58 protein-coding genes and 2 pseudogenes (1 of these 60 only partly in view) are annotated in these 54,185 nt (G+C 64.7%); 37 read left to right on the top strand and 23 right to left on the bottom strand.

Annotated features, from left to right (window positions below; genetic code table 11):
• A protein-coding gene (locus AC0L21_RS06965; RefSeq protein WP_473259593.1) for an NAD(P)H-dependent flavin oxidoreductase crosses the window boundary here: on the bottom strand, positions 1-840 show its 5' portion. It extends 138 nt beyond the left edge of the window; the window shows 840 of its 978 coding nt (coding positions 1-840); its start codon is at positions 838-840; its stop codon lies off the left edge, out of view.
• Positions 841-937: 97 nt separating this feature from the next.
• On the opposite strand from AC0L21_RS06965, the gene AC0L21_RS06960 reads away from it, so the two are divergent.
• Together AC0L21_RS06960 and AC0L21_RS06955 are read left to right on the top strand one after the other, a co-directional pair.
• On the top strand, positions 938-1,828 hold the full coding sequence (locus tag AC0L21_RS06960) for a LysR family transcriptional regulator (RefSeq protein ID WP_473259590.1): 891 nt from the start codon (positions 938-940) through the stop codon (positions 1,826-1,828).
• A gap of 216 nt (positions 1,829-2,044) precedes the next feature.
• Positions 2,045-3,047 (top strand): annotated as a pseudogene (locus AC0L21_RS06955) (cyclase family protein).
• Here AC0L21_RS06955 and AC0L21_RS06950 read toward each other — a convergent pair.
• Positions 3,025-3,313 (bottom strand): annotated as a pseudogene (locus AC0L21_RS06950) (hypothetical protein). The pseudogenes AC0L21_RS06955 and AC0L21_RS06950 sit on opposite strands and share 23 nt — an antisense overlap.
• A gap of 47 nt (positions 3,314-3,360) precedes the next feature.
• Here AC0L21_RS06950 and ruvX point away from each other — a divergent pair.
• The gene (ruvX, locus tag AC0L21_RS06945) at positions 3,361-3,852 is read left to right on the top strand and encodes a Holliday junction resolvase RuvX (protein ID WP_007603328.1); all 492 of its coding nucleotides are present in this window, start codon (positions 3,361-3,363) and stop codon (positions 3,850-3,852) included.
• Positions 3,853-3,855: 3 nt separating this feature from the next.
• Complete coding sequence (locus tag AC0L21_RS06940; protein ID WP_473259587.1) at positions 3,856-4,779, top strand: AEC family transporter; 924 nt, start codon at positions 3,856-3,858, stop codon at positions 4,777-4,779.
• Here the strand turns inward: AC0L21_RS06940 and AC0L21_RS06935 are convergent.
• Genes AC0L21_RS06935 through AC0L21_RS06925 form a run of 3 tightly spaced genes read right to left on the bottom strand, consistent with a single transcriptional unit; the run spans position 4,776 to position 7,977 of the window.
• The gene (locus AC0L21_RS06935; RefSeq protein ID WP_473259584.1) at positions 4,776-5,540 is read right to left on the bottom strand and encodes a lysostaphin resistance A-like protein; all 765 of its coding nucleotides are present in this window, start codon (positions 5,538-5,540) and stop codon (positions 4,776-4,778) included. The two genes, AC0L21_RS06940 and AC0L21_RS06935, sit on opposite strands and share 4 nt — an antisense overlap.
• Positions 5,541-5,563: 23 nt before the next feature.
• Entirely contained in the window at positions 5,564-7,207 is a 1,644-nt protein-coding gene (locus AC0L21_RS06930; protein ID WP_473259581.1) for an acyl-CoA dehydrogenase family protein, read from the bottom strand.
• Between the two features lie 20 nt (positions 7,208-7,227).
• Entirely contained in the window at positions 7,228-7,977 is a 750-nt protein-coding gene (locus tag AC0L21_RS06925) for a M15 family metallopeptidase (RefSeq protein ID WP_473259579.1), read from the bottom strand.
• 207 nt (positions 7,978-8,184) lie between these two features.
• Between AC0L21_RS06925 and AC0L21_RS06920 the strand changes: the two genes are divergently transcribed.
• From AC0L21_RS06920 to AC0L21_RS06905, 4 genes are all read left to right on the top strand, one after another.
• Positions 8,185-9,132, top strand: coding sequence for an aspartate carbamoyltransferase catalytic subunit (locus AC0L21_RS06920; RefSeq protein WP_007603315.1), 948 nt, complete (start codon positions 8,185-8,187; stop codon positions 9,130-9,132).
• A gap of 5 nt (positions 9,133-9,137) precedes the next feature.
• The gene (locus AC0L21_RS06915) at positions 9,138-10,439 is read left to right on the top strand and encodes a dihydroorotase (RefSeq protein ID WP_473260091.1); all 1,302 of its coding nucleotides are present in this window, start codon (positions 9,138-9,140) and stop codon (positions 10,437-10,439) included.
• 47 nt (positions 10,440-10,486) lie between these two features.
• Positions 10,487-11,083 carry a glycerol-3-phosphate 1-O-acyltransferase PlsY gene (plsY, locus tag AC0L21_RS06910; RefSeq protein WP_027518383.1) on the top strand — a complete coding sequence of 199 codons (597 nt, stop codon included), beginning with the start codon at positions 10,487-10,489 and terminating at the stop codon, positions 11,081-11,083.
• Between the two features lie 146 nt (positions 11,084-11,229).
• Positions 11,230-12,432, top strand: a complete 1,203-nt coding sequence (locus tag AC0L21_RS06905; RefSeq protein ID WP_473259577.1) for a patatin-like phospholipase family protein — start codon at positions 11,230-11,232, stop codon at positions 12,430-12,432.
• Here AC0L21_RS06905 and AC0L21_RS06900 read toward each other — a convergent pair.
• Positions 12,424-13,668 (bottom strand): amidase, encoded by a 1,245-nt coding sequence (locus AC0L21_RS06900; protein ID WP_473259575.1) that lies wholly within the window; start codon positions 13,666-13,668, stop codon positions 12,424-12,426. The two genes, AC0L21_RS06905 and AC0L21_RS06900, sit on opposite strands and share 9 nt — an antisense overlap.
• A gap of 90 nt (positions 13,669-13,758) precedes the next feature.
• Between AC0L21_RS06900 and dprA the strand changes: the two genes are divergently transcribed.
• Complete coding sequence (gene dprA, locus AC0L21_RS06895; RefSeq protein ID WP_473259573.1) at positions 13,759-14,901, top strand: DNA-processing protein DprA; 1,143 nt, start codon at positions 13,759-13,761, stop codon at positions 14,899-14,901.
• Here the strand turns inward: dprA and AC0L21_RS06890 are convergent.
• Positions 14,898-15,308 carry a winged helix-turn-helix transcriptional regulator gene (locus AC0L21_RS06890; protein ID WP_473259571.1) on the bottom strand — a complete coding sequence of 137 codons (411 nt, stop codon included), beginning with the start codon at positions 15,306-15,308 and terminating at the stop codon, positions 14,898-14,900. The two genes, dprA and AC0L21_RS06890, sit on opposite strands and share 4 nt — an antisense overlap.
• 83 nt (positions 15,309-15,391) lie before the next feature.
• Here AC0L21_RS06890 and AC0L21_RS06885 point away from each other — a divergent pair, with 83 nt between their 5' ends.
• Positions 15,392-16,000 (top strand): FMN-dependent NADH-azoreductase, encoded by a 609-nt coding sequence (locus AC0L21_RS06885; protein ID WP_473259569.1) that lies wholly within the window; start codon positions 15,392-15,394, stop codon positions 15,998-16,000.
• Between the two features lie 69 nt (positions 16,001-16,069).
• Here the strand turns inward: AC0L21_RS06885 and AC0L21_RS06880 are convergent, their stop codons facing one another.
• Positions 16,070-16,252, bottom strand: coding sequence for a hypothetical protein (locus AC0L21_RS06880; protein ID WP_027518388.1), 183 nt, complete (start codon positions 16,250-16,252; stop codon positions 16,070-16,072).
• A gap of 176 nt (positions 16,253-16,428) precedes the next feature.
• Positions 16,429-17,202: an SDR family oxidoreductase gene (locus AC0L21_RS06875; protein ID WP_473259567.1), complete on the bottom strand. Its 774-nt coding sequence runs from the start codon at positions 17,200-17,202 to the stop codon at positions 16,429-16,431.
• 121 nt (positions 17,203-17,323) lie between these two features.
• Between AC0L21_RS06875 and AC0L21_RS06870 the strand changes: the two genes are divergently transcribed.
• Both AC0L21_RS06870 and AC0L21_RS06865 read left to right on the top strand, forming a co-directional pair.
• Complete coding sequence (locus tag AC0L21_RS06870) at positions 17,324-17,794, top strand: winged helix-turn-helix transcriptional regulator (RefSeq protein WP_473260089.1); 471 nt, start codon at positions 17,324-17,326, stop codon at positions 17,792-17,794.
• A gap of 201 nt (positions 17,795-17,995) precedes the next feature.
• Positions 17,996-18,586 (top strand): flavodoxin family protein, encoded by a 591-nt coding sequence (locus AC0L21_RS06865; RefSeq protein WP_473259565.1) that lies wholly within the window; start codon positions 17,996-17,998, stop codon positions 18,584-18,586.
• 299 nt (positions 18,587-18,885) lie between these two features.
• On the opposite strand, the gene AC0L21_RS06860 is transcribed toward AC0L21_RS06865, so the two are convergent.
• The gene (locus AC0L21_RS06860; protein WP_473259562.1) at positions 18,886-19,161 is read right to left on the bottom strand and encodes a hypothetical protein; all 276 of its coding nucleotides are present in this window, start codon (positions 19,159-19,161) and stop codon (positions 18,886-18,888) included.
• A gap of 228 nt (positions 19,162-19,389) precedes the next feature.
• Between AC0L21_RS06860 and topA the strand changes: the two genes are divergently transcribed.
• The 4 genes from topA to AC0L21_RS06840 are packed head-to-tail and all read left to right on the top strand — an operon-like array spanning position 19,390 to position 25,703.
• Positions 19,390-22,134: a type I DNA topoisomerase gene (gene topA, locus AC0L21_RS06855; RefSeq protein WP_473259560.1), complete on the top strand. Its 2,745-nt coding sequence runs from the start codon at positions 19,390-19,392 to the stop codon at positions 22,132-22,134.
• Positions 22,135-22,141: 7 nt separating this feature from the next.
• Positions 22,142-24,496 carry a ribonuclease R gene (gene rnr / locus AC0L21_RS06850; protein WP_473259558.1) on the top strand — a complete coding sequence of 785 codons (2,355 nt, stop codon included), beginning with the start codon at positions 22,142-22,144 and terminating at the stop codon, positions 24,494-24,496.
• A complete protein-coding gene (locus AC0L21_RS06845) occupies positions 24,490-24,924 on the top strand; it encodes a DUF983 domain-containing protein (RefSeq protein WP_473259555.1) in 435 nt (144 codons plus the stop codon). The genes rnr and AC0L21_RS06845 overlap by 7 nt, the downstream gene beginning before the upstream one ends.
• A 32-nt stretch (positions 24,925-24,956) precedes the next feature.
• Entirely contained in the window at positions 24,957-25,703 is a 747-nt protein-coding gene (locus AC0L21_RS06840; protein WP_473259553.1) for an NUDIX hydrolase, read from the top strand.
• Positions 25,704-25,736: 33 nt separating this feature from the next.
• On the opposite strand, the gene AC0L21_RS06835 is transcribed toward AC0L21_RS06840, so the two are convergent.
• Positions 25,737-26,279, bottom strand: coding sequence for a hypothetical protein (locus AC0L21_RS06835; RefSeq protein WP_473259551.1), 543 nt, complete (start codon positions 26,277-26,279; stop codon positions 25,737-25,739).
• 217 nt (positions 26,280-26,496) lie between these two features.
• Here AC0L21_RS06835 and AC0L21_RS06830 point away from each other — a divergent pair, with 217 nt between their 5' ends.
• The 5 genes from AC0L21_RS06830 (at position 26,497) to AC0L21_RS06810 (ending at position 30,167) form a co-directional block, all read left to right on the top strand.
• A complete protein-coding gene (locus AC0L21_RS06830; protein ID WP_473259549.1) occupies positions 26,497-27,822 on the top strand; it encodes an LLM class flavin-dependent oxidoreductase in 1,326 nt (441 codons plus the stop codon).
• A gap of 124 nt (positions 27,823-27,946) precedes the next feature.
• The gene (gene rpmG / locus AC0L21_RS06825; RefSeq protein WP_007603295.1) at positions 27,947-28,114 is read left to right on the top strand and encodes a 50S ribosomal protein L33; all 168 of its coding nucleotides are present in this window, start codon (positions 27,947-27,949) and stop codon (positions 28,112-28,114) included.
• A 475-nt stretch (positions 28,115-28,589) separates the two neighbouring features.
• Positions 28,590-28,889, top strand: a complete 300-nt coding sequence (locus AC0L21_RS06820) for a hypothetical protein (protein ID WP_473259547.1) — start codon at positions 28,590-28,592, stop codon at positions 28,887-28,889.
• 191 nt (positions 28,890-29,080) lie between these two features.
• Positions 29,081-29,749 (top strand): helix-turn-helix domain-containing protein, encoded by a 669-nt coding sequence (locus AC0L21_RS06815; protein ID WP_473259545.1) that lies wholly within the window; start codon positions 29,081-29,083, stop codon positions 29,747-29,749.
• Positions 29,750-29,861: 112 nt separating this feature from the next.
• Positions 29,862-30,167: a hypothetical protein gene (locus tag AC0L21_RS06810; RefSeq protein WP_473259543.1), complete on the top strand. Its 306-nt coding sequence runs from the start codon at positions 29,862-29,864 to the stop codon at positions 30,165-30,167.
• Between the two features lie 743 nt (positions 30,168-30,910).
• Here the strand turns inward: AC0L21_RS06810 and AC0L21_RS06805 are convergent.
• Positions 30,911-32,149, bottom strand: a complete 1,239-nt coding sequence (locus AC0L21_RS06805; protein WP_473259540.1) for an MFS transporter — start codon at positions 32,147-32,149, stop codon at positions 30,911-30,913.
• Between the two features lie 129 nt (positions 32,150-32,278).
• On the opposite strand from AC0L21_RS06805, the gene AC0L21_RS06800 reads away from it, so the two are divergent.
• From AC0L21_RS06800 to AC0L21_RS06790, 3 genes are all read left to right on the top strand, one after another.
• A complete protein-coding gene (locus tag AC0L21_RS06800; RefSeq protein WP_473259538.1) occupies positions 32,279-32,887 on the top strand; it encodes a TetR/AcrR family transcriptional regulator in 609 nt (202 codons plus the stop codon).
• 734 nt (positions 32,888-33,621) lie between these two features.
• Positions 33,622-33,981, top strand: a complete 360-nt coding sequence (locus tag AC0L21_RS06795; RefSeq protein WP_473259535.1) for a hypothetical protein — start codon at positions 33,622-33,624, stop codon at positions 33,979-33,981.
• Positions 33,982-34,337: 356 nt separating this feature from the next.
• Positions 34,338-34,709: a hypothetical protein gene (locus AC0L21_RS06790; protein ID WP_473259533.1), complete on the top strand. Its 372-nt coding sequence runs from the start codon at positions 34,338-34,340 to the stop codon at positions 34,707-34,709.
• Positions 34,710-35,057: 348 nt separating this feature from the next.
• On the opposite strand, the gene AC0L21_RS06785 is transcribed toward AC0L21_RS06790, so the two are convergent.
• Positions 35,058-35,216, bottom strand: coding sequence for a hypothetical protein (locus AC0L21_RS06785; RefSeq protein WP_473259531.1), 159 nt, complete (start codon positions 35,214-35,216; stop codon positions 35,058-35,060).
• A 257-nt stretch (positions 35,217-35,473) separates the two neighbouring features.
• On the opposite strand from AC0L21_RS06785, the gene AC0L21_RS06780 reads away from it, so the two are divergent.
• Positions 35,474-35,896 (top strand): hypothetical protein, encoded by a 423-nt coding sequence (locus tag AC0L21_RS06780; protein ID WP_473259529.1) that lies wholly within the window; start codon positions 35,474-35,476, stop codon positions 35,894-35,896.
• Between the two features lie 245 nt (positions 35,897-36,141).
• Here AC0L21_RS06780 and AC0L21_RS06775 read toward each other — a convergent pair whose 3' ends face one another.
• Entirely contained in the window at positions 36,142-37,515 is a 1,374-nt protein-coding gene (locus AC0L21_RS06775) for a PleD family two-component system response regulator (protein ID WP_473259527.1), read from the bottom strand.
• A 14-nt stretch (positions 37,516-37,529) separates the two neighbouring features.
• Positions 37,530-37,895, bottom strand: a complete 366-nt coding sequence (locus tag AC0L21_RS06770; protein WP_007603272.1) for a response regulator — start codon at positions 37,893-37,895, stop codon at positions 37,530-37,532.
• A gap of 240 nt (positions 37,896-38,135) precedes the next feature.
• Here AC0L21_RS06770 and AC0L21_RS06765 point away from each other — a divergent pair, with 240 nt between their 5' ends.
• Genes AC0L21_RS06765 through AC0L21_RS06755 form a run of 3 tightly spaced genes read left to right on the top strand, consistent with a single transcriptional unit; the run spans position 38,136 to position 40,140 of the window.
• A complete protein-coding gene (locus AC0L21_RS06765; RefSeq protein ID WP_473260085.1) occupies positions 38,136-38,447 on the top strand; it encodes a DUF3572 domain-containing protein in 312 nt (103 codons plus the stop codon).
• Complete coding sequence (locus AC0L21_RS06760) at positions 38,444-39,733, top strand: DNA polymerase IV (protein WP_473259521.1); 1,290 nt, start codon at positions 38,444-38,446, stop codon at positions 39,731-39,733. Before AC0L21_RS06765 ends, AC0L21_RS06760 begins: the two co-directional genes overlap by 4 nt.
• Complete coding sequence (locus tag AC0L21_RS06755) at positions 39,733-40,140, top strand: ACT domain-containing protein (protein ID WP_473259520.1); 408 nt, start codon at positions 39,733-39,735, stop codon at positions 40,138-40,140. Before AC0L21_RS06760 ends, AC0L21_RS06755 begins: the two co-directional genes overlap by 1 nt.
• A 41-nt stretch (positions 40,141-40,181) precedes the next feature.
• Here AC0L21_RS06755 and AC0L21_RS06750 read toward each other — a convergent pair whose 3' ends face one another.
• Both AC0L21_RS06750 and AC0L21_RS06745 read right to left on the bottom strand, forming a co-directional pair.
• Positions 40,182-40,583 carry a RidA family protein gene (locus tag AC0L21_RS06750; protein ID WP_085351382.1) on the bottom strand — a complete coding sequence of 134 codons (402 nt, stop codon included), beginning with the start codon at positions 40,581-40,583 and terminating at the stop codon, positions 40,182-40,184.
• A gap of 66 nt (positions 40,584-40,649) precedes the next feature.
• On the bottom strand, positions 40,650-41,495 hold the full coding sequence (locus tag AC0L21_RS06745) for a cell envelope integrity EipB family protein (protein WP_473259518.1): 846 nt from the start codon (positions 41,493-41,495) through the stop codon (positions 40,650-40,652).
• 234 nt (positions 41,496-41,729) lie between these two features.
• Here AC0L21_RS06745 and AC0L21_RS06740 point away from each other — a divergent pair, with 234 nt between their 5' ends.
• The 4 genes from AC0L21_RS06740 to AC0L21_RS06725 are packed head-to-tail and all read left to right on the top strand — an operon-like array spanning position 41,730 to position 44,723.
• A complete protein-coding gene (locus AC0L21_RS06740) occupies positions 41,730-42,197 on the top strand; it encodes a RidA family protein (RefSeq protein WP_473259516.1) in 468 nt (155 codons plus the stop codon).
• 5 nt (positions 42,198-42,202) lie between these two features.
• Positions 42,203-42,949 carry a glycerophosphodiester phosphodiesterase gene (locus AC0L21_RS06735; protein ID WP_473259514.1) on the top strand — a complete coding sequence of 249 codons (747 nt, stop codon included), beginning with the start codon at positions 42,203-42,205 and terminating at the stop codon, positions 42,947-42,949.
• Between the two features lie 54 nt (positions 42,950-43,003).
• On the top strand, positions 43,004-44,245 hold the full coding sequence (locus AC0L21_RS06730) for a GNAT family N-acetyltransferase (RefSeq protein WP_473260083.1): 1,242 nt from the start codon (positions 43,004-43,006) through the stop codon (positions 44,243-44,245).
• Positions 44,246-44,297: 52 nt separating this feature from the next.
• On the top strand, positions 44,298-44,723 hold the full coding sequence (locus AC0L21_RS06725) for an HIT family protein (RefSeq protein WP_473259512.1): 426 nt from the start codon (positions 44,298-44,300) through the stop codon (positions 44,721-44,723).
• Positions 44,724-44,839: 116 nt separating this feature from the next.
• Here the strand turns inward: AC0L21_RS06725 and tsaA are convergent, their stop codons facing one another.
• The 4 genes from tsaA to AC0L21_RS06705 all read right to left on the bottom strand — a co-directional run bounded on the left by tsaA (position 44,840) and on the right by AC0L21_RS06705 (position 47,503).
• Positions 44,840-45,331 (bottom strand): tRNA (N6-threonylcarbamoyladenosine(37)-N6)-methyltransferase TrmO, encoded by a 492-nt coding sequence (gene tsaA, locus AC0L21_RS06720; RefSeq protein WP_473259510.1) that lies wholly within the window; start codon positions 45,329-45,331, stop codon positions 44,840-44,842.
• 31 nt (positions 45,332-45,362) lie between these two features.
• A complete protein-coding gene (locus AC0L21_RS06715) occupies positions 45,363-45,713 on the bottom strand; it encodes an AzlD domain-containing protein (protein WP_007603256.1) in 351 nt (116 codons plus the stop codon).
• A complete protein-coding gene (locus AC0L21_RS06710; RefSeq protein ID WP_247819249.1) occupies positions 45,710-46,450 on the bottom strand; it encodes an AzlC family ABC transporter permease in 741 nt (246 codons plus the stop codon). The genes AC0L21_RS06715 and AC0L21_RS06710 overlap by 4 nt, the downstream gene beginning before the upstream one ends.
• Before the next feature lie 105 nt (positions 46,451-46,555).
• Positions 46,556-47,503 carry a transglycosylase SLT domain-containing protein gene (locus AC0L21_RS06705; RefSeq protein ID WP_473260081.1) on the bottom strand — a complete coding sequence of 316 codons (948 nt, stop codon included), beginning with the start codon at positions 47,501-47,503 and terminating at the stop codon, positions 46,556-46,558.
• Positions 47,504-47,617: 114 nt separating this feature from the next.
• Here AC0L21_RS06705 and AC0L21_RS06700 point away from each other — a divergent pair, with 114 nt between their 5' ends.
• Together AC0L21_RS06700 and AC0L21_RS06695 are read left to right on the top strand one after the other, a co-directional pair.
• A complete protein-coding gene (locus tag AC0L21_RS06700; RefSeq protein WP_473259507.1) occupies positions 47,618-48,658 on the top strand; it encodes a TRAP transporter substrate-binding protein in 1,041 nt (346 codons plus the stop codon).
• Positions 48,659-48,729: 71 nt separating this feature from the next.
• Positions 48,730-49,368 carry an HAD family hydrolase gene (locus AC0L21_RS06695; RefSeq protein ID WP_473259505.1) on the top strand — a complete coding sequence of 213 codons (639 nt, stop codon included), beginning with the start codon at positions 48,730-48,732 and terminating at the stop codon, positions 49,366-49,368.
• Between the two features lie 5 nt (positions 49,369-49,373).
• Here AC0L21_RS06695 and AC0L21_RS06690 read toward each other — a convergent pair whose 3' ends face one another.
• Both AC0L21_RS06690 and AC0L21_RS06685 read right to left on the bottom strand, forming a co-directional pair.
• Positions 49,374-50,414: a phenylacetaldoxime dehydratase family protein gene (locus tag AC0L21_RS06690; protein WP_473259502.1), complete on the bottom strand. Its 1,041-nt coding sequence runs from the start codon at positions 50,412-50,414 to the stop codon at positions 49,374-49,376.
• A gap of 27 nt (positions 50,415-50,441) precedes the next feature.
• On the bottom strand, positions 50,442-51,458 hold the full coding sequence (locus AC0L21_RS06685; RefSeq protein WP_473259500.1) for a carbon-nitrogen hydrolase family protein: 1,017 nt from the start codon (positions 51,456-51,458) through the stop codon (positions 50,442-50,444).
• 197 nt (positions 51,459-51,655) lie between these two features.
• Between AC0L21_RS06685 and AC0L21_RS06680 the strand changes: the two genes are divergently transcribed.
• From AC0L21_RS06680 to AC0L21_RS06670, 3 genes are all read left to right on the top strand, one after another.
• A complete protein-coding gene (locus AC0L21_RS06680; RefSeq protein ID WP_473259498.1) occupies positions 51,656-52,612 on the top strand; it encodes an AraC-like ligand-binding domain-containing protein in 957 nt (318 codons plus the stop codon).
• A gap of 98 nt (positions 52,613-52,710) precedes the next feature.
• Complete coding sequence (locus AC0L21_RS06675) at positions 52,711-52,947, top strand: hypothetical protein (protein WP_473259496.1); 237 nt, start codon at positions 52,711-52,713, stop codon at positions 52,945-52,947.
• A gap of 116 nt (positions 52,948-53,063) precedes the next feature.
• On the top strand, positions 53,064-54,089 hold the full coding sequence (locus AC0L21_RS06670; RefSeq protein ID WP_473259494.1) for an aldo/keto reductase: 1,026 nt from the start codon (positions 53,064-53,066) through the stop codon (positions 54,087-54,089).
• The last annotated feature ends 96 nt before the right edge of the window (positions 54,090-54,185 follow it).

Below are 54,185 nucleotides of genomic sequence, written 5' to 3'. Positions count from 1 at the left end.
GAAATTCCCGGCGGCCTTCGCAGCCGCATAGGCGGGCCCGACTGCGGCGACATTCTGCATCAGTTCGACCTCGCGGCCGATCCAGCGTCTGGCGTGATCGTTGACTAGGCACCGGCCGGTAAACGGCGCGGGCCAGACATTGTTGCGGGAGAGATCGAAAATGATGCCCCGCACCGTTGCGCCACTATCTGCCGCGCAGATGCGCCGCTTGGCCTCTTCCGCGCCATCGGCCTCCTGGCTCGCGTAGAAGCGCGTGCCGAGCAGCACGCCGCTTGCACCGAGCATCATCATGGCCGCAAGTCCCCGCCCATCGGCAATACCGCCGGCCGCTAGCACCGGTACTCGACCCGCGGCAAGATCGACGATTGCCGGGACCAGATCGATCGTGGTGCGCGAGGCGCCGTGACCGCCGGCCTCCGTCCCCTGTGCGATCAGGACATCGGCGCCCGCATCGAGCGCTTGGCGCGCCATCGTCTCGTCCTGCACCTGGCAGATCAGGCGGGCACCGGCGGATTTGATGCAGGCCGCAAAGGGTGCGGGATTGCCGAACGACAACATGATCGCGGATGGGTTTGCGGCGAGTGCGATGTCGAGAAGTTCGGGCCGCGTGGCGAGGCTCCAAGTTATGAAGCCGATCCCGAACGGCGCTTTCATGCCGGCGAGCTTGGCAATCTCCTGCTCCAGCCAAATCCTCTCGCCGTAGCCGCCGCCCAGGATGCCGAAGCCCCCGGCACGGCTCACCGCCGCGACGAGGCGGCTGCCTGCTACGACGTCCATCGGCGCCAGCAGGATCGGATGCTCAATCTCCAATAGCGTGGTCAGCGGCGTCGCGATCGGCATGGCTCCTCCCTGGTCTGGACAGCGAGACTAGGCGCGAATACCATTCTCTAAAATTGAATTCTTGCGAACGCTGCCATCTCGAAAGAGAAACGATATTATGGAACTCAGCGACATCCAGACCTTCGCCGCCGTCGCCCGGACCGGGGGCATCACCCGCGCGGCCGAAGAGCTCAACACGGTGCAGTCGAACGTGACCCAGCGCGTGAAGGCGCTGGAAGCCGAGATCGGCACGCCGCTGTTCGAACGGCATAGCCGCGGCATGACCCTGACCGGCGCGGGCAAGCGCCTTTTGCCCTACGCGCAACGGATGTCCGCACTGGCGCGCGAGGCCGTGCTCGCGGCCTGTGACGACGGCGAGCCCAAGGGACCGCTCGCGATCGGCTCGATGGAAACGACCGCAGCGGTGCGGCTGCCGCCATTGCTCGCGGACTTTCATCACCGCTTTCCCGCCGTCCGGCTGAGCCTGCGCACCGCGCCCACTGCCGACCTCGTCGCTTGCGTGCTCGAAGGCACGCTCGACGGCGCCTTTGTCGCAGGTCCGATCGCGCATGCCGATCTCATTGCGACAAGCGCGTTCCGCGAAGAGCTGGTGCTGGTCAGCGCGCGGCGCTGGGCCACGCTCACCGAGCTGCGCGCCGGCACGCCGGAATCCGGTCCGACGGCGCTGGCGTTCCGCACCGGCTGCACCTACCGGCAGCGGTTGGAACAGATCTTTGTCGAGTTCGGCTGGCCGTCAGCCGCGCGCTTCGAGCTCGGCACGCTCGACGGCATGATCGGCTGTGTCGCCGCCGACATGGGCGTGACGCTGCTGCCGCGCGCCGTGGTCGAACGCAGCGCGATCAACGGCAGCGTGTCGATCCACGCGCTGAGCCATTCGCACGCGCAGGTCGAGACGCTCTTCATCCAGCGTCGTGCCGGACATCAAACCAGCGCGCTGAGCGGGTTTGCCGCCTGCCTGAAGCAAGACGACGAAGTCATCGCAGCCTGAGATGCCAGCGCGTTCCACGACGCGAAATTCACTGTCACAAATCTGTCGTACTTGATTCAACCGACGCTGCGCGCGGCGAGTGCTGCGTTCAGCCGCCGCAGCATGGCACCGCGAAAAGTTTTGAAGCCCGCGGCTTTTCTACGTTAGGATGAGCGACTGGCCAGCGCGAAATCATAACGAAGCCAAACATCGGCAAAAACATCGGGAGGACTATCGATGCGCAATACGCTCGTGTTGTGCTGTGTCGCCGCGTTGTCTGCGACGATCGAATCAGCAAGCGCTCAAGACTGGACCAAATCGAAATGGGGGCCGAACGACGAGATCGGCGCCGCCAACTACATGACCCCCGAGCTCGTGCTGAAGGCCGCATCTCTGGTGAAGACCGGGAAGACCTACGCGCTCGGCATTCCCGTTACACCACAAACGCCCGCCTATCCGCCGCGCGCATTCAAGCTCACCATCGTGCAACCCGGACAGGCCGGCATCCCGGGTTTGGGCCCGAACAAGGCCACCTACAATGACGACATCCTCGACACCTGGGTCGGCATCGGTAGCCAGATCGACGGACTCGGCCATCTCGGCGTCGAGCACGTCTACTACAACGGCAACAAGCTCGCCGACTTCGCCGATCCGAACGGATTGAAGAAGCTCGGCATCGAGAAGGTGCCGCCGATCGTGACCCGCGGCGTGCTGCTCGACATGGCCGCCTATTACAACACCGATATCGTGAAGGAAGGCACCGCCTTCAACGTCAAGGAGATCGATGAGGTCGCGAAGAAGCAGGGCGTCGAGATCCGCCAGGGCGACGTCGTCATCTTCCACACCGGCTGGCTCAGCCTGATCGGCAAGGACGACAAGCGCTATTCGGCCGGCGAGCCCGGTCTCGGCGTCGAAGGCGCAAAATACCTGACCAGTAAGGGCGTCGTCGCGATCGGTGCCGACACCTGGGCGCTCGAGGTGCTGCCGTTCGAGTCCAAGAACGTGTTCGAGGTGCACCAGATCCTGCTCGCGATGAACGGGACCTACATCCTGGAGAACATGGATACGGCCGCGCTTGCCAAGGACAAGGGATACGAATTCCTGTTCGTGCTTTCAACGCCCGCTTCGACCAGCCGCTTGACCGCCGCCTGATCGGCGCGACCGCGCTTGAGGCGCGCGGGGCCAGCCGCGCTGGACCGGCGGCGTGCAGGCCATGATCAACCCGATCGCGATCCGTTGATCCGATGCCCGGGCGAGGACCCTGCCGTCCGCAGACGCCCTCGCCCGGCCTTTCTCTCCGGCCTGATATGCCATCGCCGCAGCGCCACAACGGCCCAGATCGCCTCGACGACGCCGAACGGCCAGGCGCCTTGCAGGAAGCCGTAAGCCGAACCGAGCACGCAGGACATTGCGAACATCTACGAACCAGTGGCTGCGGTCCTCCAGGGCATAAGTGACCAGCATCGCCGTCACGGCGAATAACCCGAATAATGTCAGCGTATCCATAGTTACGGGTTCACTCCGCAGCGCGACGCGTGATATGCGCTAACACCATGCCGGCTCTTATCCTGCCTCTCGTCGACGCTGCAACCCACTGGCCCGAACGCGGCGGGTTGGTCGGACTCGATCTGGGTACCAAGACCATCGGCGTTGCCGTGTCCAATCCGGACCGCCGGTTAGCGACCGGCGTCGAGACGATCCAGCGCAAGGCGTTCAAGCAGGATGCCGCCCGGCTGCTCGCGATTGCCAGTGAACGCAAGGCCGTCGGCTTCGTGCTCGGCCTGCCCATCAACATGGACGGCAGCGAAGGCCCGCGCGCGCAATCGACCCGGGCTTTTGCCCGCAACCTCGCCGGCCTGACCGCGCTGCCCATCGGCCTCTGGGACGAGCGCCTCTCAACGGCCGCTGTCGAGCGCGAACTGATCGGCATGGACGTCAGCCGCGCCAAGCGCGCCGAAGTGATCGACGAGCACGCCGCGATCTTCATCCTGCAAGGCGCGCTCGACCGCCTCGCCAATCTGCGCGCAGCCCCGGGGCCTGACTGATCCATGGCCGTCGTGATCGCGGCGCTCTTCCCCGTCTTTATCCTGATCGTGCTCGGCGTGGTGCTGAAGCGCACCCTGATGCAGCTCGACACGCAATGGAACGGGCTGGAGCGGCTGACCTATTTCGTGCTGTTTCCGATGCTGCTGATCCAGACGCTGGTGAAGGCCGACCTGTCCAAGGTGCCGGTGGCCGGCGTCGGCGGCGCGCTGCTGCTGTCGGCGCTGGCGATGTCGCTGCTCTGCCTCGCGCTCCGCCCGGCCCTGTCGCGGCTCGATATCGACGGCCCCGCCTTCACCTCGATCTTCCAGGGCGCGATCCGCTGGCAGACCTATGTGGCGCTGTCCGTCTCCGCCAACATGTTCGGCGAGGTCGGGCTGGCGCTCGCCTCCGTCGCGATGGTGGCGATCATTCCGCTGGTCAACGTCCTCAGCGTCGCGGTGCTCGCGCACTACGCAGCGCCGGAGAAGCAATCCGCGCGCGCGATTGTCATGACGGTCGTCCGCAATCCCCTGATCTGGGCCTGCGCGATCGGCCTCGTCATCAATGTCATCCACCTGCCGCTGCCGAAGATCTGGCATGAGGTGGCGGACGCACTCGGCCGCTCCTCGCTCGCCATCGGCCTGCTCGTCACCGGCGCCGGCCTGCATCTTGAAGGCCTGCTCCGCCCCAGTACGGGGGCAGCTATCGGCGTGGTGTTCAAGCTGGTGCTGATGCCCGTGGTCGCGCTGGTGCTCGCCGTCTGGTTCGGACTGTCCGGCGACAGCCTCGCCATCGTCGCGATCTGCGCCGCGGTGCCGACCTCGACCAGCGCCTATGTGCTGGCCCGCCAGATGGGCGGCGATGCCCCACTACTGGCGCAGATCATCACGCTGCAGACGATTTTGGCGGCGATCACCATGCCGATCGCGATCGCGCTGGTGGCCTAACTCCCCAACCACATCGTCAGCACCACCGCCGTCAGATTGTTCAGCGCATGCAGCACGATCGTGAGCCACAGTGAGTTGCTGCGATAGCGCATGTAGCCGAACCACAGGCCGATGGAGAAGACCTCGGCGAGGAAGTACAGGTCGTATTGCAGGTGCACGACCGTCCACACCAGCGACGAGAGGATGATCGCGCCGGGGACGCGCAGGAAGCTCGCCGACCAGCCGCGGTAGAGAAAGCCGCGCGCCAAAACCTCTTCGGACATGGGCGCCGCCACGCTGAAGGCGAACAGCAGCATCACGGCAGCGCCCTTGTCGCGGCCGGATTTCAACAGATCGGTCATGAAGCCCGGCGTCGCTTCGCGGCCGAGACTCCGCGACATCGTCTCCCAGGCCACCACGATCAGGATCAGCCCGACGGCGCCGAACAGGAGTTGCTTCCAGGACGGCCAATACAACGCGAGATAGTCGACGAAGGAGGCCTTCTTGATGCGGATCGCCAGCCACACGGCGGCCAGCGTCGCCGGCAGGCCCATCGTGACCGACAACGCGAGCGACGCCGGCTCGCGGCCGACGTGCTGCATCGATGCGAGGTCGATGGGGTCGCGGGCAACCCAGACCAGATAGACGATGGCCCCGATCTGCCCGACGAACATGGCTGCGAAGATAGCGATGCCCCACAGCGCCGTACCCCAGAATTTCCAGACTCGCGGCGGCGCCGGCGTCTCGGTGAGCGGAGGATGATCGGGATTGAGGGAGTCCATTAAAGCGCTTTCGTTTGAGAGGCTCACGGCAGCGCCCGCTCCAGCAGCGCGCGTACATCGCCACTCTCGAGATCGACCGCGCCGTACATGCTGGCGTGATTGGCGGCGAGGCGTGTGGTGGCGAACAGTTCGGCTTGGCGCGGCGACACGCCGTTGAGCGCGGCCGAGGCCGCAAGCAGCGCCAGCTTCTCGACCGCAAGGCGCGCGACGCGTTCGCCGTCCGCGCGCCGGAAGGTCTTGCCGATGAACGAGACCGCCTCGCCTGCTCCTGGCAAACCTTTGGTCTCGGTGGCAAGCGATTCCAGTACCGCCATCGCCGCCTCCGCCTCGCGCGAGAGCGCGCGCAGCACGTCGAGGCACATGACGTTGCCCGAACCTTCCCAGATCGCGTTGACCGGCGCCTCCCGGTAGTGCCGTGCCAGAATGCCGTCCTCGACATAGCCGTTGCCGCCGAGGCATTCCATGGCTTCGTAGAGGAACGGCGGCGCGCTCTTGCAGGTCCAGTATTTGATCGCAGGCGTCAGCAGCCGCATGTAGGCGGCCTCCGCCGGATCGTGCGGCGTCCGATCGAAGGCGCGGCAGAGCCGCATCACCAAGGCTGTGCTTGCTTCGACGTGCAAGGCCATGTCGGAGAGCACGGCCTGCATCAAGGGCTGATCGGCCAGATGTTTCTGGAACACGCTGCGGTGCCGGGCGTGATGCAGCGCGTGGGCGAGCCCCGAGCGCATCAGGCCGACCGAGGCGATCGCGCAATCCTGCCGCGTGAGTTGCACCATCTGGATGATGGTGCGGATGCCCTTCCCCTCTTCGCCGACAGCTTCCGCATAGGCACCGACGAACTCGACCTCGGACGACGCATTGGAGCGGTTGCCGAGCTTGTCCTTCAGCCGCTGGAACTGGATCGCGTTCACCGACCCATCCGGCGCGAAGCGCGGCATGAAGAAACAGGTCAGTCCCTGGTCGGCCTGGGCCAGCACAAGGAAGGCGTCGCACATCGGCGCCGACATGAACCATTTGTGGCCGGTGATGCGGTAGGCATCGCCGTCGCGCACCGCGCGCGTCATGTTGGCGCGCACGTCGGTGCCGCCCTGCTTCTCGGTCATGCCCATGCCGAGCGTCATGCCGCGCTTCTCCCACCACGGCGCGAAGGTGGGATCGTAGCTTTTCGTCGACAGCACCGGCATCACTTTGGCGAGCAGATCAGGCTGCATGGCCAGCGCCGCCACGGAGGCGCGCGTCATCGTGATCGGGCAGAGATGGCCGGTCTCAACCTGCGAGGCCATGTAGAATTTTGCCGCGCGGACGACCTCGGCGGCATCGCCCGCGGGTCTTCCATCCGCGGTCCAGGTCGAATTGTGCACGCCGGCGCGGGCGCTGTGCGCCATCAGTTCATGATAGGCCGGATGAAACTCGACCTGGTCGCGCCGATTGCCCTTAGCATCGAAGCTGCGCAGCTTCGGCGTGTTCTCGTTGGCGACGCGCCCGCGATCGGCCATCGCGGCCGAGCCCCAATGCTTGCCGAAGTCCGAGAGCTCCCGTTCCGCGGCCGCACCGCCATTGGTCCTGACCGCCGCGACCAGCGGCTGGTCCGCGGCAAAGAGATCGACGTCCTCGAACGGCGGTGACTGGTTGAAGACCTCGTGGGTCGCGAAGCTGGGCTGGGTCATCTCGTGTCCTCGGCGCGGAATCAGTTCCGCCGCGGCTGGATCGGGAAATCATACGGCGCACCGCCCGCCCCCGGCAGCGAAAAGTGCCACCACTCCTTCGCATAGTTCACAAAGCCTTGCCTCGCCATCGCTGCCACGAGCCGCTTGCGCCAGGCGCGCTGGTCCGGACTGATCGACGGTGCGGCGGTGTGTCCTTTCACGTCGGTGCAGTCATAGCCGGTGCCCATGTCGACGCTGCCCTCCGGCAATCGCCCCTCGACCGGCGCCGTGCAATCGGCGTAGGCCTTTGACGGGTCGTATTTGCCTGAATTGTCCGCCTTGAGATCGACCAGCGTGAGATCGAGCGCCGCGCCCGTCGAATGCTGCGAGCGGCTTGCGATGTAGCCGAGGCGGAACAGCTCGGTCTTGGGAATTTTCGGATTGTAGCGCCGCTCGGCGGCGGTCTCGTGGCCGTTCTGCGACCACTTGACCATGTCGAGCGAGGCCCGCGCCGGCCGGTAGCAGTCGAACATCTTCAGCGAGAGATTTTGCGTCGCCAGTTCCTGCTGGACCGCCTTCAGCCGCAACCCAACCTCCCGCTTCACCACGCATTCGCCCGCGCCGTAGCCGGCGAGCGGACGGCCGACGAAATTGTTCGAGGTGGCGTAGCGAATGTCCTGGATGATGCTGGGGTCGATGTCGCGCAAATAGACGAAACCGCCGGGAAGCGATTGGGCGTGGGCGGATGAGATGAAGCCGATCGCTACAAATGCAGTAAGACCTGTTTTCACGATGCCTCCACATCCTCCGGCGTCATTCCGGGGCGGCTCGAAGAGCCGAACTGTGGTGCGGGCTCCCGCACCAGAGAATCTCGAGATTCCGGGTTCGATGCTTCGCATCGCCCTGGAATGACGACAAGGTACAGATCGGGGGATAACTCCCCGCCCGGGCTTTGGCCCTTGCCCCCCCGGCCATCCCCGCCTATAGCTCTCGCTTTAATGACATCGAAATCGACCTTCGTCCTCGGCCACCGGCATTTGCTGGGCATCGAGGGCCTTTCCGCGGCCGACATCACCGGCCTCCTCGACCTGTCCGAAGAATATGTCGAGCTCAACCGCCAGGTTGACAAGAAGCGCACCGTCCTGCGTGGACGGACGCAGGTAAACCTCTTCTTCGAGGCTTCCACCCGGACCCAATCCTCGTTCGAGCTCGCCGGCAAACGGCTGGGCGCCGACGTCATGAACATGTCGGTGTCCTCCTCGTCCATCAAAAAGGGCGAGACGCTGGTCGACACCGCCATGACGCTCAACGCCATGCACCCGGATATCCTGGTGGTGCGCCATCACGCCTCCGGCGCGGTGGAACTGCTGGCCCGCAAGGTCGACGGTTCCGTGATCAATGCCGGCGACGGCGCGCATGAGCATCCGACACAAGCCCTGCTCGACGCGCTGACCATCCGCCGCAACAAGGGTCGGCTCGAGGGCCTCGTGGTCGCGATCTGCGGCGACGTGCTGCATTCGCGCGTCGCCCGCTCCAACATCATCCTGCTCAACGCGATGGGCGCCCGCGTCCGCGTCGTCGGCCCCTCCACGCTGCTGCCGCCCGGCATCGAGCGGATGGGCGTCGAGGTCGCGCGCGACATGCGCGAGGGGCTCAACGGCGCCGACATCGTCATGATGTTGCGGCTCCAGCGCGAGCGCATGAACGGCTCCTTCGTGCCGTCCACCTCCGAGTACTTCCATTATTTCGGGCTGGACCAGAAGAAGCTCGCCTACGCCAAGCCAGACGCCCTCGTCATGCATCCCGGCCCCATGAACCGCGGCGTCGAGATCGACACTGCGGTCGCTGACGGCGCGCAATCCCTGATCCGCGAACAGGTGGAAATGGGCGTGGCCGTGCGCATGGCGGTGCTGGAAGCGCTCGCCCGCAACCTGCCGAACGCGTGATGCTCATGTTGACCGACCGCCGACCCATCCTGCTTGCCAATGCCCGCGTCGTCGACCCCTCCCGGGATTTCGATGGCCCCGGCGATGTCCTGATTGCCGACGGCATCATCCGGGAGACCCGCCGCGGCATTGGCGCTGCCGGCGTCCCCGAGGGCACCGACGTCGTCAACTGCGCCGGCAAGATCGTCGCACCCGGGCTGATCGACATGCGTGCCTTCGTCGGCGAGCCCGGCTTCAGCCATCGCGAGACCTTTGCCTCCGCGAGCCAGGCGGCTGCGACCGGCGGCATCACCACCATCATCTGCCAGCCTGATACCTTGCCGGTGATCGACAACTCGGCGACCGTCGACTTCGTGATGCGGCGCGCCCGCGACACCGCAATCGTCAACATTCAGCCGATGGCGGCGCTGACCAAGGGCATGCGCGGCGAGGAGATGACCGAGTTCGGCCTGCTCAAGGCGGCCGGCGCGATCGCCTTCAGCGACTGCGACAAAAGCGTGGTCAATGCGCAGGTGATGCGCCGCGCCCTGACCTACGCGCGCGATTTCGACGCGCTGATCGTGCACTACACCGAGGATCGCGATCTCGTCGGCGAAGGCGTGATGAACGAGGGCGAATTCGCCTCGCGGCTCGGCCTGATGGGCATCCCGAACGCGGCGGAGGCCGTGATGCTGGAGCGCGACATGCGCCTGGTCGCGCTGACCGGCGGCCGCTATCACGCGGCGTCGCTGACCTGCATCGAGTCGCTCGAAATCCTCCGGCGCGCCCGCGACGCCGGCCTGGCCGTGACCGCCTCGGCCTCGATCAACCACCTTGCGCTGAACGAGAACGACATCGGCCCTTACCGTTCGTTCCTGAAGCTGTCGCCGCCGCTGCGCACCGAGGACGACCGCCGCGCGCTGGTCGCCGCCGTCGCCTCCGGCCTCGTCGACGTCATCATGTCCGACCACAATCCGCAGGACGTCGAGGTCAAGCGCCTGCCTTTCGCGGAAGCAGCCCCCGGCGCCATCGGGCTGGAGACCATGCTCCCGGCGGGCCTTCGCCTCGTGCACAACGACGAGCTGGATCTCAAGACGCTGATCCGGGCGATGTCGACGCGGCCGGCCGAGATTTTGGGATTGCCTGGCGGAACCCTGCGCACGGGCAGCCCCGCCGACGTCATCGTGATCGACCCCGATGTTCCCTGGGTGGTCGATCCCGCCGACCTCAAATCGCCCTGCAAGAACACCCCGTTCGACGAGGCCCGCTTTACAGGCCGCGTGGTGCGCACCATTGTCGGCGGACGGACGGTATACGAGCATGTCTGACGTGCGGAGCTGCTGCCAGGGAATTTGCAGACAGGGAATTTGCAGACATGGCGCTTGAATTGTTCCTGCCGGTGGCTTTTGTCATCGGATACCTGCTCGGCTCGATTCCGTTCGGGCTGATCCTGACGAAACTCGGCGGCACGCAGGACATCCGCTCGATCGGCTCCGGCAGCATCGGCGCCACCAACGTGCTGCGCACGGGGCGAAAGGGCCTTGCCGCCGCGACCCTGCTGTTCGACGCGCTCAAGGGCACCGTGGCGGTCGTGATCGCGGGCTACATCGCCGGTCCCAATGCCGCGATGCTAGCCGGGCTTGGCGCCTTCCTCGGCCATCTCTTCCCGGTCTGGCTCAAATTCAAAGGCGGCAAGGGTGTCGCCGTCTATATCGGCATCATGCTCGGGCTGTTCTGGCCAGCGGCGGTAGTGTTCTGCCTGCTCTGGTTGGCGACCGCGTTCACCGCCCGCTATTCCTCGCTTTCGGCCCTGGTGGCCTCGTTCATCACCCCGCTGTTCCTGCTGTGGTTCGGGCAGCCCGCACTCGCGGCGCTGGCGGCGGTGCTGACGCTGCTGCTGTTCTATGCTCATCGCGAGAACATCAAGCGGCTGCAATCGGGCAAGGAAAGCCGGATCGGCGAGAAGGCATAAGCCGGGAATCCACGGATACCGCGGCACCCCTTCTGCATTATATCGCAAATGGTGTTCGCAACTTGCAGCCGAATCACGGCTGTATGGACGAACGGGTTCCAGGCCTTGGCCCTGATCATGGGCATGGCTCTACGCGGTTGCTCAGAATGAGCGAGAAGATTGTCAGCGCGCATGTTGAAGATGGCTTGCAGGGCACTGCGGCAAGCCGGCTGCTCTCGACGACGGACATCTGGTCCGCTGGACCCTCGTCGGTCGTCGCACCAGCGCCTGCTTCCGTCCCGCCTCCATCGCGCGAGCCCGACCCGATCGTCGAAGCGCGGACACCAGTCGAAATTGTAGCTGTCGCAGCGACCGTCACGCATGATCGGACGCCGCGGCAATGGCCGCCGCAAAAATTGTCGCTGGCGCTTCAGGGCGGCGGCACCTTCGCCGCTTTCACGTGGGGCGTGCTGGAGCGGCTGCTCGAAGAGCCATCGATCGCGATCGACACTATCAGCGGCGCCAGCGCCGGCGCCATCAACGCGCTGCTGCTCGCTTCCGGTTTCGCCGAGGGTGGCCGTGAAGGTGCGCGCGCGCGGCTGAACCGGTTCTGGATCCGGCTGATGCATGAAGCCTCGTTCCGATCGCTGATGCTGATCGGCGGCTTCTCGCCGGCAGGAAGCTCGGTCGCATTCGGTCCGACGCTGCGCTCCGGCCAGTTCGATCCGTTCGATCTCGATCCGCTGCGGCAGGCGCTGTCGCGCGACATCAACTTTTCCGCATTGCGCGACCCGCGCTGCCCGAAGCTTCTGATCGCAGCAACCCGGATCCGCGACGGCCAGCAGCAGATCTTCTGCAACGACGTGATCACCGCAGACGTCGCGCTGGCCTCGACCTGTCCGCCGCTGGTGCATTGCGCGGTGGAGATCGACGGCGAGGCTTATTGGGACGGCGGTCTCGGCGGCAATCCGCCCCTACTGCGGCTCGTGCAGGATACGACGAGCACCGAAATCCTGCTCGTCCAGGTCACGCCGGCGCGCGACAGCTACGTGCCGATCACGCTCGCCGCGATCGACCGCAGGCTGGACCAGATCGCGGCCAACGCCGCCCTCAATGCCGAGATCGCGGCGATGGAATGGGCGCAATCGCAGGCCGCATCGGCGCTGCGGCTCTCCAGGATCGCAGCGGAAGATTTCGTCGACGGCTTGGCGCAGCGCTCGTCCACCGATCTCGGGCGCGGCTTCATTCGCGCGCTTCACCGCAGCGGTCGCGAGGCTGCCGGGCGCTGGCTCAAGCAAGGTGCCGATCACACCGCGGCGCCGGCCGCATCCGGCCAGCGCATCGTCGCCCTCGAACCTGCGCTAGCCTGATTTCGCCAGCGCCTGCTCCAGGAACCACGCCGTCGCCAGCGCATGAGCGTCGTTACCGAAGCGCGCGATCACCTGCACGCCGATTGGCAGGCCATTGGCCTTGAGCACCGGCACGTTGACGCTAGGGTTACCCATCAGCGTCCAGAGGCGGTTGTAGCGGGGGTCGCCGGTGCTCGCGAGCTCCTTGGCCGGCGGCGTGCCCGGCGCCGAATAGGTCAGCAGCACGTCGAACCCCTCGAACAATTCGCCAAGCTCACGACGGCCACGACGGCTGATCCGGCGTGCGTCGTCATAGTCCTTGGGTGTGAGACCGACCGTCGCATCGAGACTGGCGCGCAGCATCGGAGCTATCTCGTCGTGGCGTTCGGAAAATTCCCAGGCGAGCGCCCGATGCGCCTCGAAATCCTGGATCACGGGATGGATGCGCCAGGCCTCCTGCACCGCTTGCGGCAGATCGATGGTCTGCACGCTGGCGCCGGCCCGCGTCGCCGCCTTGATCGCAGCTTGCAGCCCCTCTTCGGCGGCCGGCTCCACCGCGCCGGCAAACTCCTGCCTGACCACGCCGATGCGCGGCGCCTTCGCCGGGACGATGCCGGCAAATTCGGTGCGGCCGGTCATCGCGAGCAGTCCGCGCGCAAGATCTTCCGCCCGCGCGCCGAACAGGCCGACCGTGTCGAGCGCCCACGAATAGCATTTGACGCCGACCGTCGGCAGCATCCGGAACGACGGCTTAATCGCGGCGGTGCCGCAATAGGCCGCAGGGCGGATCACTGAGCCGCCGGTCTGGGTGCCCAGCGCCAGCGGGATCATGCCGGCGCCGACGGCCGCGGCCGAGCCCGAGGACGAGCCGCCCGGCGTATGCCCGAGATTGTGCGGATTGAGCGTCGGAGTTGGATCGCGTGAGGCGAACGCCGTGGTCGTGGTCTTGCCGATGATGGTGGCGCCCGCCCGCTTCAACATCATCACGACAGGCGCGTCCGCGCGCGGCTGCCAGCCGCGATAGATCTCCGAGCCCATCTCGGTCGGCATATTGGCGGTGTCGATGATGTCCTTGATCCCGACCGCGATGCCGCGGAGCGGCCCGGCGCCTTGCGCCTTCGCGGATTTGTCGTGACGGACGAAGGCGCGCACGTCCTTCTCCCGCGCCTCGATCGCCGCATGCGACTGGGCGATGGCGTCCTCAGGCGACAGCTCGCCCGCTTCGATGCGGCGCTGGAGGTCGGCAAGTGAGATCATGGCAATACCCTTCTTATTGGGATCGCTTTTAGCATCGCGCCGAGGCCGCGCAAGCGCACGCCGCTGTTGCCCACGCCCTCAGGTTGTTCCATGCTGCGCCTGCAAGGAGCCGCCGTGGACGCCGTCAATCGAAGCGTGGAGCTGACCGAGGCTGACAGGATCGACCGCCTGCGGCTGATCCGGTCCGACAATGTCGGGCCGCGCACTTTCCGGTCGCTGGTCGATCATTTCGGCACGGCGCGCGCGGCGCTGGAGCGGCTGCCGGATCTGGCACGCCGCGGCGGTGCGCAGCGATCGGCGCGCATCTGTGGCGCCGACGAGGCGAAAGCCGAGCTCGCCGCGAGCCGCAAGTTCGGTATCGCCTGGCTCGCGCCCGGCGAGGACGGCTATCCGGCGCGGCTGGCGACGCTCGACGATGCGCCGCCGTTGCTCGCCGTGCGCGGCGACAGTGCAACGCTGATGCGGCCGATGATCGCGATCGTCGGCTCGCGCAATGCCTCCGGTGCAGGCTTGAAATTCGCCGGTCAGCTCGCCCGCGAGCTTGGCGAAGCCGGCTTTGTCGTCATCTCCGGGCTCGCGCGCGGCGTCGACCAGGCCGCGCACCGCGCCAGCGTCGAGAGCGGCACCATCGCCGTGCTCGCCGGCGGCCATGACTGCATCTATCCGCCGGAGCATGGCGATCTGCTGGCCTCGATCCTCGATCGCAAGGGTGCTGCGATCTCCGAGATGCCGCTCGGCCACGAGCCGCGCGCCCGCGACTTCCCTCGCCGCAACCGGCTGATCTCGGGCGCCGCGCTTGGCGTGGTCGTGGTGGAGGCGGCGCATCGCTCGGGCTCGCTGATCACCGCGCGCATGGCCGCCGAACAGGGCCGCGAAGTGTTCGCGGTGCCGGGCTCGCCGCTCGATCCGCGCGCCGCCGGCACCAATGATCTGATCAAGCAGGGCGCGACGCTGGTCACCGAAGCCGCCGACGTCGTCAACGCGGTCGCACCGATCATGGAGCGGCCGCTGATGCGCACTGCGCGCGAGCCCGACAGCGAGCCGTTCGAAAGCGATCCGCAAGGACACGACCGCGACCAGATCACCAGCCTGCTCGGCCCCGCCCCTGTCACGATCGACGATCTCGTGCGGATGTCCGGCGCCTCGCCTGCCATCGTGCGCACCGTGCTCTTGGAGCTCGAACTCGCCGGCCGGCTCGAACGCCACGGCGGTGGACTGGTGTCGCTGCTTTAAGGAGTATTCCGCTCATCGAAGCGCGTGCGCGCCGATGCGATCTGCTCCTGATGCGTGATCGCCCATTCACCGAGTGCCTTCACCGGCTGTTGCAATCCGCGGCCGAGATCGGTCAGCTCGTAATCCACCCGCGGCGGAATCGTCGGGAAGATCGTGCGTGTGACCAGGCCGTCACGTTCGAGCCCGCGCAGCGTTAGGGTCAGCATCCGCTGCGAAATGCCGTTGATCATGCGCTTGAGCTCGTTGAAGCGCTTGGGCCCGTCACTCAGCATCATGATGACGAACACGCTCCATTTGTCGCCGACGCGCGCGAGGATCGAGGCGACGCCGCGGCAGTCCGCGTGGTTGGGATCCGGCCTTGGTGAGGCGGACAAATCGATGTGCGCAGGTTTCAGGGATGTGCCCATGGCTCAAAAAGGTGCGTTCTTGCGGGGATTTCGATAGTCACTCATGTAGCTCTGGTTACAAACATATACTAGGGTGATCCCGAATGAAACTCCTCCACATCGACTCCAGCGTGCTCGGCCCCCACTCCGTCTCCCGGCAGGTCTCGGCCGCCATCGTCGACCGTCTCAGGCAGGCGACGCCATCGCTCGACATCGTCTATCGCGACCTGACGCAGAGCCCGCTCGCCCATCTCTCCGGCTCGCATCTGGCGGCCGCGCAAGGCGCGCCCGCACCGGCGGAGCTCGGCCCCGACCTCGCCGCCAGCAAGGCCGCGCTGGACGAATTCCTTGCCGCCGACATCGTCGTGATCGGCGCGCCCATGTACAATTTCACCATTCCGAGCCAGCTCAAGGCCTGGATCGACCGTGTCCTGGTGGCGGGGAAGACGTTCAGCTACGGGGCCAACGGCCCGCAGGGCCTTGCCGGCGGCAAGCGCGTGATCTTCGCGATTTCGCGCGGGGGCTATTACGGCGCGGGCACGCCCGCCGCGTCGCTGGAGCACCTCGAAAGCTATCTGCGTGGCGTGTTCGGCTTCATGGGGATTCATCATCCCGAATTCATCAGTGCCGACGGCATCCAGGTCGGGCCGGAGCATCGCGAGAAGTCGCTCGCAAGCGCGCTTCAGGCGGCGACCACGCTGCGCGCGGCCTGAGCGAACGGACCATCGTCAGCCGCCGCAACTCGTCGCGGCGGCTGATCGATCGGTGCGCGCTCGGCGAAGCTAAAACCAGGCGCCCTGAATGCCGAGGATGACGGCGACGAGGGAAACGAACAGGCCGATGCCCGAGAAAAGAGCGACCCCGATGAACTCGGAGGTATCGGAACGCTTGGCGGGAACGGCGGAGTTTTCGGTGTAAATACGCGGTGCTGAAATCGGGGAAATAATACGAGCTGCCTTTGGCATATCGGGCTCCCTTGAAAATGAGTCTTCGTGACCCTGCCCGTAAAAGTGTCTTGGCAGCGCAAGCGAAGGTTCAACGTCTCACGCAAGGTTCAGAAAATACAGCTCGCGAGACGTGGGAACCGGTCGGCGCAACCGCTTGCTGCTGTGCCGACCGATTCACTTTTCACTTCAATTGATCAGCCACGATAGATCGGCGCGCCGCTCGGCGAGGCCACCGCGCCGCCGTCGACGAAGATTTCCTGGCCCTGCACATGCGCGGAATCGTCGGAGGCGAGGAACAGCACCGTCTTTGCAACGTGATCTGTTTCACCAATGCGGCCCAGCGGCGTCGTCAGCGCGATCCGCTTCTCGAACTCCTTCTCGGCTTCGGGCGTCGCGGTCGCAGGTCCCCAGATCGGCGTGCGGATCGCACCGGGCGCGACTACGTTGACGCGAATCCCGCGCGGTGACAGCTCCGAGGCCATGGTTCGCGCCATCGATCGCACGCCGGCCTTCGCGGCGCCGTAGGCCGAGTAGCCGGGAATGCCGAGCACAGAGATTACCGAGCCGTTGAGGATGATCGAAGCGTTGTCGTTGAGATAAGGCAGCGCCGACTGCACGGTGAAGAACACGCCGGTCAGATTGGTGCTGATGACTCTCTGAAAATCCTCCAGCGTGGTCGAACCGAGCGGCGTGCCGCCGGCGATGCCGGCGTTGGCGAACACGACCTCGAACTTGCCGAACGTTTCGGCGCCCTTCTTGATCGCAGCTTCGGTCGCGGCAATGTCGGTGGCGTCGGCGGCCAGCGCGAGCGCGTTCGACCCGAGCTCCTTCGCGGCCGCCTCGAGAGTCTCCTTGTTGCGTCCGGTGATCACCACTCTGGCGCCCTCGGCCACGAACAGCTTTGCCGTCGCCAGTCCGATGCCGCTATTGCCGCCGGTGATCAGGGCCGTCTTGTTCTTCAGTCTCACGTTCGCCTCCAGTGGTTGCATCATAAAACTATGATTGCCATCTAGGGCATATGGTTTTATGATGCAACCACACAAGCACGTGAACGGCGACGGGACCGTGCGATCGCGAAAGGACGAGACCGTGGTGAAAAGGACGAGCTTCGAGGGCGACGCGTGTCCGATCGCGCGATCGCTGGAAGCGATCGGCGACCGGTGGTCGGTGCTGATCATCCGCGAGGCGCTGTTCGGCCTGCGCCGCTTCGGCGAGTTTCAGAACAAGCTAGGCATGGCCAAGAACATCTTGTCGACCCGGCTGCGCGCGCTGGTCGACCACGGCATTCTGGCGACCGCCCCCGCCTCCGACGGCAGCCCTTACGAGGAATATGTGCTGACGCCGAAGGGCCGCGGCGTCTTCCCGGTGTTGGTAGCGCTGCGCCAATGGAGCGAGGAATTCGACGATCGCCCGTCGGAGATCGCGACCATCCTGGTCGATCGCGAGAAAGGCCGCCCGGTGAAGAAGCTGGAGCTGCGCGCAGAGGACGGGCGATTGCTGAAGCAAGCCGATACCACGCTGAAGCCGCGCCCTGCGCCGCGACGGCGATCGATGGCATAGCGGCGCTCTATCTCTCCAACGTCGTCCTGGCGAAAGCCAGGACCCATTACCCCAAGGAGGAGTTTGGCGAAGGCTCGTCACCCGGAATTCGCACCGCGCTCAGGTCGATAGACCTTGCGGTATGGGTCCTGGCTTTCGCCAGGACGACACCGGAGGGAGAGCGAGTGTGGCGCGGCAGGACTTGTACAAGACATCGCCAGCGTGAAGGATGGCGAGGTCCACCAAAGTGGCGCCACCATGCCCCTGCTCGCCATTGTCTATTTTTCCACCTCCGGCACCACCGAGAAGCTGGCGCATGCGGTTGGGCGCGGAGCGGATGGCAAGGCGCAGGTCACGCTCTGTCGCATCGCCGGCGACGACATCCTGTCAGGCCGCTTCCAAAATGAGAGCTTACTGGAGACGATCGACCGCGCCGACGCAATTGCGTTTGGCAGCCCGACCTATATGGGCGGACCAGCCGCTCAATTCAAAGCGTTTGCCGATGCTTCAAGTGATCGATGGAGCCGGCAACAATGGGCCAACAAGATCGCAGCCGGATTCACCACGGGCGCCTGCGCAAGCGGCGATCAACTCCACACACTGTCCTACTTTTCCATTCTGGCCGCGCAGCACGGTATGCTCTGGTGCGGGCTGGATATTCCCGGTGGGGAGGATCCGAGCGGCCGCAATCGTTTAGGCAGCCAGCTTGGCTTGGCAACACACTTGATTGACGGCTCGTTGCCGCAGGGCGACCTCGCCACGGCCGAATATCTCGGTCAGCGATTGGCCAAAATGGCAAACCGCAACGGCTAACGACGCCGTCATTGCGAACGGAGCGACTTTGTCCGCAGAAGCCCCGGCGAAGGCGGAAACAATCCAGAATCTTACCGCGGAAAGACTCTGGATTGCTTCGCTGCGCTCGCAATGACGATTGTTGAAGCGGCGCGCCCCAACCTCTCACCGTCCCCCTGAGGTGCTCGCCTCTTCGGCGAGCCTCGAAGGGCGACGGCCCGGCTGCATCAGCGAGGCCGCTCATCCTTCGAGGCTCGGCTTGCGATGCATTCGCATCTCAAGCCTCACACCTCAGGATGACGGGTTAGCGACCACACCCCTCACGACAGCCTGCGCTTGCTCCGCAGCCGCAGATGCTCGTCGGCCTCGAGCTTGGTCATTCCCAGGAGATAGTGCAGCACGTCGAGCTTGTGCCGCTCGGCGAGCTTGCGCAGCGCCCCGACCTGCTCGGCGATGAAGGCGACCGCCTCCTCGACGCCGCCCTCCCCCGGTTCCTCGTGACGCGAGCCTCCAGCCGCGCGCGATGCGGCAGCCGCGCGCGATGCGGCAGCCGCGCGCGATGCGGCGCCCGCCCGTTTCTTTCCTGGCTTAGTCACCAGCCCCCACCCGAATCCATCGCCCCGCAGAAACATTACGCCGACATCGGCCGCAACTCAAAGGTGGTATTTTGCAACTTTCTCGATATGAAACTTTTCCCATCGGGATGGCTTTCAACACCCCTCGATTTGACAGCGAGGGCCTCACCACCCATGTTCGGGACGAAAGGGCCGACCCGAATCTCATCGAATTCGGCCCCAAATTTCCCCATAAGTTACTGGAACTACATGAATATCGTCATTGTGGAGTCGCCGGCGAAAGCCAAGACGATCAACAAGTATTTGGGCTCGTCCTACGAGGTTCTGGCCTCGTTTGGCCATGTCCGCGACTTGCCCGCGAAGAACGGCTCCGTCGATCCCGACGCCAATTTCAAGATGATCTGGGAGGTCGACCCGAAGGCGGCCGGCCGGCTCAACGACATCGCCAAGTCCCTCAAGAACGCCGATCGCCTGATTCTCGCCACCGACCCTGATCGCGAGGGCGAGGCCATCTCCTGGCACGTACTGGAGGTCCTGAAAGAGAAGCGTGCGATCAAGGACCACAAGATCGAGCGCGTGGTGTTCAACGCCATCACCAAGCAGGCGGTCACGGACGCCATGAAGCATCCGCGCCAGATCGACGGTGCGCTGGTCGACGCCTATATGGCGCGGCGCGCGCTGGACTATCTGGTCGGCTTCACCCTCTCTCCCGTGCTGTGGCGCAAGCTGCCGGGCGCCCGCTCGGCCGGCCGCGTGCAGTCGGTGGCGCTGCGGCTGGTCTGCGACCGCGAGCTCGAGATCGAAAAGTTCGTCGCGCGCGAATACTGGTCGCTGATCGCGACCCTGCTGACGCCGCGCGGCGACGCCTTCGAGGCACGTCTGGTCGGCGCCGACGGCAAGAAGATCCAGCGCCTCGACATCGGCACCGGCGCGCAAGCCGAGGACTTCAAGAAGGCGCTGGAAGCAGCCGCCTACGCAGTGACCGCGGTCGATGCCAAGCCGGCCCGGCGCAATCCGCAGGCGCCCTTCACGACCTCGACGCTGCAGCAGGAAGCCAGCCGCAAATATGGCTTTGCGCCGGCGCACACCATGCGCATCGCGCAGCGGCTCTATGAAGGCATCGACATCGGCGGCGAGACCACCGGGCTCATTACTTATATGCGTACCGACGGCGTGCAGATCGATCCGTCCGCGATCACCCAGGCACGCAAGGTGATCGGCGAGGATTACGGCAACGCCTATGTGCCGGACGCACCGCGCCAGTACCAGGCCAAGGCCAAGAACGCCCAGGAAGCCCACGAAGCGATCCGGCCGACCGACATGTCGCGCCGCCCCGACAGCATGAGCCGCAAGCTCGAGTCCGACCAGGCGAGACTCTATGAACTGATCTGGAAGCGCACCATCGCGAGCCAGATGGAGTCGGCCGAGCTGGAACGCACCACGGTCGACATCACGGCGAAGGTCGGCGGCCGCACGCTCGACCTGCGCGCCACCGGCCAGGTCGTCAAGTTCGACGGCTTCCTCGCACTTTATCAGGAAGGCCGCGACGACGAGGAGGACGAGGACTCCCGCCGCCTGCCCGCGATGAGCCCCAACGACGCGCTGAAGCGGCAGTCGCTCGCCGTCACCCAGCACTTCACCGAGCCGCCGCCGCGCTTCTCCGAGGCCTCGCTGGTCAAGCGCATGGAAGAGCTCGGCATCGGCCGGCCCTCGACCTATGCCTCGATCCTCCAGGTCCTCAAGGACCGCGGCTACGTCAAGCTCGAGAAGAAGCGCCTGCACGGCGAGGACAAAGGCCGCGTCGTGGTCGCGTTCCTCGAAAGCTTCTTTGCCCGCTACGTCGAATACGACTTCACCGCCAATCTGGAAGAGCAGCTCGACCGCATCTCCAACAACGAGATCTCCTGGCAGCAGGTGCTGAAGGATTTCTGGACCGGCTTCATCGGCGCGGTCGACGAGATCAAGGATCTGCGCGTAGCCCAGGTGCTCGACGTGCTCGACGACATGCTGGGACAGCACATCTATCCGGCGCGCACCGATGGCGGCGACATCAGGCAATGTCCGAGCTGCGGCAACGGACGGCTCAATCTGAAAGCCGGCAAGTTCGGCGCCTTCGTCGGCTGCTCGAACTATCCGGAATGCCGCTACACCCGTCAGCTCGCCGCCGACGGTGAGGCCACTGCCGATCGTTCGCTCGGCCAGGACCCTGATACGGGTCGCGATGTCTGGGTCAAGGCCGGCCGGTTCGGCCCCTACATCCAGCTCGGCGAACAGAAGGATTATGCGGAGGGCGAGAAGCCGAAGCGCGCAGGCATTCCGAAGGGGACGTCCCCTGGAGATGTCGAACTCGAGCTTGCGCTCAAGCTGCTGTCGCTGCCGCGCGAGATCGGCAAGCACCCGGAAACCGGCGAGCCGATCACCGCGGGTCTCGGCCGCTTCGGGCCGTTCGTAAAGCACGAGAAGACCTATGCCAGCCTGGAGGCCGGCGACGAAGTGTTCGACATCGGCATCAACCGCGCAGTGACGCTGATCGCGGAGAAGATCGCCAAGGGCCCGAGCCGCCGCTTCGGCGCCGATCCCGGCAAGGCGATCGGCGATCATCCCAGCCTCGGCACCGTCACGGTGAAGGGCGGCCGCTACGGCGCCTATGTCACAGCGGGCGGCGTCAACGCGACCATCCCGAGCGACATCGAGAAAGATGCCATCACGCTGCCGCAGGCGATCGCGCTGATCGACGAGCGCGCGGCCAAGGGCGGCGGCAAGAAGCCGAAGAAGGCGGCGAAGCCGGCCAAGGCCAAGAAGGCTGCGGCGAAGGCCGCCGACGGCGATGACGCCGCGCCAAAAACCAAGAAGCCGGCCGCGAAGAAGGCGGCCAAACCCAAATCCGAATCCACCAGCAAGGCGCGCGCCGCCGTGTCGTCGACGGCCAAAACGTCGCCGACCAAGGCAGCTGGCGCCAAAGCTCCGGCCAAGAAAAGTGCCGGCACCAAATAGAGGTTAAGTGAAACGCAAGATTGACCGTGGCTTTCCCGACCGGGCAGCCATCGTCGCCTTCATCAAGGCAAATCCCGGAAAGGTCGGAACCCGCGAAATTGCACGCGAGTTCGGCCTGAAGAACGCCGACCGCATCGAGCTCAAGCGCATGCTGCGCGAGCTCGCCGACGACGGGCTCGTCAAGAAAAAGCGCCATACGATTTCAGAGCCGGACAGCCTGCCGCCGACGCTGGTCGCCGACATCACCGGCCGCGACGCTGACGGCGAGCTGGTCGCCTCCCCCACCGAATGGGACGAAGTCGAAAGCGGCGAACCGCCAAAAATCCTCGTCACGATGCCGCGCCGGCCCAAGCCCGGCACCGCGGCCGGCGTCGGCGATCGCGCGCTGCTGCGCGTCGAACGCTCCGACGAGACCGAAGGCCCGGCCTATCGCGGCCACATCATCAAGGTTTTCGACAAGACCAAGAGCCGCATCCTCGGTGTCTTCCGCAGCCTGCCCGAAGGCGGCGGACGGATCATCCCCGTCGACAAGAAGTCCGCCGACCGCGAGCTGAACATCGCCCCGACCGAGACGCACGGCGCGCAGGACGGCGATCTCGTCAGCGTCGATATCATCCGCTCGCGCGGCTTTGGGCTGGCATCGGGCCGCGTCAAGGAGAAGCTCGGCTCGGTCAAGTCGGAGAAGGCGATCAGCCTGATCGCGATCTACGCGCACGACATCCCGCTGCAATTCCGCCCCGCGGCGGAGCGCGAGGCCGAAGCGGCGGAGCCGGCCAATTTGAAGGGGCGCGAGGACTGGCGCGACGTGCCGCTCGTCACTATCGATCCGCCGGATGCCAAGGATCACGACGACGCGGTGCACGCACAGCCGGATCCTGATCCGAACAACAGAGGCGGCTTCATCGTCGATGTCGCCATCGCCGATGTGAGCTTCTACGTGCGGCCTGGCACCGCGCTCGACCGCGACGCGCTCGATCGCGGCAACTCGGTCTATTTCCCCGACCGCGTCGTGCCGATGCTGCCGGAGCGCATCTCCAACGATCTGTGCTCGCTGGTGCCGGGCCAGCCGCGCGGCGCGCTCGCGGTGCGGATGATCATCGCCCCCGACGGGCGGAAACGCTCGCACAGCTTCCATCGTATCCTGATGCGCTCCGCAGCCAAGCTGAGCTATGCCCAGGCGCAGGCCGCGATCGACGGCCGGCCGGACGACACCACCGGCCCCCTGCTCGACCCGATCCTGCGGCCGCTCTATGCCGCCTATGCCTGCGTCAAGCGCGCGCGAGACGAGCGCGATCCGCTCAATCTCGATCTGCCCGAGCGCAAGATCCTGCTCAAGCCGGACGGCACGGTCGACCGTGTCGTCGTGCCCGACAGGCTCGACGCGCACAAGCTGATCGAGGAGTTCATGATCCTCGCCAATGTCGCGGCAGCCGAGATGCTGGAGAAGAAGTCGCTGCCGCTGATCTACCGCGTGCATGACGAGCCGACTCTGGAAAAGGTCCACGCGCTCGCGGAGTTTTTGCAGACGCTCGACGTTCCGTTCGCGAAAGGCGGCGCGCTGCGCCCCGCTCTGTTCAACCGCGTGCTGGCGCAGCTCGAAGGCCACGACCATTTTCCGCTGGTGAGTGAGGTCGTGCTGCGCGCCCAGGCGCAGGCCGAATATTCCTCGGAGAATTACGGTCATTTCGGTCTGAACCTGCGCCGCTATGCGCATTTCACCTCGCCGATCCGCCGCTATGCCGACCTCGTCGTGCACCGTGCGCTGGTTCGCGCGCTCGGCCTCGGCGAAGGCGCGCTGCCCGACACCGAGACGCCGGAAACGTTGAGCGAAGTCGCAGCCCACATCTCGGTGACCGAGCGGCGCGCGATGAAAGCGGAGCGGGAGACCGTCGACCGCCTGATCGCCCATCACCTCGCCGACCGCATCGGCTCGAGCTTCCAGGGCCGCGTCTCCGGCGTCACGCGCGCCGGCCTGTTCGTCAAGCTCGCTGAGACCGGCGCCGACGGCCTGATCCCGATAAGGTCCCTCGGCACGGAATATTTCAATTATGACGAAGGCCGCCACGCCCTCGTCGGCACGCGCAGCGGCACCATGCATCAGCTCGGTGACGTCGTCGACGTCCGCCTGATCGAAGCAGCTCCCATCGCGGGCGCGCTGCGCTTCGAGCTGCTGTCATCGTCCGGCGAGGCCGCGCCGCGCGGCCGCAGGGGATCCGGTCCGCAACGCCGTCCCTCGTTCAAGGCGCACCCCGGGCGCAGTCCCGACAAGAAGCGCAAGCCGGACAAGCCGAAGAAGCCCGGCAAGGGGAAAAAGGCCAAAGGAAAAAGCAAGGGCAAGGGTCAGAAGGGCAAGGCATGGTGAGCACAGCCCCGAAGATCTGGACCCGCGAGACCGGCCTCGTCGAGAAGCGCGACGTCTTTGCTGCCATGAAGCGCGGCTTTCGCGGCCGCTGCCCGCGCTGCGGCGACGGAAAACTGTTCCGCGCCTTCCTGAAGACCGCGGACAATTGCGCGGTCTGCGGCCTCGATTTCACCCCGCATCGGGCCGACGATTTGCCCGCCTATCTCGTCATCGTCATCGTCGGCCATATCGTGGTGCCCAGCATCCTCTGGATCGAGACCAACTACACCACGCCGGTCTGGATCAGCTTCGCGGCCTATCTGCCCTTCACCTTCGTCGCCTCGCTCGCACTGCTGCAGCCGGTAAAGGGAGCCGTGGTCGGATTGCAATGGGCTCTGCGCATGCACGGGTTTGACGAGAACCCGACGGATGGTATTCCGCCTGTGTAAGCAAAATAAGCAAAAGTAGTTCGGGTGAGGACATGACGGATACGGCGCAGGCGGAAAAGGCAAAAATCCACGAGGGCAAGGAAGCCGACCATCATCCCTATTTCCGCCCGCGGGATGCGGCGACGCTGATCCTGGTCGATCGCAGCGGAGCCATTCCAAAAGTCCTGGTCGGCAAGCGCCACGACAAGGTAGTGTTCATGCCCGGAAAGTTCGTTTTCCCCGGCGGCCGTGTCGACAAGGACGATTATCGCGTGCCGTGCGCGGCGCCTGTAACCGCCGAGTTGGAAGCCAATCTCGCCAAGGGCAGTCCGAAGACGCCGCCTTCCCGCGCGAAGTCGCTGACGATTGCCGCGATCCGCGAGGCCTGCGAGGAGACCGGCCTCTGCCTCGGGCGTAAAGCCGAGGGCAAGGCCAAACTTGAGGGCCCCTGGAAGCCGTTCGCGGATGCGGGCCTGCTGCCCGATCCCTCCAGCCTGTTCCTGATCGCGCGCGCGATCACGCCGCCCGGCCGCGTCAAGCGGTTCGACACGCGCTTCTTCACGGCGGACGCCTCCGCGATCACCCATCGCGTCGACGGGGTGATCCATGCCGATGCCGAGCTGGTCGAGCTGGTCTGGGTCGAGCTCGGCTCAAAGCCGCTCGCCGATCTGCATCCGATGACGCGCAACGTGCTCAACGAGCTCGACGCGCGCCTTGCGACCGGCCCGCTCCGCCATGATGCGCCGGTGCCGTTCTTCCATTTCTACGGCGGCAAGATGCAGAAGGACATTTTGAGCTGAGGCGTTTCAAGAAAACGCGTCAAAGCTGGAATCTCAGTCCGCGTCCGGCTCGGTCCCGACATAGTCGCGCGCCGGCAACTTAAGGACGCGACCGATCTCCTTCGCGAGCTTGTCCGCCTCCTCGCGCCTGGTGAAGCTCATCAACGTAATCGGCTCGGTGCCCTTGTTGCCGCAGAGATTGACGTCATAGGCCGTCAGCTCAGGATCGTAGTCGTCAGTGATGCTGATGAAATGATAGTCGGCGAGATCACGATGCCTGCGAATGTTCAGCGGGCCGAACTGCCTGGTGATGACGATCTGGCGCAGCGTATCGTTCAGTACGACGAAGGTGCGGAAGGTGAGCAGGATGAGGCCGGGGACGCCGACAAGCAGTCCGAGCCCCGTGAACACCAACACTGGCACGAGATCGTCGGCCAGCCTGCCGAAGCCGGAGAAATCCTGGCGCAGGCCGAGCGCGACATTCCACAGCAGATAGAAACTCGCAGCCAGCAGCGGCAATGACATTAGCCGCCCGACCCAGGGCATGGGCCGGTCGATGCGGATGATGCGCCCGTCCACGGTCATTGCACCTGCCATCGAAGGTCTCCTCGTGAGCGAAAGTCATGGCTTGGTCGGAGTGTGCCGTGGATCGGTTCGATGGGACTCCTCCGTCGTTCCGGGCGCGCCCCGCGGAATGACGCGAATGTGCTGAGCTGACATCGAAAAACAAAATAATCTTCCCGCCTCCCCCGATGGCGGAGTTCCTGGGCATGCCTATGTCTTCCGCAACGACACCAAGAACGGACACCGGGCGATGGCACAACGGCAACTCAAGCTTGGCGCGTTCATGCGCCCGATCAGCATCCACACCGGCGCCTGGCGCTATCCCGGGGCCTGGCCGGACGCCAATTTCAACTTCGGCCACATCAAGACGCTGATCCAGAAGCTCGAGGCCGGCAAGTTCGACGCCTTCTTCATGGCCGATCACCTCGCCGTGCTGAACATGCCGGTCAATGCGCTCAAGCGCAGCCACACGGTCACCTCGTTCGAGCCGTTCACGCTGCTGTCGGCGCTGTCGGCCGTGACCGAGCGGATTGGCCTGGTCGCGACGGGCTCGACCACGTTCGACGAGCCCTATCACGTCGCGCGGCGCTTCGCCTCGCTCGACCATCTCAGCGGCGGACGTGCGGGCTGGAACATCGTCACCACCTCGAACCCGGATGCGGCCCTGAATTTCGGCCTCGACGACCACATGGAGCACGCCGAGCGCTACAAGCGCGCCCGCGAGTTCTACGACGTCGTCACGGGCCTGTGGGATTCCTTTGCCGACGACGCCTTCGTGCGCGATGTCGAAAGCGGCGTGTTCGTCGATCCCGCGAAGATGCATGTGCTCGACCATCACGGCAAATATCTGAAAGTGCGCGGCCCCCTCAACATCGCCCGCCCGGTCCAGGGCTGGCCGGTGATCGTGCAGGCCGGCGCCTCCGAGGACGGCAGACAGCTCGCCGCCGAGACCGCGGAAGCCGTCTTCACCGGCGGCGGCAGCCTTGCCGACAGCCAGAAACTCTATGCCGACATCAAGGGCCGCATGGAGAAGGTCGGCCGCGACCCTGAACACCTCAAGATCCTGCCCGGCGCCTTCGTCGTGGTCGGCGACAGCGTCGATGAAGCCAGGGAGAAGCGCGCGCTGCTCGACAGCCGCGTGCATTACGACAGCGCGATCGCCTCGCTCTCGGTCATCCTCGGCACGGATGCCTCCGGCTTCGATCCGGATGGACCGCTCCCTGAAATCCCCGAGACCAACGCCAGCAAGAGCGGCCGCCAGCGCATGGTCGACCTCGCCGCCCGCGACAAGCTCACCGTGCGCCAGCTCGCCCAGCGCGTCGGCGGCTATGGCGGGCTATCGTTCGTCGGCACGGCCAAAACCATCGCCGACCAGATGGAGGAGTGGCTGGTCGGGCGCGGCTCCGACGGCTTCAACATCATGTTCCCGTTCCTGCCCGCCGGCCTCGCCGATTTCGTCGACAAGGTGGTCCCGGAGCTGCAGCGCCGCGGGATTTTCCGGAAAGAGTACGAAGGGCCCACTTTGAGGGAGAATCTGGGCCTGCCACGGCCTAAAAACCGGTTCTTCGAGACGTAATCAGGCCGAGTTGAGCGGTTTTCGAGCCCTAAAATCTTGACATCAGGCCGTTTCTGGCTAGGTTGCCGGCCAACGCGGGCCATTTGGCCGGCTCCAGATTCCCTTCATTCCTGAGGTTCTGAACATGGCCAAAGCGGTCACCATCAAGGTCAAGCTCGTGTCCTCGGCCGACACCGGCTTCTACTACGTCGCCAAGAAGAATTCGCGCACCATGACCGACAAGCTGGTCAAGAAGAAGTACGATCCCGTCGCACGCAAGCACGTCGAATTCCGCGAAGCCAAGATCAAGTAAGCAAGATCGCGGAACGTAGAAGACTTTTGCGGGGCCCTTTCGGGCCCCGTTTTATTTTGGCCCCTCTCTCGTGTCCCGGACGCTCAGCAGCGCACCGTCGAAGTGACGCTGCGCTGCATCCGGGGCACGAGAGCTGAGCTCGGCGCGGCGAGTCATCGGCGGACATTCCATCAACCCTCGGTTGCTCGCTCCGAAATGTATGTTACCGTGCACTTGCCGGGCGGAATGTCCATCAAGCCTTGTCGTGCCTTCAACCATGGCTGTCTTGTCGACCGTCTTGCTGTGCGCGCCGGCAGCGTCGCAAATCCCAACCGGCTCCGCCGCCACGATTCCCCCCGTCACGGTCGACGCACCGAAACAGGTGGCAAGGCCGCACGTGTCGGAGCGGGGATCAAACACAATTGCGCCGCGTCGGACTGCCTCAACAGCTCAAACGTCAGCCGCGCGAACGCCTTCGTATGCGCCGGGTTCTGTGATGGGGAGAATTGCCAGCCTGGAGAAAGTCGCCAGCAGCTGCAACGGTGGCTGCGCATCAAGCTTCCCACAGGGCAAGGAGCCCTGGGTTGGATGCAGCGAGTCGGGCGGCAACATAGAATACGGACCTTTCTCGCCGACCTGCCGAGACACCATCACCCACAAATCCTACCTGGACTGCGTCGAAACCAAGACGTTCCTGGGCGAAAACCGAAACAAGGCCCACTGGTTGTGCAGCAGCCTGGCGGCCGGCAACAGGTTCAAGGTCGCCGATCTCAAGCGGTCAGCACGCACCCGTTAGTCCATGCTGCCTGCCTAGCGAACACTGTCACTTCCCCGATGAGCCGCCAGTGCCCCAAGCGCTGGCGGCTGTTCTTTTCGCCTTGCTCCAGTACCGCTGCGCTCATCAAATCGAATTTGATCTCCCTCAACCTTGCTTGCCGTTCTTTCCCATAGCCTCAGCTTGGTTCCGCGCAACGCCGGGGAGGAACGATGCTCGTAAGAAAGCAAAAAATTGTGCCTCAACGGCCAAGCTCGAGCGAATTGAATGCGCTCGTCGGGCACGCTGTGTTTTGCAGCGAATTCAAATATCGACGCGGCACCGAGATCTTCGGAGAGGCGGAGCCGATCCAATATCTTTACCAGGTCAAGAGCGGAGCGGTTCGAAGCTATAAATTGTTGGCTGATGGTCGGCGACAGATCATGGCGTTTCACCTGCCGGGTGACATCTTCGGCGTCGAGAACGGTTCAGTTCACCGATTTACCGCTGAGGCGATTGTGGAAACGATTGTCCGCCTGACCGATCACCAGAATGTCGCCGAGCGGGAGCGTGGCAGTGCGACCGCGACCAACAATGTACTCAGGCTTGTCACGGGCAGCCTTCAACATGCCGAAACTCACATGCTGTTGCTCGGGAGGAAAACGGCAATCGAGAAAGTCGCGGCTTTCTTGATCGAGATGGACGTCCGCTTGACTGCCGCTGGAGTGATGAGCCTCCCCATGAACCGTCGCGATATCGCCGACTATCTGGGGCTGACACTGGAGACGGTGTCACGTGCTCTGTCACAACTCAGGGATCGTGACATTCTCAGCTTCATCGGGCAGTCCCAGCGACAAATCATATTGCGGGATCGAGCAAAATTGACCGAGTTCGATCAATGAGCGGAATTGATTCATTTGGCCCGGGGCAGACCAAGTGTGACCCACCTCGCAGAGCGCCGTGACCGGTTTCAATATCTCCAGCGGGATCGTTGTATGAACCTGATCCATTCCCGTGAAGAGCCATTTGCCGTTGCTGGATCCGCTGCGCTTCGCGGCCGCCCTCGGCGTCGCCATGTTTCACCAGATGTTCTGGTCCTGGGCATGGGTGTCGATTGGCGTCCCGGGTTTCGAGCGCACCGTCGCCGCCGATGTTCTCTACCCGTCCGCGGCGCCCTACACATGGTTCGGCTGGGTCGGGGGCGAAATCTTCTTTGTCATCTCCGGTTTCGTCATCGCGAATTCCGCAAGCACGTCTTCGCCGGGCGAGTTTCTTCTTGGTCGCGCCCTCAGGACAGTGCGAACACACTTCAGTAAGTAACGAGCAGCTCTCTTGATCGGATGCCCGCTGAATTATCCGCCGCGATGGAGACGAAGGCGTGCGCTTCCGCCCTGCCTAGGCGTGTACCCGTTAAGCGGCCGCCCGCCAGATGTCCGGTTTACCGCCAACATCGGCCGCAGACCTGAAGGCCTTCGAGGTCGCAGATGAGCCAAGGCGACATTTGAGCCCATCCCATCCCATCCCATCGTTGGGCGTACCTTTTGAAATAACAATCGGAACTAGGAAACACTGGGAAGTCCGCGCGTTTAGCGAGACGGGGCATCACACTGGAGGAAAGCATACGAACAGCAACTCTCGCGATGGTAGTCGTTGCCGGAAGCGCGATTGCCTTCCAAGCAGTGGCCCAACAGCAAAAGGGCGCACCTAGTGAGCAAACGAAGGAGGAGATGCACCGTGGTGTAGACAGTGGGCTCAAGACTAGCGAGCCCAACGAGCAGATGCAGCGTGATGCAGACAAGGGGCTCAAGACACGCAATTCCGGACAGTCCGGGTTCGTGGCAGATCAAGACAAGCCGGGCGCTTCTGCGCACCCTCCGGGCCGGCCGGAAAGCGAACAGACCACCGGTTCGGGTAACCAGACCGGCGCTCCAAAATAGAGCCGTTAGCGCTCAGCGGCGAGCCCAAATGTCCGTTTGGGGTGACAAGCGGGCCGATCACGACGAAGCAGCGCGGCGTCCGCTGTAAACTCCAAAGCGGAGGCTCATGAGGACACGCCCGCCCCGCTACGCCGTCCGCAACACGGGCGCCGGCGGCTGCGACGGCCGGATCAGCGCGAATGCGACCTGGATGATGCCGCCGGCCAATCCCAGCGCCACGCCGATGCGCCAGGCCATGGTGTAGGAGCCGAGCGCGTCGTAGAGCACCCCTCCTCCGTAGGCGCCGAGGAAGCTGCCGATCTGGTGGCTCATGAATGCGAGGCCCTGGATCATCGCCTGCCAGCGCAGGCCGAACATCTCGGCGACCGCGCCCGCGACCAGCGGGCCGACACCCATCCACAGGAAGCCCATGATCGCGCCGAACAGCAAGGTCGAGGCCGGCGTCGCCGGCAGCATGAAGTACCAGGCCAGCGCCAGCGACCGCAGGACGTAGATGCCGCCGAGCAGCGCGAGCTTGTTCCAGCGCTGGCCGGCCCAGCCGAAGAACAGCGAGCCCAGCACGTTGAAGCCGCCGATCATGCCGAGCGTCTGCGCGCTCAGCATCGGATCGAGGCCGCAGATTGCGAGATAGGACGGCAGGTGCGTGGTGAGGAACACGAGCTGCATGCCGCAAACCAGATAGGCGCAGGTCATCACCACGAAGGACGCATTGCCGAAAGCGGTCTTCGCTGCAATCAACGCCGTGGCGTCCACGATCTCGTCAGTCGCGGGCTTCGGCAGCGGAACCGCGTCGACGCGCCCGGCATACCAGGCCGCGGGGATCATCAACACCGACATCACCACGAAGCCGGCGAGCCCGACGCGCCAGCCGAATCCCTCGTTGAGCATCTGCCCGAGCGGCGCCGAGAGCAGCGCGCCCAGCGAGCCCGCGCCCGAGACGATGCCGAGCACGGTGGAGCGCACAGTCGCGGGCACCGCGCGCGCCGCCACCGACATCGCGATCGCCGCCGCGGTGCAGGCGAGCGAGGTGCCGATCAGCACACCGGCGCCGATCATGATGGCGACGAGACCGTTCGCGGTTGCCATCAACACCAGGCCCGCGATGTACATGAACGAGCCTGCGATCATGATCGGACGGAAGCCGTAGCGCGTGGTCATCGCGCCGGCGAGCGGCTGGAGAAAGCCCCAGGCGAGGTTCTGCACGGCCAGCGCCAGCGTGAAATCGGAGATCGACAGATGGATGTCGTGGGTCAGCGGCTGCATGAAGATTCCGAGACTCTGCCGCAGCCCCATGCTCAGCGTCAGCATGATCGAGGCGCCGATCAGGATGGGCAATGTCGGGCGCAGGACCTGCATCAGGGGCATTTTGTTCTCCCTCATCGGCGCGGCGCGGGCGCCGTGGTCTGCAATATCGGTTGATTTTGGTTACACAGACCTGTGTACTTAGGCTATGGATAGCCTGCGCTGTCAAGCGAACAGGACATTCATCGCCGCATGGCTCCCCCGCCCGCCCCACAGACGATGAAAGAGCGGATCCTCGAGACCGCCGACAAGCTGTTTTATCTGCAGGGCATTCGCGCCATCGGCGTCGACACCATCGCGGCCGAGATCGGCATCTCCAAGCGCACGCTCTACAACCACTTCCCCTCCAAGGACGCGCTGATCGCGGCCTATCTGGAGCGGCGCTTCGTGCAGCCCCGCCCCTCCGAGAAGCCCCCGGCCGAGCAGATCCTCGCCACCTTCGATTCGCTGGAGCGCCGCTTCGCTGCAAAAGACTTTCGCGGCTGCCCGTTCGTGAATGCGGTTGCCGAGCTTGGCCCGGCCGACCGCGCCGTGAAGAAGATCGCCATCGCCTTCAAGGAAAGCCGCCGCGTCTGGTTTCGCGACCGCCTCAACGAGCTCGGCGTCGCGAACGCGGAGGCGCTCGCAACGCAGCTCGTGCTGCTGGTCGACGGCTCGATCGCGCAGGATCTCGTCCGCGACGACCCCGCCATGGCGCGTGCCGCGAAGGAGGCGGCGACGGTGCTGTTGAGGAATGCGGGGGTGGACGTGGGAGACGAGGCTGCGGTGAAGCCAGGCAAGCGGTCGGCCCGCCATCCCTGACGCAGCCGGAAGGTCAAAACCTGATCCGCTCGTCGCAAGAAGTCCGATAAGCGAGCACGCGCCCCAACGTCCTCTTGCCGTGCTTCACCTTCGATCTCTTGAAGAGAGCGAGCCGGTATCCCTGAGAGAGTGGACGGCGGTGGTACGAAATACCTCAGCACGCATTTTGCCGACAGACGTCGCTCCGATCTGCGCGTTGAGGGCCGGAAACGAGCTCAGTCCTTACCGACGCAAAAGACCGCCTTTCAATGCAATCTAACCGCCTATTGGCGCAGTTTTACAGCCAGTTCGAAGAATCGATTTCTTCTCTACCCCTGACCGGTCGCTTTTCCAGCAACGTGCCGATTTGCCCCTTTAATCCGCGCGCGTTGCGTTCGCTGGCCGACACACGGAGACTGGCCTCTCGTCAACGGCTTTTCGACTGACAGGACGTCGAACCTGAACCATATCCTTAATCGAAGCAGTGCAATGGGCTTGGCAAGCCATCGAAACTATATGGCCGGGCGCTGCCCTGATCAGTATCGCCGTCGGGACCTACAATCCGGTGCAAATAGTCTCGCACGGATCACTAAGACGTAGGAGCGGCTGAACGCAGGAAGCCTGTCGTGTCCCCTTCAGGGCTCGTGCAGTCCTGAAGGGAGCGGTGTTTTCGGATTTCGCTCGACAATCTAACGTCGGTTGTGCTGAAATCCGCCTACACGCCACTAAGATGGCGTTTTGATTGAGGATTTTCAATGACCGAAACAATTACGCTCGACATGGCTACGCGCGAGATCGTCCGCGGTATCGTCAAGGACAGCTCGGTGCTCTGCACAGTTACCAGCGCTCCCGATGTCTATGTCAACGTCATCACCAAGGCGGACACTGCTACCCTGCACAAGGCAGACGGCACCGTCATTCCGAAAATGACGCGCACTCGATTTCATCTATTTCGGGCCAATACCGGCAATGCACCGTTTTCTGCGACCATTGTAGTGACCGACCTGCCCACCAGCCCGACCGACAAATCGAACATGCTTATGACGGCATTCAGCCTCGTTAGACACAAGCCGAAGGGGATGAAAATCAAGAAGAGGACACCCAAGAAGCCATAGGTCGCCGGAGCGATCTGTTGAAGTCTTAGCGACGATCCCGAAGGGTACTCATCGAGAGCCTCAAGGTAGGAAGGGAGGCAGGACTTCTCCTGCCTCCCAGTTTCGGTTTGTTACCGCCGCAGCAACAGAAGCCTCGATGCGGCGAACAGAACAGGTCCGACACGCCATGAAGAGTTGGCGGAGGCGGCTCGCGCAGCGGAAAAGATCGTGCACGATAAAGACATCGCCGCTCTTCGACTTGAAACGTCTTTGGCCAATGAGAGTGCTGCTAAGCTCGAACACTCAACCTCGCGCTCCGCCGGGATTTGGAGGACGAGCGAGCAAAGCGGGCTCCACGCCAGTTTACGGACGATCAGTTGGAAACCTTGGCAACCGAGCTGAAGAGTATAGGCGGAAAATACCTCGTTGTTGGGCGGGATGAAGACGAGCCCAGCCGATTGACCTATCAATTGGTTCACACCTTGCACAACGCTGGACTTCTTGATCCGACCCGGGAATACGCTCTTACCAGCGCGCCCAGCCAGAACTTCTCAGGCATCCACCTCTATTTTCCCGAAGTCACTTCGGCTGACGAATTCGCGGGGCATCCGATCACCAAGGCTTTCGCAAAAGCTGGCGTTGGCGTGGTGGAATATCACGCAGGGCCAGAGAGCGCGGTTGTCACAGACCCAAAGCTTCAATCCAAATTGCCAACCATATATGTCGGACATAAGCCCCTGACCGACTGATCCCCCTCAATGACCGAACCGAAAGGAACCATCGTCATTTCGGCGTCGTTGATCTTCTTTACACCCGGAGAAGGTCATGAATCGAAAATCGCTTCTTCTTACAGCCGCACTGTCCTTCGCTGTTGCCGCGCCCGTCCTCGCACAAGGAGGAGGTGGCGGTGGTGGTGCCGGTGGAGGCGCGGGTGGCGCGGCCGCGAGCGGCGGCGCGTCCGGATCATCCGCGAGCTCAGGCGCAGGCACTGGCACGTCTGGCGCCGCCAATGGAGGCTCCTCGGCGCCATCCGGCATGGGCACAAACGGAACCTCAACCGGCGCTCACACGAACAACTCTCCAACCAACCCGAACGTTCAGCCCCCGACGCCGAACGGCAACACCGCGAGTGCACCGGCCGCACCGAGCAGCTCGGGCGCGGGCAACACCGCGTCCGGGTCGACACAGACGGGCACGCCGAACGGGACCGACAGGTCCGGCATCACGGCCACCAACGGTGCCAACAGCGACAACAAGGGCCAGATGAGTCCCGCGGAGCAAGCAAGAACCGGAGTCAAGACGCTTCCGCAGGATCAAACTCCAGGAGCGGTCAGTGCGCCGGGCGTTGGCGTCGGACATGCGGCGAACGGCTTGCCGATCGGTACGCCCGGTTCGGGGACCAGCAACGTCGATCAGAAGTGACCCGGACTTTCGCCATCTCCACAGGGCCCGCTACGGCGGGCCTTTTTTGTGATGTCCCGAAGAGGGCTGCGAGAGCGAGAAACGGGTAAACTTGGCATCAGGCGACCCTGCCGATACACTGATTTCTTTTTGGGGCGTGCCCATGATTAGACTTTCGTCATTGCTATCATTTTCGTTTCTGATCATCTGCAATCCGGCCTGGGCTGACGATATGAAGATCCAATTCACGTTTGGACCTCCGCGGCCCTGCACCACCGTCTTCCCAAATCCCGAAATCAAGTTGAAAAGTGTGCCGCCCGGCACACGCACGATCGTCGTCAAGTTTCGCAGAGAGAAGAACTACGAGATGGGCGGCCAGGAGATCCCGTTTCCCTCAGACAACATCGTGAAGCCGGAGAGCTTACGAACCTGGGGCCCCTGCAATTCCGGCCTGTACACTTACGAAGTCATCGCAAAGTCCAGCACGGGCGCGGCCCTGGCCAAGGCAGAATGGTCGGAGCCGTATCCTCCCTGACTTGAAGGGTGGACGCCGGCTGGTCCGCCGTGGCGTGCCGCTCCTCGCCTGCGCGATGACAGCGGAGTTCGTGGGATGTTCGGGAGGCTAGCAAGATGCTCCTGTTTTGCCCGACGAGTCAAACGGCGTTGCTGTCTGCATCGACCCGTTTGCGGCCGACGTAAGCCATTGATCCGACTAGCGTCGGCTACTGTGCATGGGGTTGTTTTCGCGTTTTTTTTTTGCGCCGGGCTCTGCGAGCGGCCTCACGCCGCGTGAGAGACCACGCGATTGCGGCCGTCGTGCTTGGCGCGATACAGCGCGGTGTCGGCGCGCTTGAGGACATCGCCAACCGCCTCGCCCTTCTGCTCCAGCGTGGTCAGGCCGATCGAGATCGTGACCTCGATGCGCTTGGTGCCCTTGTGGATCGCAAAGGGCTCGCCGGCGATCGAACGGCGCAGGCGCTCGGCGACCATGCCGGCGACGTGGAGATCGGTCTCCGGCATCACGATGACGAACTCCTCGCCGCCGTAGCGGCAGGCAAGGTCAATGCCGCGGATCGACTTGCGCACCCGCACGGCGAATTCGCGCAGCACGTCGTCGCCGGCGTCGTGGCCGTAATTGTCGTTGATCGACTTGAAGTAGTCGATGTCCAGGATCATCAGCGCCAGCGGCTTGCCGCGGGTCGCGGCCTGCTCGGCCAGCGTCGCGAGATGGCTCTCCATGTAGCGGCGATTGTGCAGCCCGGTGAGCGCATCCGTGATCGCCATCTCGATCGAGTTCTGCACGTTGTCGCGCAGATGGTCGGTGTAGCGGCGGCGGCGGATCTGGGTGCGGGCACGCGCCAGCAGCTCGATCTTGTCGATGGGACGCAGCAGATAGTCGTTGACGCCGATCTCGAGCCCACGCAGCAGGCGCGTCGCGTTCTCGGGGTCGGCGATCGCCAGGATCGGCACATGCCGCGTGCGTTCCAGCGACCGCGCCTGGCTGCATAGCCTGAGGCCGTCGAAATTGTTGAGGTCGAGCGAGACGATCAGCAGATCGTAATTGCCCTCGGCGGCGTGGAACAGCGCCTCCGTCGGGTTCGGCTCGACATCGATGGTGTGCTCGGCGGCGAGGATCGTCGCCAGCCGCTCATAGGAGGACTGACGATCGTCGACCAGCAGGATGCGGCCGCCCTTGCCGGTGTCGGAGATTGCACTGCGCTCGGGCGCCTGCATGCCGATCTCGAGCGAGGTGATGGCGCGCATGCGCAGCTCATCGGTCATCATCTTCAGCCGGGTCAGCGAGCGCACGCGCGCGATCAGCACGACATCGGAGACGGGTTTTGTCAGGAAATCGTCGGCGCCGGCTTCCAGCCCGCGGTTGCGGTCAGCCGGGCTGTCGAGCGCGGTGACCATCACGACGGGAATGTGGTGCGTGGCCGGATTGGTCTTGAGGCGGCGGCAGACCTCGAAACCGTCCATGTCCGGCATCATGACGTCGAGCAGGATGATGTCGCATTCGGCGCGGGCGCAGATCGCCAGCGCCTCGGTGCCGTTCGCGGCGGTCATCACGTCGAAATACTCGGCGGACAGGCGGGCTTCGAGCAGCTTGACGTTGGCAGGGACGTCATCGACGACGAGAATACGCGCGGACACTGTGAACTCACTTCCTATCCGATGAAACGTCGGACCGTCTCAATGAATTTGCCGACCGAGATCGGCTTGGATAAATAGGCCTCGCAGCCGCCCTCGCGGATGCGCTCTTCGTCGCCCTTCATCGCGAATGCGGTAACGGCGACGACGGGAATGCTGCGCAGCTCCGGATCGTCCTTGATCCAGCGCGTCACCTCCAGGCCCGAGACCTGCGGCAATTGGATATCCATCAGCACGAGGTCGGGCCGCATCTTGCGAACGAGGTCGAGCGCCTCGTAGCCGTTGCTGGTGCCGGTGGTCTGGTAGCCGTGCGCCTCCAACAGGTCGCGGAAGAGCTTCATGTTGAGCTCGTTGTCTTCCACGATCAGGACGGTCTTAGCCATCCCGCCCTCCTGATTGGTCCGCAGACCGATGCATGTGACGCCTCAGGCGCCGGTCGCCGGCGCTTCGAAAACTGGATTCAAACTAGCCTCGAATTCGCTTGAGTTTCGTTAAACCCGAGGGCCGACTTTCTGCGATGTGGTTTCCAGTTGCTTGTCGGGGGTCGCAAGACTTACGAACGAGACTCGGGCATGGTGGCCCAAAGTAGACACCGAAAGTTAACGGAAAGGCAAACCGGCCACGTGAAAAAGCCTGTTCACAACCCCCGCGAAGTCGCTGAAATCGTTGCGCTTCAGGCGCTGTCTTTCGTCGCGGGCGAGCCGGAGCGGCTGGGCCTGTTCCTGGCCGAGACAGGGGTCGGCCCGGAGATGCTGCGCAATGCCGCCTCGGATCCCAATTTCCTGCTGAGCGTGCTCGATTTCGTGATGCGCGATGACGCCACCGTGAAGGCCTTTGCCTCGTCCGCGGAACTGCATCCGACCAATGTTGCCGCAGCGCGGCAGGTTCTCGGCGACGCGCTCGGCGACTCCCATTGGGAGCGCGACGTGCCGTGACCTCCCTGGAGACGGCCGGGCCCCGTTGCTTCTGCCGGGATTGTTCGGCCGATCTGGATATCGGCGTGCGGCGCTGTTCCGCCTGCGGTTCCCCCCGCCTCGCCCGCCACCGCGCGCTGGCAAGCCTGACCATCGCCCATATCGACTGCGACGCCTTCTACGCGACCGTCGAAAAGCGCGACAATCCCGAAATCGCCGACAAGCCGGTCATCATCGGCGGGGGCAAGCGCGGCGTGGTGTCGGCCGCCTGCTACATCGCGCGCACCTACGGCGTGCGCTCGGCCATGCCGATGTACAAGGCGTTGGAAGCCTGCCCGCATGCGGCCGTGATCCCGCCGAACATGGCGAAATATGTTCGGGTCGGGCGCGAGGTGCGCCAGGCCATGCAGGCGCTGACGCCACTGGTCGAGCCGCTTTCGATTGACGAGGCGTTCCTCGATCTCTCCGGCACCGAGCGGGTGCACGGCATGATCCCGGCCAAGGTGCTGGCGCGGTTCGCACGTAACATCGAGCGCGACATCGGCATCAGCGTCTCGGTCGGCCTCTCCTGCAACAAGTTCCTGGCCAAGATCGCCTCCGACCTCGACAAGCCCCGCGGGTTTGCCGCGCTCGACCAGGAGGAAGCGCGCGAGATGCTGGCCGACAAGCCGGTCGGTTTCATTTTCGGCGTTGGACCCGCGACACAGGAGCGTCTGGTGCAACGCGGCTTCCGCATCATCGCCGACCTGCAAAAGGCCGACGAGATCGAGATGATGCGGCAGTTTCCGAGCGACGGCCGCAGGCTGTGGCGGCTGGCGCGCGGCATCGACGACCGCCGCGTCGAGCCAGATCGGGGCGCCAAGACGATTTCGAGCGAGACGACGTTCGAGACCGACATCCGCGACTTCGCCACGCTGGAGAAGATCCTGTGGCGGCTGTGCGAGAAGACGTCGTCTCGCCTCAAGAGCAGCGAGCTCGCCGGCTCGACCGTTACGCTGAAGCTGAAGACCGCCGATTTCCGCCAGCGCACTCGCTCGCAGTCGATCACGGCGCCGACGCAGCTTGCCGCAAAGATCTTCTCGATCTGCCGCGAGATGCTGGCCAAGGAGATCGACGGCACCGCCTTCCGCCTGATGGGCGCCGGCGTCAGCGCATTGCGCGAGGGTTCAGTCGCCGACGACACCGACATGCTCGACCGCCGTGCCGCCCACGCCGAGCGGGCGGTCGACAGCTTGCGCAAGAAATTCGGCAGCGCCGCAGTGATTCGCGGTATCGCGTATGAGGGGCCGGAAAAGGCGCAGGAGTGATGACAGGCGAACGCGACGTCGACGCACTGCTGAGACACATGAAGCCGGAGATGCGGCCGGGCATCTTCGTGTTCTGCACGATCGCGACAGACCAGTCGATTCCCGCGGCGCTCAGCCCTTTGCTGACGTTCCGCGAGCAGGAAGGAACGACGCTCGTGATCCCACGCGAACAGGCCGAAGCGGCGGGACTACGGTACGCATTCGCATCGTGCCTGATCACCCTGACGGTTCACTCCGCACTCGATGCGGTGGGCTTTCTGGCGGCGATCACGGCACGTCTCGCCGCAGCCGGCATCAGTGTGAACGCCGTTTCGGCGTTTCACCACGATCATCTGTTTGTGCCGGCTGACAGCGCAAACGACGCGATGGTTCTTCTGCAGGAGATGTCCGAGGCTACGCACTCGTAGCCCGGATAGAGCGCAGCGCAATCCGGGCTACGGGAAAGATCTCAATCCGCGACCGCCACCGCCTCGATCTCGATCATCCATTCCGGCGCGGCGAGCGCCGAGACGCCGACGAGCGTCGAGGCCGGCGGCTCCATGCCTTCGAAGAAGGCCGAGCGGGCCTTGCCAATGATCGGGCGCAGCTCCGGCTTGTAGTTCACCACGAAGGTCGTGATCTTCACGATGTTGGCGTAGCTCGCGCCGGCTGCTTTCAGCGCGTGCCCGAGATTCTGCATCACCTGCGTGGTTTGCGCGGCGATGTCGCCCTCGCCGACGATCCGCCCTTCCTCGTCCACCGACACCTGGCCGGAGATGTAGATCGTCCGCGCACCGGTGGCGGTGACGACATGCGAATAGGCGGGATTGTGATGCAGGCCGCTGGGGCGGAGATGATCGAGCTTGGGCATGATGAGCCTCCCGGTTGTTTGCGTTTGGGAGGGAGCGTAGCCAGAGACCGCGTTGCAGACCAGCCCTCAATTGCAGGGCTTGCTGTCCTTCGCGTCGAACTTGCCCATCGCGCCCGAAATCACAAAATCATTGTAATCGAGCACAAGCTGGCGCGAGACACCGTTCTCGTAGAGCTCGAATGCCATCGCGTAGACCGGCGTCTGCTCGCCTTCCTTCCGCTGGGCCTCGCGGTCGAAATAGCTGACGGTGACGGGCCAGCGCTTGAGCGACTTCATGTGCTCATCGGACGTTGAGGGATCGGGCGAACCTTCGCGCTCGGCCGGGATCGGCTGGCCGATCACGGTCAGCGTGTTGTAGACCTTCTGGCCATCGTCGGAGCCGTCATAGACGGAGAGCTCGAGCAGCGACTTGCCCTCCTTCGCGGCGGCAATGATGCGCTGTATCTGTTCGGTCGGAAACACGATCTTGCCGTCGAGCGTGAAACTCTTCGGCGCCGGCAGCTTCAGCTTGACATTGATGTGGTCGCCGTCGCGCTCCGCCGAGCCGTCGACCCGGCCGGCATCCGCCTCGTTCATCCGCGTCTCGATCTTGAAGCGGTAGCTTTTGCCGCCGGCGTCCTCCCAGGAATTGGAGCGGAGGTCGCTGAGCGTGACCTTGCCCTCGCCACTGTCGAGCTCGGACACCTGGCGGAATTCGGAGGTGTAGCCCTCGCACGAACTTCCGGTGAAATTGTAGAGGATGCGGCCGCGCGCGCTGTTGATCGAATTGGAGCGCGATTTCACCAGGCTCAAATCATAGAGCGCCTGATGCGCGAGGAACGGACCGTTCGCGGCCAGTGCCCCGCCTCCGGGGCCGAGAGCGGCCGCCGCAAGCGCCGTCACACCGAGCGAAGTCCGGAAAAGGTGCAGCATGTCTGGTCCCTGGGGAAAGCGCAGATTCGACATTTTAATGAACGTTCCATTGCGTCGCAACTGAGGCCGTTTCACGTAAAGTTGCGGCCCTTGCGTTGAACCTCCTGCCTTGCCTCAACAAATTGCCACCCCCGACGGTTGCTTGCATGTGGCGGCATGATGGGCGAAACAGAGCCCGCCCGTGCTGCAAGGGATGCGCCCGGGCGGATGGATTTTTGGACAACGAGGTCGGACATGGCGGGCACGGTCGAGCACAAGCTGGCGGAACAGGGCATCAAGCTGCACGAAGCCCCCACCCCCGTGGCCAATTACGTCCCGTTCGTACGCACCGGTAACCTGCTGTTCGTCTCCGGCCAGGTTTGCTTTGATCCCGCCGGCAAGCTGATCGCCAAGGGCAAGCTCGGCGCCGGCGTGACCATCGAAGACGGCGCGGCGGCCGCCCGCGGCTGCGCCGTCAACCTGCTGGCCCAGGTCAAGGCGGCGCTCGGCGACCTCGACAAGGTCGTGCGCGTGGTGCGCCTCGGCGGCTTCATCAACTCGGCGCCGGACTTCCTGGACGGGCCGAAGGTCCTCAACGGCGCCTCCGACCTGATGGTCGCAGCCTTCGGTGACAAGGGCCGCCATGCCCGCACCACGGTAGGCGTCGCCTCGCTGCCCGCGGATGCGGCGGTCGAGGTCGAAGGCGTGTTCGAGGTCGCCTGAGGCGAATGCGCGCTCCTGACTGGCTGACAGCCCGCCCGGTCGCCCACCGCGGCCTGCACGATATTTCCCGCGGCATTGTCGAGAACATGCCGGGCGCGGTACAGGCTGCGATTGCTGGCAATTTCTCGATCGAGGTCGACATCCAGCTCTCCGCCGACGGCGAGGCCATGGTGCATCACGACCATGCGCTGGGCCGCCTCACCGAAGCTACCGGGCCGCTGGTCGAGAAAACCGCCGCCGAGCTGAAGGCGCTCACGTTCAAGGACACGGCCGAGCGGATGATGTCGCTCAGCGACCTCTGCGGCCTGGTCGCCGGCCACGTGCCGCTGGTGATCGAGGTCAAGAGCCATTTTGACCGCGACCGCAAGCTGGTGAAGCGGATGGCCGAGGTGCTGGCGTCCTATGACGGACCTGCCGTCGGCATGTCCTTCGACCCGGACCAGGTGCTGGCGCTGGCCGAGCTGCTGCCCTCCCGCCCGCGCGGCATCGTCGCGCAGCGGAGCTATGAGGACGAATACTGGGCTTACCTGACCCAGGAGCAGCGCGACAGCATGCTGTACCTGCGCCACGGCTTCCAGACCCAGCCGCATTTCGTCGCCTTCAGGGTCGACGACCTGCCCGCCCCGGCCCCCTGGATCGCCCGCAATTTGTTCGGCTGCGCTCTGCTCGGCTGGACCGTACGTACGACCGAGCAACGTACGCGGGTCGCGCAACATGCGGACCAGATGATCTTCGAGGGCTTCGTGCCGTAGGCTTGATGTTTCCCACTCTTGAAGTCGCTGCTGCAATGCACGATCTTGGGCATGATGGCACCATCCGAAATCACCCTTGAGGCCGTACCTTCCATTGGCGAAGTATCGCCGGACGACTGGGACGCCTGCGCCCATCCCGGCAAGCTTTCTAACGGGCGTGGCAAGGAAACCTCGTCCGGGCTTCCAGGCGATTCCCCCGGCCTCTCAAAGCCTGCCTATAACCCCTTCGTCTCCCACGCGTTTTTATCGGCCGTTGAGAAATCGGGTTCGGCAACAATCCGCACCGGCTGGGGCCCGCGGCATCTCGTGGCCAAGATCGACGGCCACGTCGCCGGTGTCGTGCCCTGCTATCTGAAATCGCACTCGCAAGGCGAATATGTCTTCGACCGCGGCTGGGCCGACGCCTATGAGCGCGCAGGCGGGCGCTATTATCCGAAGCTGCAGGTTTCGGTTCCCTTCACGCCGGCCACGGGACCGCGGCTGCTGGTCCGCGACGGCGTCGACCACGCGCGCATCACGGAGGCACTGGCCAGCGGGCTGGTGGCGCTGTGCGGCGTCAGCAAGGCTTCCTCGGTCCACGTCACCTTCGCCCGCGAGGCGGAGTGGAAGCTGCTGGCCGAGCACGGCTTCCTCCAGCGCACCGACCAGCAGTTCCACTGGCACAACGAGGGTTTTGCGAGTTTCGACGATTTCCTGGCGACGCTAAACTCCCGCCACCGCAAATCGATCAAGCGCGAACGACGCGATGCGCTGGCGGCCGGGATCACCATCCACTGCCTCACGGGCAAGGACATCACCGAAGATGCCTGGGACGCCTTCTTTCAATTCTACATGGAGACCGGCTCGCGCAAATGGGGCCGGCCTTATCTGACGCGCGAATTCTTTTCGCTGATCGGCGAGACCATGAGCCAGGACGTGCTGCTGGTCATGGCACGCCGCAACGATCGCTGGATCGCGGGCGCGATCAACTTCATCGGCTCGGACACGCTGTTCGGGCGCAACTGGGGTGCGGTCGAGCATCATCCCTTCCTGCATTTCGAGGTCTGCTATTATCAGGCGATCGACTTCGCCATCAAACGCGGGCTAACGAACGTCGAAGCCGGTGCGCAGGGCGAGCACAAGATCGCACGCGGCTACCTGCCGCGAACCACCCACTCCGCTCACTTCATCGCCGATCCGGGCTTGCGCCGCGCCATCGACGATTACCTCAAGCGCGAACGCGCCTATGTCGCGGAAGCCGGACGGGAGTTGGCCGGGCTCGGCCCGTTCCGCAAAGGCGTCGACGAGGCGCCTTGACGGTTCGCTGCGGCTGGTGACAGTAAGCGCAAAGTTTCGAGGAGCCGCCGCCATGACCGCCTATGACCCCGACAACATTTTCGCGAAGATCCTGCGCGGTGAATTCTCCTGCCACAAGGTTTACGAGGATGAGCACGTGCTCGCCTTCCTGGATATCATGCCGCGGGTACCGGGCCACACCCTGGTGATTCCAAAAGCCCCTGCCCGCAACATCCTCGACATCAAGCCTGACGACTACGCCCATGTCGCCCGCGGCGCGCACAGGATCGCTGCCGCAGCGATGACGGCATTCAAGGCCGACGGCATCACCGTGCAGCAGTTCAACGAGGCCGCCGGCGGACAGGTGGTGTTTCATCTCCACATGCACGTGATGCCGCGCCACGACGGCGTGGCGATGCTTCCGCCCGCCAGCCGCAAGGAAGACGTCAAGGTGCTGGAAGAGAACGCGACCAAGCTGATCGCGACGTTGAAGAGCTAATCGTCATTCCGGGGCGCGACGAAGTCGCGAGCCCGGAATCCATTTCACGGCCTTCTCTGCTGCCCGATGGATTCCGGGCTCGTGCCTACGGCACGCCCCGGAATGACCGAGAAAATTCACTCCGTCTGGAAATCCCCCGGCTGCGGCGCAGCCAGCGGCGTGAACTCGCAACGATCCGGCTTGATGTCGATCAGCGGCGTGTTGTCGAGACAATCGAGCCCTCGCACCAGAATCGCGTTGCCCTCGATACCGACCAGCTTCACGATCGACGTGCCGATCGGATTGGGGCGCACCGGCGAGCGCAGCGAAAACGTGCCGCGGGTCTTCTCGTTGTTCTTCGGGCTTTGCAGGACAATGTCGCGGCGCGACTTGTCGAGCCAGTAGAGCACTTCGAGATTGCCGTAGAAATCGACACCCTTGATCGCCGGCACGAACGGCTCGAAGATCTCGAGGCGGCATATCGGGCCGTCATGCCGGCCCTGGCGTGGGGTCTCCATCCGCGAGCTCCAGGGCGTGCGGATGCGCCCGATGAAGACGAGGCCGGCATCCTGCGTCGGCGGCAGCTCGATGGAGACTTCCCCCTCGCGGAGCTCGTTTTCGCGAACCATATTTCCAATTCCCTGCTGTTCGCCGGTGGTTTTAGCCCAACCACCACTTGCCGGCCAGCATGAAGACTTCGCCCGCGACCACGCCCGCGAAGATCGAGCGGCGGGTCAATAGGAAGACGACGAGGCCGGCGCCGACCGCACCGTAGCGCAAGGCATCCGGCACGCTCGCAAGCGCCCCGGGCGGCTCGACCACGATCTGGGCGATGACGCCGGCCAGGATCGCGGTGGCGACCGCCCGTACCCAGACCAGAAGCTCGGAGCCCTCGTCGATGCCGCCGCCAAACCACAGGCCGAGCATGCGCCAAATCTGGTTGGGAACAACGCCGGCGACGAACAGCACCGCCAGCGCGTGCCAGTCGCCAATGAGCTGCGCAAAGCTCATGCGCGCACCTCCCGCCACCAATGTACGCCATAGGCAATCGTGCCAGCCACGAGGCCGCTGACGAGGATGTCGAGGCCGGAGTTCATCTTCGCGGCCAATGGATAGAGCAGAACCCCCAGCGCGAGCGCGACGACGTCGGCGACCTCGCGGCTGTTGCGTGCGGTCGAGAACAGGAAGGACAGCGGCGTCAGCAACAGGATCGCCGCGCCAAGCGTCTGGGTCAGATTGGCAGCAAGGAAATAGCCGACCGTGTTGGCGGTGAGACACACCGAAACGAGACCGAAGCCAAGTCCGTTGACGAAGGCGATCCGGCGTTCACGCGGCACCTGCGGCAGGAAGCGATGGCATTCGACCCACAGTGTCACTGCAGTGAGATGCGCCGCGAAGAACAGCTCGCGCCGCTTCGTCGTCGGCGTGCGCATCAGCGGCAACACCGAGACCACCATCGGAAACAGGCGCACGGCGCTGACGGTGACTGCGATCGCCGACTGGATGATGGTCGCGCCTGAGCCGAGCGTGGTGATCAGGATGATCTGCGCCGGCCCCGCCCAGACGAACAGCGTCGAGCAGAGCGCCCAGAGCAGGCTGAAATGGGTATCGTGGGCAAGCGCGCCAATGCCGAGATAGGTTGCGAACAGGACGAGGGTGAGGATCGTCTGCGTGATCGAGCGCAGCCCCCACGCAAAGGCGCGCCAGGGACTTTGCCATTGAGGTGAATCGAGCGGAGGAAGCGCCACGGGAGTCTTGGCCGGATGAGGAATCGTGCCCGCATAACGGGCAATGCGGCGCCTCGCGTCAAGGAAGCACGCGGCGGGGCTGGCATGCACGCTGGGACAGATACCCTACCCGCTCACGCCGCGGTTCTTCAGCACGAAGCACGCCCCGCCAGCCTTGCGGATGCGACCGCAGAGTTCATCCGCCTCGCTCCGCGTATCGGCGCCGATGCGCACCTGGTAGAAGGCGCGCGTGCCGCGGCTGCGCATCACCGAGCTGAGCAGGCTCGGATCACGATCGCCGATCACGGCGCTCAGCCGCGTGACCGCGCGGGAATACATCGCCAGCGCCCGGTTGCGGTCGAAGCCGGCGGCGAGCTGCACGCCCCAGATCTTTGCGGCCGCAAGCTCCACATGCTGCTCGAGCTCGGCGACGAAAGCATTTGGCGCGCGCTTCAAAAGCGCCATCAGATCGCGGCAGCTCGTCGGCGGCGCGCTCGGCGGCCCCTTGCCGGTTGCGCCTGCCTTGGCCCACGCATCGACGCTCGTGCCAGTGATGGCAAGAACGTAATTGCGGGTCTGCTCCGGCATGCCGCCGGTGCCGGCGAGCCATTCCTGCACGCGGCGCGGCCCGGCATTGTAGGCGGCCGCCGCCAGGCCGAGATTGCCGAACTGCTTGCGCAGCTCGTTCAGGAATTCCGCCGACTTCGGCAGCGCCTGCACCGGATTGAAGGGATTGAGCAGCCCGCGCTCGCTCGCGGTGCCCGGCATGAATTGCGCGATCCCCTGCGCGTGTTCGCCGCTGCGCGTCATGGGTCCCACCGCATCGGCCTGGAAGCGGCTCTCCTGCCAGATCACGCGGGCGAAGAACTCCAGCGGCAGATTGGCATCGCGCGCTGCGGCCTCGACGATCAGGCAGATCGATTCCCGCGTGTCGCTCTCGCGCGCATCCGCGGGCTTCGCCGGCGGCATCGCGAGCTCTTCGACGCTGGGGACGGCGACATCGGTCTTGGCGGGCGAACTGTTCCACGCCGCGGCCTGTGTCGCCGGGACGAGCAGCGCGGGGATGATGAACATCGCAATCTGCACCCATCCTGTGCAGGCATGACGGTGGCGCGCCTCGGCGCGGCATGCGACAGTGTGATCTGCCATGTTGTGGCATCGTGCCATGGTTCGACGAGTTGCCAATATATGCTGCCTGACCTGCTTCTCCCAATGCGTTACCCCGCCAAACGGATCCGCGCGATCCTTGTCCTCGCCGCATTCATCCTGAGCGTCGCGCCGGCCGCGGCGCAGGTGACGTCTCAAGTCACATCTCAAGCCACTTGGCGGATGACCACGGAATACCCCGAGAATAACATCTCCGGGATTGGACTCACGACCTTCGCCACCCGCGTCTCCGACCGTACCCACGGTTTCGTGACCGTGACGAACGCCTTCGACAATCAGCTCAAGATCAACTCGGGCGAGATGCCGCGCGCGGCGCTGGACGGCCGGATCGTGGGCGGCGATGCCTTCGCGGGCGCACTCTCGGGCCTCGACCCTGTGCTCGGATTGTCCACCCTGCCCTTCCTGGTGCAATCGGTGGATCTCGCCCGCGCCGCCAATCTGCGGGCGCGCCCTCTCTACGAGAAGGCGCTCGCGGCGCGCGGCCTCAAGCTGCTCTATGTGACGATCTGGCCGGCCACGGGCCTGTGGTCGGACCATGCGCTCGAAGGCGCCGACGATTTGCCCAAGCTGAACTTGCGCACCTACGATGCCAATTCGACCGACGTCATGCGCGCGGCCGGCGCCAACGCGCAATTCCTGCCGATGGATGCGGCGCTCGGCGGATTGAGGGAACACCGCCTGAATGCCTTCCTCACCTCCGGCGACGGCGGCGCAGGGCGCAAGCTGTGGGACTTCCTGCCGCATTTCACGGCCATCAACTACGCGATGCCGATCTCGATCGCCTTCATCCGCAGCGACGCCTTTGCCGAATTATCCGAACCGATGCAGCGCGAGGTGCTGGCCGCGGCGGCCGAGACAGAGCAGAGCCAGCTCGCGCTACTGACCCACCGCACCATCGAGAACTATGCGCGCATGCGGGACAATGGCGTCCATATCGCCGAGCCGGCGCCGCCGTCTCTCGTCGCCACGCTCCGAAAGGCGGCAACGCCTGCGATCACGGCTTGGGAGGCACGGGCCGGCACCGACGCCGCCGCGATCGTCGAATGGGCTCGGCAACAATGAAGCATCCCCTCTTGACTTGAGGACCCAGCCAACTAGCAACAGGCGACGATATCAACGCCGGTGCCACCCTGATGGTTACGATCTATTTCGATCTCGACGGCACGCTGACCAACCCGAAGCCCGGAATCACGCGCTCGATCCAGTACGCCCTGGAGCGGCTCAACGTCGCGGTGCCGAGCGAAGACGAGCTGACCTGGTGCATCGGGCCGCCGCTGCATGCCAGCCTGCAAAAGCTCACGGGCAGCGCGGAACTTGCCGACCGGGCGCTGCTGCTCTATCGCGAGCGCTTCAGCGATGTCGGCCTGTTCGAGAACGAGGCCTATGCCGGCATCATGGACACACTGACAACGCTTGCCGCGACAACACCGCGCATGTTCGTGGCGACCAGCAAGCCGGCGGTCTACGCCAGCCGCATCGTCGAGCATTTTGGCCTGAAGCCGTATTTCGAGCGCGTGTTCGGCTCTGAACTCGACGGCACCCGCGTCGACAAGCGCGACCTGCTGCGCTACGCGCTCGACGAAGCCAAAGTCGATCCCGCCAGCGCGATCATGATCGGCGACCGCAGCCATGACGTGGTCGGCGCCCGCACCAACGGCATGACCGCGATCGGCGTGCTCTATGGCTACGGCAGCGAGACCGAGCTGCGGGACGCCGGCGCGCATCACATCTGCGCGGCGCATCCCGAGCTGCTCGGTCACTGCGTGATCTAACTCTATCAAGCGGCGACGGTCTCCACCGCCGCCAGCATGCCGGTCTTGGCATGACAGTTCAGATATTCGAAGAACTGCTCGTCGGCAGCCGCCACGGTGACCTCGTGGTAGAGCCGCAGTCTTGCCGAGGGGCCGAGCGTGGACAGGTACTTCATCGCGGCGCCGAATATCCTGACGTGGGTCGGATGCGATTCCGCCCACCGTTCCAGCGCCGCCAGGCTCTTCCACCAGCTTTGACCATAGGACTTTTCACTCGCGTCCCCGTTGGCTGCAAGCACGCGCATGTAACGGTTGGCGTAACAGCCGATGCCGAGGCCGTCATCGCGCAGGAAATCCATGCCCTCGCGCAACACCGGTTCGACGTCGTCGAGATAGAGCTTTCGCTCGGACGACTCGGTATCGCTCCAATCCTGGCCTGATCGGATCAGGCAGAGATTGTCGTGCGCCTGCACGCGTAGCCGCGCGCCGTCACGGATCAATTCGGGATTGCCGCCCGGCGACATTGGATCGGTCTGCGACAGCGGGATGCGGTCGCGCATGCCGCCCCAATAGGCGTGCTCCTGCACCTCGCCGCTCATGCCGCCGGCGATAGCGGCGACGCCCTCGGGCCGGCCGAGCGAGGAAAACAGCGTCTCGTGCCGCGCCACAATGGGGCGCAGCACCTCGATGAAAGTGCCGATGCCCTCGCGCTGCGTTCCGGTCCAGGCCTCGCGCGCCGGTGCAAACCATTTGTCGAAGCGAGCGATGTCGTCCCAATAGGCCACCGAGACGACGTTCTCGTAGCCGGCCTGATCAGCATATTGCGCGCGGTCCCAATGCGTGGGCCCACCCTCCGCGGCAAACCGCGCCGCGATTTCGGCGAGCCTATCCGTTGCAGCCGCCGGCGCCGTATCGCGATATTGCAGGCCGAAATACGCCATCACGACGCGGTTCACGGCAGGCTTATAGCGCGCCACGAAGGACGGGTACGGCGGCTGGTAATCGTCCGGCACGCGCTTGTGGCGCGTGCGCGGGGTCTCGAGATGCAGAGGAATTGCGGATTCCATAGGCGTGCCTCCCCTTGATTCCGGCGATCAGCTCGCCGCCGCGGCAATATCCGTGGGCTCGACGGTGTCGACCGGCAGCGCAAACTGCTCGACGCGCTGGTATCGCTTCTTGTTGAGCAGGAGCCGGGTCACGTCAGGGCGCGAATAGTGCCCAGCTGGATCAGCGGCATTCTTGGCGACGCCGATAGCGCCAAGATCGATCTCGGCAATCAAGAGGCCCTCCTGGTCCGGCGCGAGCTTGTCGCCAATCTGGCTGCCATCGGGACCGTAGATCGCAGCGAAGCCACCGCCGGCATGCAGCAGCGCGTGCTTGTCCGGCCGGTCACACAGCTCGTCGATCATCGCTTGCGAGACCGTCGCGCATGGCGCGAGCACGAAGCAGGAGCCCTCCACCGCATAGACCCGCGAGGCGGCGTTATTCACTTCGGCGCCGAGTGCTGGCGCAAAGGGATCGTAGAGCGAAAAGCTAGGCCAGGCCGCGACATGGACCTGCTCGTTCTGGGCGTACATCGCGTATTTCGACAGCGGCTGGAGATGCTCCCAGCAGCACAGTGCGCCGATACGGCCGATGTCGGACCGCGCATGCACGGCGAGATCGCTGCCGTCGCCCTCGCCATACACCGTGCGCTCGGCATGGGTCGGCCGCAGCTTGCGGCGCTTTGCGATGGTCTCGCCATCGGGCCCGATCAGCCATTGCGCCAGATAAAGACTGCCGCCGTCGCGCTCGGACAGGCCGAGCACGGCAGTGAGCTTGGCCTTGCGCACGGCGTCGCGCAGCCGCTCGGCCTGCGAACTGTCATAGGACAGCGAATTGTCGAAATAGCGCTGCACGAAGCCGCGGCCGATGGCCCAGGCCGGCGAATCCATCCAGATGTGCCAAGGGTAGCCGGGGATGAAGGCTTCCGGAAAGGCGATCAGCTTGGCGCCCTTCTCGGCGGCGTCCCTGATCAGGGCGATCGACTTGTCGATCGAGGCGTCGAGATCGAGCCAGGCGGGCGCCGCCTGCACCACCGCGACCTTGTATTTCGGATGTTCGATGCCCATTCCCGCCTCCCTTGCCGGTTGATCGGAAGCCAGGTCCGATGCAGTCTATTTGACCAAGCCGGGCGGCGGGCGCTCGACCGCGGCGGAACAAAAACTCGACCGGACGGGATCGCCGGCCCGGTACGGGATTTGCCTCCGGCCAGGCGGGACCTACGCCAACGCGCGATGTTGCGGGATGTGAAAGGGAGGCTCTGCAGATGCCAATCCAGTTCACCACGGACGACAGCCCAGGCCACCGTCGGCTTGCGCTTTGGCAGGATATCGTCTGCGACGTCTTCGTCGGGCTCGACTGCAAGTCCGATCTTGGCAGCGCCTTTCGCGGTTCGGTCACCCGGGCGTCACTGGGCAAGGCGGAATGCTCCGAGGTCTGCTCCGACCGTCAGCACGTGTTGCGCACGCCGTCGCGCATCGCGCGCTCGGATCAGGATTTCATCCTGATCGCGCTCGGCAATCGCGGCGCCGGCGCCGTGGTGCAGGACGGGCGCGAGGCGGTGGTGCATCCGGGAGAGTTTGCGCTCTATGACACCACCCGGCCCTACGAGCTGAAATTCGACGGCACCTTCACGCAGACCATCTTCAAGGTGCCGCGCGAGATGCTGCAGCGCCGGCTCGGTGCGACTGAAACCCTAACCGCCAGCGCTTTCGGACCGGACTCGCCACTGCAGCGGATCGCCTACGATTTCATCTACCGGCTCTGCCAGAGCGCGGATCAGATCGATCCGCACCACGCCGCCGCTCTGTCGGAACAGGCCGTCGATGTCCTGGCGATGGCACTGGGCGAGCGGCTGGGCAAGACACCGCTGCCGTCCTCGACGCATCGCTCCGCCCTGCTCTACCGATTGAAGGCGCATATCCGGGCTCATCTTGCCGATCCCGATCTCTCACTGTCCGAGACCGCGGCGGCACTCGGCATCTCGTCCCGCTATGTCAACGATCTCCTTGCCGACGAGGACACCTCGTTCCAGCGCTATGTCCTCGGTGAGCGCCTCGCTCAATGCAGGCGCGACCTCGCCTCCCCCGTGCTCGCTCACCGCCACATCAGCGAGATCGCCTTCGCCTGGGGCTTCAACGACCTCTCGCATTTCGGCCGCGTCTTCCGCGAGCATTTCGGCATGTCACCGCGCGACTTCCGGCAGAGCCAGTTGCGGCATTGACGTCCGTGCAGCCAATGGCCCGAGCCTTCGCTTCAGGCGAAGGCCGTGCTCGTGAATTCCAGATTGTCAGGTGCTGCCGCCGGGATCAGGCTCTGCACATGAGAACCAACGCCACCATAAGCGGATCAGAGGTCTTGCTCGGCGTGATCGCGATCCGGCTCGCGGTGCTGGTCGCGGTGGGCTGGGGCCTGACGCTTCTGCCGCGGCAGCCGGGCGATGGAGAAGCCGCCTGTGTGGCCTCTCCTGCACCGAGGGGCGCGGCTCGGCTTCCGACAACGGCGGCCGGCCCGCGCGTGACTGACGCAGCATTCGATGACATGCGTCTGCACGACTAGGCCGTTTCCCAGCAAGGCCGGTATGTGAGCGCGGCGTAGGACACTGCGCACGCTTGCTTTACCATCCTGCACAGAGGTCGCGGGGATCAATCAGCGGCCAGCCGAGGAGCAAATCGATGGAATACCGACGCTTGGGCCGCTCGGGCCTCATGGTGCCCGCCTTGAGTCTTGGGACCGGCACCTTCGGCGGCGTGGGACGCCTCGCCGCGTGGGGCGCGACTGACGCGACCGAAGCGCGGCGCCTTCTGGATATCTGCCTCGATGCCGGCGTGTCGATGTTCGATACCGCGAACGTCTATTCGCTCGGCGAATCCGAGCGCGTTCTCGGCGAGGCCATCAAGGGCCGCCGCGACAAGGTTTTGGTCTCGACCAAGGCGACGTTCCGCTTCGGCGACGGCTCCAACGACATTGGGTCGTCGCGACAGCATCTGCTCACAGCCATCGATGCTTCGCTGAGCCGGCTCGGCACCGATTACATCGACCTGTTCCAGCTTCACGGCTTCGACGCCTTCACCCCTCCTGAGGAGGTGCTCGCGACGCTCGACGTGCTCGTGCGCGCCGGCAAGATCCGCTACGTCGGCGTGTCGAACTTTTCGGGCTGGCACCTGATGAAATCGCTTGGCGTTGCCGACAAGCATGGCTTCCCGCGTTACGTCGCCAACCAGACCTATTATTCACTGATCGGGCGCGACTACGAATGGGAGCTGATGCCGCTCGGCCTCGACCAGGGCCTCGGCGCAGTGGTCTGGTCGCCGCTCGGGTGGGGACGCCTCACCGGAAAGATCCGCCGCGGCCAGCCAAAGCCTGACGTAAGCCGCCTGCCCAAGACGGCCGAGTTCGGTCCACCCGTGCCGGACGAGCACGTCTACCGCGTCGTCGATGCGATCGACGAGGTCGCCAAGGAAACCGGCAAGAGCGTCTCCCAGATCGCACTGAACTGGCTGCTGCAGCGTCCGACCGTCTCGACGCTGATCATCGGCGCGCGCAACGAGACGCAGCTGCGCGAAAATCTCGGCGCGGTCGGCTGGTCATTGACCCAGGACCAGATTGCAAAGCTCGACGCGGCAAGCAAGGTGACATTGCCCTATCCTTACTGGCACCAGCGCACCACCTTCACCGACCGCAATCCGCCGCCGGTGTAGCGACCGGCGCCGGGGGGGGGGGGGGGGGGGGGGGGGGGGGCGGGCGCGCGGGGGGGGGGGGGGGGGGGGGGGGGGGGGGGGGGGGGGGGGGGGGGG

The organism is Bradyrhizobium sp. WSM4873 (genome assembly GCF_055811355.1).
Note: the sequence above shows the minus strand (reverse complement) of the source record. Positions and strands in the feature narration are given on the sequence as shown.

Excerpts from the sequence above, each read along its gene's own strand:
- AC0L21_RS06960 (WP_473259590.1), top strand. The coding sequence starts at position 938 with ATGGAACTCAGCGACATCCAGACCTTCGCCGCCGTCGCCCGGACCGGG.
- ruvX (WP_007603328.1), top strand. The coding sequence starts at position 3,361 with ATGCCGGCTCTTATCCTGCCTCTCGTCGACGCTGCAACCCACTGGCCC.
- AC0L21_RS06940 (WP_473259587.1), top strand. The coding sequence starts at position 3,856 with ATGGCCGTCGTGATCGCGGCGCTCTTCCCCGTCTTTATCCTGATCGTG.
- AC0L21_RS06935 (WP_473259584.1), bottom strand. The coding sequence starts at position 5,540 with ATGGACTCCCTCAATCCCGATCATCCTCCGCTCACCGAGACGCCGGCG.
- AC0L21_RS06930 (WP_473259581.1), bottom strand. The coding sequence starts at position 7,207 with ATGACCCAGCCCAGCTTCGCGACCCACGAGGTCTTCAACCAGTCACCG.
- AC0L21_RS06920 (WP_007603315.1), top strand. The coding sequence starts at position 8,185 with ATGACATCGAAATCGACCTTCGTCCTCGGCCACCGGCATTTGCTGGGC.
- AC0L21_RS06915 (WP_473260091.1), top strand. The coding sequence starts at position 9,138 with ATGTTGACCGACCGCCGACCCATCCTGCTTGCCAATGCCCGCGTCGTC.
- plsY (WP_027518383.1), top strand. The coding sequence starts at position 10,487 with ATGGCGCTTGAATTGTTCCTGCCGGTGGCTTTTGTCATCGGATACCTG.
- AC0L21_RS06905 (WP_473259577.1), top strand. The coding sequence starts at position 11,230 with ATGAGCGAGAAGATTGTCAGCGCGCATGTTGAAGATGGCTTGCAGGGC.
- AC0L21_RS06900 (WP_473259575.1), bottom strand. The coding sequence starts at position 13,668 with ATGATCTCACTTGCCGACCTCCAGCGCCGCATCGAAGCGGGCGAGCTG.
- dprA (WP_473259573.1), top strand. The coding sequence starts at position 13,759 with ATGCTGCGCCTGCAAGGAGCCGCCGTGGACGCCGTCAATCGAAGCGTG.
- AC0L21_RS06890 (WP_473259571.1), bottom strand. The coding sequence starts at position 15,308 with ATGGGCACATCCCTGAAACCTGCGCACATCGATTTGTCCGCCTCACCA.
- AC0L21_RS06885 (WP_473259569.1), top strand. The coding sequence starts at position 15,392 with ATGAAACTCCTCCACATCGACTCCAGCGTGCTCGGCCCCCACTCCGTC.
- AC0L21_RS06880 (WP_027518388.1), bottom strand. The coding sequence starts at position 16,252 with ATGCCAAAGGCAGCTCGTATTATTTCCCCGATTTCAGCACCGCGTATT.
- topA (WP_473259560.1), top strand. The coding sequence starts at position 19,390 with ATGAATATCGTCATTGTGGAGTCGCCGGCGAAAGCCAAGACGATCAAC.
- AC0L21_RS06845 (WP_473259555.1), top strand. The coding sequence starts at position 24,490 with ATGGTGAGCACAGCCCCGAAGATCTGGACCCGCGAGACCGGCCTCGTC.
- AC0L21_RS06840 (WP_473259553.1), top strand. The coding sequence starts at position 24,957 with ATGACGGATACGGCGCAGGCGGAAAAGGCAAAAATCCACGAGGGCAAG.
- AC0L21_RS06835 (WP_473259551.1), bottom strand. The coding sequence starts at position 26,279 with ATGGCAGGTGCAATGACCGTGGACGGGCGCATCATCCGCATCGACCGG.
- AC0L21_RS06830 (WP_473259549.1), top strand. The coding sequence starts at position 26,497 with ATGGCACAACGGCAACTCAAGCTTGGCGCGTTCATGCGCCCGATCAGC.
- rpmG (WP_007603295.1), top strand. The coding sequence starts at position 27,947 with ATGGCCAAAGCGGTCACCATCAAGGTCAAGCTCGTGTCCTCGGCCGAC.
- AC0L21_RS06820 (WP_473259547.1), top strand. The coding sequence starts at position 28,590 with ATGGGGAGAATTGCCAGCCTGGAGAAAGTCGCCAGCAGCTGCAACGGT.
- AC0L21_RS06815 (WP_473259545.1), top strand. The coding sequence starts at position 29,081 with ATGCTCGTAAGAAAGCAAAAAATTGTGCCTCAACGGCCAAGCTCGAGC.
- AC0L21_RS06805 (WP_473259540.1), bottom strand. The coding sequence starts at position 32,149 with ATGCCCCTGATGCAGGTCCTGCGCCCGACATTGCCCATCCTGATCGGC.
- AC0L21_RS06800 (WP_473259538.1), top strand. The coding sequence starts at position 32,279 with ATGGCTCCCCCGCCCGCCCCACAGACGATGAAAGAGCGGATCCTCGAG.
- AC0L21_RS06795 (WP_473259535.1), top strand. The coding sequence starts at position 33,622 with ATGACCGAAACAATTACGCTCGACATGGCTACGCGCGAGATCGTCCGC.
- AC0L21_RS06770 (WP_007603272.1), bottom strand. The coding sequence starts at position 37,895 with ATGGCTAAGACCGTCCTGATCGTGGAAGACAACGAGCTCAACATGAAG.
- AC0L21_RS06755 (WP_473259520.1), top strand. The coding sequence starts at position 39,733 with ATGACAGGCGAACGCGACGTCGACGCACTGCTGAGACACATGAAGCCG.
- AC0L21_RS06750 (WP_085351382.1), bottom strand. The coding sequence starts at position 40,583 with ATGCCCAAGCTCGATCATCTCCGCCCCAGCGGCCTGCATCACAATCCC.
- AC0L21_RS06745 (WP_473259518.1), bottom strand. The coding sequence starts at position 41,495 with ATGCTGCACCTTTTCCGGACTTCGCTCGGTGTGACGGCGCTTGCGGCG.
- AC0L21_RS06740 (WP_473259516.1), top strand. The coding sequence starts at position 41,730 with ATGGCGGGCACGGTCGAGCACAAGCTGGCGGAACAGGGCATCAAGCTG.
- AC0L21_RS06735 (WP_473259514.1), top strand. The coding sequence starts at position 42,203 with ATGCGCGCTCCTGACTGGCTGACAGCCCGCCCGGTCGCCCACCGCGGC.
- AC0L21_RS06730 (WP_473260083.1), top strand. The coding sequence starts at position 43,004 with ATGGCACCATCCGAAATCACCCTTGAGGCCGTACCTTCCATTGGCGAA.
- AC0L21_RS06725 (WP_473259512.1), top strand. The coding sequence starts at position 44,298 with ATGACCGCCTATGACCCCGACAACATTTTCGCGAAGATCCTGCGCGGT.
- tsaA (WP_473259510.1), bottom strand. The coding sequence starts at position 45,331 with ATGGTTCGCGAAAACGAGCTCCGCGAGGGGGAAGTCTCCATCGAGCTG.
- AC0L21_RS06715 (WP_007603256.1), bottom strand. The coding sequence starts at position 45,713 with ATGAGCTTTGCGCAGCTCATTGGCGACTGGCACGCGCTGGCGGTGCTG.
- AC0L21_RS06705 (WP_473260081.1), bottom strand. The coding sequence starts at position 47,503 with ATGTTCATCATCCCCGCGCTGCTCGTCCCGGCGACACAGGCCGCGGCG.
- AC0L21_RS06700 (WP_473259507.1), top strand. The coding sequence starts at position 47,618 with ATGCTGCCTGACCTGCTTCTCCCAATGCGTTACCCCGCCAAACGGATC.
- AC0L21_RS06695 (WP_473259505.1), top strand. The coding sequence starts at position 48,730 with ATGGTTACGATCTATTTCGATCTCGACGGCACGCTGACCAACCCGAAG.
- AC0L21_RS06690 (WP_473259502.1), bottom strand. The coding sequence starts at position 50,414 with ATGGAATCCGCAATTCCTCTGCATCTCGAGACCCCGCGCACGCGCCAC.
- AC0L21_RS06685 (WP_473259500.1), bottom strand. The coding sequence starts at position 51,458 with ATGGGCATCGAACATCCGAAATACAAGGTCGCGGTGGTGCAGGCGGCG.
- AC0L21_RS06680 (WP_473259498.1), top strand. The coding sequence starts at position 51,656 with ATGCCAATCCAGTTCACCACGGACGACAGCCCAGGCCACCGTCGGCTT.
- AC0L21_RS06675 (WP_473259496.1), top strand. The coding sequence starts at position 52,711 with ATGAGAACCAACGCCACCATAAGCGGATCAGAGGTCTTGCTCGGCGTG.
- AC0L21_RS06670 (WP_473259494.1), top strand. The coding sequence starts at position 53,064 with ATGGAATACCGACGCTTGGGCCGCTCGGGCCTCATGGTGCCCGCCTTG.